Origin of the sequence: Hymenobacter sp. BT559 (genome assembly GCF_016427535.1) — a bacterium.
Classification (GTDB): Bacteria; Bacteroidota; Bacteroidia; order Cytophagales; family Hymenobacteraceae; genus Hymenobacter.
Genome location: NZ_JAELXV010000009.1, coordinates 1 through 55,329 on the forward strand (window position 1 = coordinate 1; position 55,329 = coordinate 55,329).

Consider the following 55,329-nt stretch of genomic DNA (forward strand, 5'->3'; position numbering starts at 1 on the left):
CGGGTGGACTGGTCATGGATGGGCGGGTCTAGTGCGGGTAGCTCCGCACTGGCGGCCACGTGGTGGACAAATTGCCATAGATCTAGCGGGGCCAGCGCCACCTGGTCGCCCGTGAACCACAGGTCGGGGCGAAATTCATCCAGGGCGCGGGCCAGGACAGGGGCCTGGGCGCGTTCCGGCAGGGTCGGAAAGTGGTAGACCAAACGCCCTTGCAGATAGTGTAACACCTGAGCACGTTGTGCGGTAGTCGCCTGCCGGTAGGGTAGGGGGGAGGCAGTGGAGGAAAGCATAAATAGGAAGTAGTAAAAGGACAGACGGGGGCCAGCCACTGGGGAGCCAGCTGCGGAGCAGTATGCGTCGAGGTAAGGGAGCCGTTAGGGCAGCGCCGGGCCGGCGGCCGGGGCAGGGCGCTCGCGCAGCCGCTCGTCTGCCAACCAGGTAAGCAGGAGTTGCTGAGCTTCGGCCCGCAGGGCCTGGCGGCGCTCGCGTAAAGCCTCCCGGAGCGTATCCGTGAAGGGGGCACCCGTGGCGGAAGCGAGGGTAATCGTCACCTGCCGGGTATGCGCATGTAGGGTGACGGCGGTTAGCCCGGTGAGCTCCAGCTGGGCGAGTTGACGCAGTTGGCGCTTAGCCTGCTTCTGGGCGCGGCGTAACAGCTTGAGGTCGCGACGGTAGCTCATCGTGCTCGCTGGCTAAGTAGTTCAGCAACTGTTAGCGCGTCGGCCATTTGAAAGCTAGCGACGGCCAAGCGGTCGAACGTGCCGGCCCGGCGGTCGGACCTGTCGGGGAAGAAGGTACTTGGTACCCAACTCGGGGCGGCCTGGGGCAGGCGGGAGCGGTGACTGCGGAAGCTGCTGGAACCCAGCTGACGCAACGTGGCGCCCGTGGCGAGGTCGCGGCGCTGGCGGGCAGCTTCGGCTTGACGACGAGCGATTTCGGCCAGGACGTTCGCTCCCCAGCGGGTAAGACGGGCGATGTCGTCGCTTTCGTGGACGAAGTGATTAGCCCGCAGTTGCTCCGCTTCGCTGAACAGGGGGTGGCCGATGAGGGGCAGTAGGACGTGCTGGCGGAGCTCGCCAAGTACAGGTTGCCCGGTTACATGAGTTTCCATGTAATTTTGGGGTAAGGTTTACAAGAACCCAACTGTAGTGCCTGTTACTAGCAGGTGCTACTATAGGAGACCATCCCTTGCCGGGGATGGTCTCTTTTGCGTACTACAGTTCAGTTTGTCCGACTTGGACAATACAAAAGTATACTAAAGTCTAGACTTTACAAGAAAAAGACACTATAAAATCTATTTTTTTGCTGTCTGACCAGTTATAGATTTGCAGAATGGAAAAGAACGCCTCGATCCCCCCACGTAGCCCCCAGATTAATATCAAGCTGACGGAGGAGGAAAAGGTGCTTTTTCAAAAGGTAGGTAAAGCGCGCGGCCTTAAAGTTTCTGCATTAGCCCGCTCGCTTATGCACGATGAAGCCCGCCGTTTAGGCATATCGTAATAAAAATCGTTGGATACGCCCAGGCCTAATCAATCATTTCGTTTTTGTCCCCATTTCAAAAGCCCTCTCAGCTAAATGGTCGAGAGGGCTTTTTCTGAGGGTACACTATCACTTGTGAAAGTCGGTCAGATGGACTAGCCCGTACTGGGCATCACAACATCTCTAGTGGCAGGCGCTTGCTGGGGCGGGGAAAAGCGACTTCCAATGCAGCGAGGTCGCTGGCCGACAGATGTAGCTCAGCCGCCGCCCTATTTTCCTGCACGTGGGCGACAGTTCCAGCTTTGGGAATGGCCATTATCTGGCCCTGACGCAACACCCAGGCTAGCGCCACTTGCGCCGGCGTCGCGCTCAGGTCCGCCGCGACTTCTCGCAGCCGCATATTAGCGAGCAGCCGTCCCTGTTCGATGGGACTATAAGCCATAACTGGTATGTTTCGGCCCGCGAGCCATGGCAACAGGTCGTATTCTGGGCCACGCCGGGTTAGGTTGTAAAGCACTTGGTCAGTAGCACAGGCCGTGCCCCCGGCGTTAACTAACTCTTGCAGGTCCGGCGTATCGAGATTACTCACGCCCCAACGCAGGATTTTTCCCGCTGCGACCAGCTTTTCCATAGCTTCCACCGTTTCGGCTAACGGGACGCGGCCGCGCCAGTGCAGTAGATATAGGTCGAGCCGGTCAGTGCCCAGCCGCTTCAAACTCGCCTCGCAGGCCTGCGGGAGCCGTTGGTGTGAGGCGTTCTGAGGATAGGCTTTGCTTACCAAGAATACCTGCTCTCGGATGCCGCGCAACGCTTCGCCGACCAGTCGCTCGGACTCGCCGTCGGCATACATCTCCGCCGTGTCGATAAGGGTTAGTCCAAGTTCGACGCCAACGCGTAGAGCCGCTAACTCATCGGCGCGTTGAGCAGGTTGTTCGGCCATCATCCAAGTGCCTTGACCAAGTGCTGGTACTTGGGTACCGTCTGGAAAACGAATAGAGTTCATGATTCATCTCAACGCATAGGAAATGCGCTGGTTATTGGGGCCCTTATTGGACGCTTTTAACAAGGGCATTTCCAGCGCGTAGAGGCACTTTTTTTGAGCGTTCTTAGCTGACCCTTATTGTACTATCTGTTAGCTTAGGTAGCACTCCGTCTAACATATGGGAAATTATCAGACACATTTCCATAGAGTGAAGAGCGTCTTTCCAAATTCAACTTTTTCCTGCTTAACCTCTGCCTAATACCGGCTTACCAAACAGGGAAGAGTACACATCCTCTTAACGTCTCACAATCAAAATTTTTGATCTAAGTAATATGGATAATAATCTCTGGCTCTACGCTAATGGCGAACAGCAGTATCGTGCTGCATACTCCTTGATTGTATTCGGGGCTGAAAACCTTAAGCGTTCTAATCTTATCAAGGGGCTTGATAGATTAGAAACCAATAGTAGACTTATTCAGCTCGGTTTGGAATACGACCGCATGGCTTTTGCACAAGAGTTTATGTGGGACTACTTAATAGACTGCATAAGAATTCTGATGTTTTTCGAAGGTTACATGAAGGCCGAGCTAATAAAGGCTGACTGTTGCGTTCATAATATCCATTATAATGACACAGATACGCTCTTTAAAGCATTAGCAAGGGAGCAACGTAAGCGACCTATTAAATTGCGTGAAATAGGTGACATAGAGCCCTTTGTTACTGATATTTCAAAAGAAAAAATCACTCACAAGCACGTCAAGATTACTACGCTCGGCGTGAGCACACTTCTTTGTCCGAACTACCGCGCTCTTTACCACTTCGATGATGAGATAGTGGATGATATAAAGTTCTTTAATCAGATACGAAACGGGCTACACTTCAATACTGAAACACAAATTCAGCTAGGGCCTACCCTAGTTGAGAGGCTCAAGCGAATTAACTCCTTTGTTAACATTACCATCGAAAAATGGAGGCCTCAAACATCATAAAAAAAGGCCCGGCTGATGAGCCGGGCCTTTTTTATTCAGGCGGATTCGGTGTGTCACTCTGCACTGGACTTGTTTCGCTACTCTGAGTGGTAAGTAGTGACAAAGTCATTAGAATATGGAAAAGCCTATCAGCAGCCATAACGGCCATTTTTCCTTCGCTCATCAAGCCGTGACATAAATCATTGCGCAGATTCCACCCACGCTGTTCAGTGAGGAGAATCCTGCTATACAGAATGAAGTCTTCACCAAATATTCTTAATAGAGATTCATCACGAAGAACATCGTCAAAGGTTTTTAGATGCAATGCACCACCACGATGCAGTTTCATGATTTGCCCCCCTGAAACCTCAACCAGCGTTCTGAATGCATCTTCAATTTGGGGTATTACAAAATGAATGAACAGCATATAGTCACCAGCTAGATAAGCAGTCAATGACCTTTCTAATATTTCCCAGCGCCCGTACATGAAAGCTGGTGATAGCTTTAAATGGTCATTAATAAACTTGCTAGCATCTATCCGAAACTTGTCTATGTAAGCAGCAAGCGCCAAACGTAGAAACATCGCGGTAAAGTCAAGATGCTGACTTATTTGCTGTATTATCCTGCCTTCAAGGTCATTCATAATGCTGCCAATCTGCGCAACCGAACGCCCTCGTTCGTCTATAATATTTACACCCATCATAAATGAAAGTGGATGTTTTTTGGCTAATGCCATTAACTGTTTCTCATTCTCATCTTTGTCCGGACTAAAATAACTGACTACGTTAGCTGTGGAAGTCTTCTCGTCATATTTAAGTAGGCTATCAATAAGTTGCTCAACTTCTTCTCTGGGAAAAGTCATTTCCTGAGAAAACGTTTTTAGCTCGTCTTTGGCCCCAGCACTGATTGCACGAAGCTTAATCAAAAGTGCCTTAGCATCTTCATGTAGTTTGTAGTGCACATACAATTTATGTAAGTGCTCAAGACGGCCACTACGGTTAAGTACGCTAGGGTCCTTATCTGCCTCATAGGCTTTCCCAAGTTGCAGCATTACCCTTCTAGCGTCGTCAGGTTTAGAGCGCTTTTGGTAATAAGCGGCTAACCTAGTGGCGGCAACTTCTGCGGCGTGCGTGTCTGAATTCTCACATTCAGTTAGTCTTTCAAGACGGGACTCAAGGGAGGAAATTATGTTAGCTTCTTCTTCCTCAGTTAGCAAGGATTTTTTATTATCTACTAGATAATCGTAAGAAAATCCCCAGAGTCCAGGTTTATCATCAATAGCTATTTTGTCCTCGTAAGCTAAAATAGCTTTTCTAGTACTCTCTATTAATTCGGGTTTATTAATACTGCTTGCGAGCGAGAGTGCTCTTTCAAGTTTGTCTTTAACGCTAACATCATACTTGTATCTATTAGCATCTGATAATATAATTAGACTTTCAATATTTGCAATGGCGTAATTAATACTTGGCTTCTGATTAGTTATTTTTTTCTCCATGTCCCATACTAGGCCGGCATATCTGGCCTTTAGCAGAGGATTACTAGTCTCATTGGCTCTCTTCTTCCAATAGTCTATAGCGTCAGCATCTACTTGACTGATGTCCGGCGTTACAAGAGTTTTTTCGCCATCATACCAAATCATTCCAGGACTAAAATAAGTATTCCAGCCTAGCTCATCTTTCTCATTATGTTCGCCAAAAGAGAAAGCAATTAATTCTTTAAGTAAGTCACCGGTTGCTTGTTCTCCTTCGGGTAACAAGCTTTTGAGAGCTGATGAAACATCAGTTTCGTCATTTTTACTTTGGAGAGTCTCAATATATGCTAAAGCTTCCTCTAACTTATTCATTCAATGCCGCCTAGAAAGTGAAAAAATATTAGGATTAAATAATTGCTACTCAGCGATGCGAACCAGTGAAGCCAATACCAAGACTGCTGCTGTCAGCTTCCCATTTCAGCATTTCATCAAGGGGTATCAGCAAGCATTCTTCTAGCTCATTACCTCTATCAAATGCGGTGCTTGTTTAAGCAATTCGTACACGGCATGCCCTGTCGCTACACCCGCACCCTTGACGGCTAAATCTTGCAGCGACTCGAAAGCGCGTTTCACTATGCCTTTTTTCGGCTCGGGCTTTTGAAGCTGCACCTCAATACGCTCGACCTCTTGGCTCATCTCTTCGCGGTGGTCATCGAAAGCACTATCGCGGGCAATCGCCTGCTTGAGCTGCTCTGTCAGTTCCTGAAGCGAGGCAACTTGTGCAGTAGAAGTAGCCTGCGTGACTGTTTCGCCACTGGCCGTATTGAGCTGGGCGTTATGGCCAGTATTGGCAGATTGTACTGCCCCATCGCCGAGTGAATAGTTAACGTTACCGTTTGTTACGGTAATGTGTGGATGAAGTGCTTTGCTCACGGTGTCGTTCACGGCCTGCTGGCCCTGTAGAGATTGAAGAGGTATTTTGGAGTCTAACTGGTTTAAATCTAATAGTAAGTCTACCAGCTTCGAACGAACAACTGTCAGAAGGCCAGTCAAGTGATTTAACGGAACAACTTGCCATGCGCTGTAAATGCTCCAACCATTATGCGCATAGAGTTTCTTGGAAACATGCGCAGCCATAGAAGGAGGAATGTGCATGCGTGGATTCTCGCCTGCTTTCTCTCCCGATTCAGCTAGTTGTTCGATTTCAGCGATGCTCTGCCCCAAGGTCCGATGAGTAAGTGCTTCCCGCAGGTCATTATCGAGGTATTCAGCGGCCATTAGCTTATTACCCTGCCACCCTTTGTTTTGCGCATAGTCCTCATGTATCAAATTGACGTGTGGAACAACACCAATTTTTCGATAGGCAGGAACAGGCATTCCTGAGTCGCGATAACCAGTTAACTCCAATTGAGCCCAGTCTTTTAGCTCTTTATTATTGATAAAGTGACCTACCGCTTTAATCTTGAGCAGCACATCCGACAGCTTTATACTCGGAGTAAGCAACTCGTTCAAAGCCGTGCTTATCAGAGAAGACGCGTCCATAGAGCTGAGGGTGATTGATTTTCAAGTTTTATGAAAACAAGGTAAGCAAAAAGCTCCAGCTACTACTGGGGCTAGTTATTGTGTACTGTACGTTTCCCTAAAGCGAAAGCCAGTTAGCAGTAGAGAAAAGCGGTTTCTCACTACCGCATACCTTACGGCGACCTAGTGGGCTTCAATCCTGAAATCAAAATCGTCTTGATAAGTAGTGCTCATGCGATAATAGGGAGTGCAGTGGGTAGCTGGGGGGGCGTATTAATCAAGAGTGGTTCGCAAGAGCAGGGACTATGGTCATCTCTGCAAGTGGCGTTTCAGGCGAGGTTATCTCTTCTAAACATGTATCCGCAAAGCATCACCACCTTCTAGACTGCCAGCGTGGCAGCCCTGTTTCATAAACAGCCGAGCTTTTTTACATATTGTAAACGAGCGTTTACAATATGTAAAATCCAGTACCTTGCAGCAGTTTTGTGCCAATCCGCCCTGTTTGTACCATGTCGGCCCTTCCTGCTGCCAAATTCTACACGCCGTATTATAGGGTCTCCACCCAGAAGCAAGGGACTTCAGGTCTGGGCCTCGAGGCGCAACGGGCCGCCGTGCACGCCTTTGTCGCCGATTCGGCCCAACTCCTGACGGAGTACGTCGAAATTGAGAGTGGCAAGAAGAATTACCGGCCACAACTGCTCGCCGCAATTTCGGAGGCTCGACGGGTGGGGGCGACGCTACTTATTGCGAAGCTGGATAGGTTGAGCCGGAACGCCGGCTTCATCTTCGCTTTGCGCGACTCGGGGGTGGACTTCGTCTGTTGCGACATGCCCGATGCGAATACCTTAACGGTCGGGCTGTTTGCCGTCATTGCCCAGCATGAGCGAGAGACGATTTCTAAACGCACCAAGGATGCGCTCGCCGCCAAGAAAGCCCGCGGCGCGCAGCTGGGCAGCCCGCAGAATTTTACGGCAGCCGTCATTGCCCAGGGGCAGCAGGCGATGCAGCGCAATGCGGCCGAGCACCAAGCGAACCGCCAGGCCGCCCAATTGGCCGAACTGTTGCGGGCCAAAGGACAAACGCTGTGGCAAATTGCAGCCACCCTTAATGCGGCGGGGTACCGTACTCGGCGCGGCAAGGAATTTCAGGCTACAACTGTGCAACGCCTTTTGCCGATGTTACTTAAGACGGATAGCAATCTTGATTTGGCGCAGAAGGACTCGAAATGAATACGGACAGAGGTAGCAGTTGCAACCTGAATTGTATCTTGGAACGATGGAATTAAGCCTGCTAGACAGAATCAAACGGCTCGTTATCGTAGCCCTTGTAACGGACGATATCTTAATGGAAACACTGGTGCTAAAGGGTGGTAACGCCCTAAGCATTGCATATGGAGTAGGCAACCGTGGCTCCGTCGACCTGGATTTTTCAATGGAGCAGGATTTTGAGGATGTGCAACAGACTGTTCAGACTATCGCGACCAATCTAGCGGAAACTTTTGCTGCCCACCAATTGCACGCTTTCGATGTGAAAGTGGAAGAAAAGCCTGGAACGATGCCAGTAGCGCTGCGCTCATTTTGGGGAGGTTACCGGATCAAATTTAAAGTCGCTGACGCGGCTATTTTCGCTCGCTACGGTCATGACCCCAAGCAGCTTCAACGAGCATCTTTAGAATTAGGTACTGCTGAATTTCGTAGCAAGAGTTTCTCGGTAGATATTAGCCGCTATGAGTATTGTGGTCATAAAGTCGCGCACGAGCTGGATGGACTTACCTATTATGTGTATCCGCCCCAGTTGCTGGTATTCGAGAAGGTGCGTGCTATCTGTCAGCAACTGCCCGAATACGCTCTGACTGTTCCTACTCATTATCCACGAGCTCGGGCTCGCGATTTCTACGACATTTATTCGTTGATGGAAGGATTCGACATCGACGTGGAGAGTGTGGAAAGCCAAGATGTGCTACGGCAGGTATTTGCAGCTAAGAAAGTGCCGATAGAATTTTTAGGACAGTTGGCTACGACCCAGCACTACCACGAAGTGGACTTTCCAGCAGTGCGCAGCACTGTGACGGACCCCAGCGGTACTCAGCCATTTGCTTTTTACTTCAATTACGTAGTGTCGCGCTTCGGCCAGTTGCTGCGCTAAAATCCTTTTGGGAAGTATAGTCGCCACTCTGGGGAGTAATCGGTAGCACCCATGTCGTGGGTAAGATAGAAATCTAGTTCCTGTGGTTGTTTTCTGAGCAGTTGCACCTGTGCGGGGCGATAAGTACCAGCCCGCTCTAGGTAAAACCCGATGGCTTGGTGGTAGGGGTAGCGGTAACCTAACTTAGGCAATAGACTAACTAGTTTGTTGATTGAAACTGTGGAGGCAGCTCGCCTGTAAGCTTCTACTACTTCGAATACACCTCCTACATAGTCTGGCCGCACAGCCAAGTCAATCAAGGTGCGCTCTAAAGAGGTCAGCGCGATACGGCCCGCCTGCATGTGCTGCACCTCCACAACGCCCAACCGCCCGGTGAACTTGCCATTGAGCAGGATTAAGGTGTAGTCGCGGTAGCGCGCGTGGGCCTGTGACTGGCGTTGAGGCCGAGCGAAGGCATCATCTATCGCCTCCTGCGTCAATGAGACATTTGAATCTGGCTTGGGTGACTGCTCCGCATTTACATAAATCTGCTTCGGTATCTGGTCTGTCAGACCGTGCAGATACAACGCCGAGTAATGTGAGAGGTAAGCCTGAGTGCGTATATGAGTAGCTAATTCAAAGGCAGTAACCACTTTCCAAGTGTACAAGGTCTTTGTTTCCGTGGGAAAAACGAGGTCCACCTGCTTCATCGCCGTGTGCCGCACTAAAAGCGCAATAAAATCACGGGCTAATAGGCTTTTTGCCAAACGCCAGAAGCTTCGGTGCTCGGCAAAAATCTTTTCCAAGTCTCGGCGCTGAAACACTGCCTGCTCTAGCGTGTTCAGCAACGCTATAATGTCGCTTTGGGCAATTAGAAAGCGGTTTTTGTTAGCCACGGTATGTAATTACTGCTATTCGTAGAAGGTACGCGTACCTTCTACGAATAGCAAAGTTAAAGGTTTTTCTTAACATTGTCAAGCGTTTTTATTGATAAGCAGCTAATTGACGAAGAAACTATTTGTAAAATGTTTCGTACCTTTGCCGGTACGCGTACCGGCAAAGGTCAGGACTATTTTCGCACCTCGCCAAACAATATATTGGTCGTAACGCGCTTACATCTAAGCTATGACACTGATAAAGACCAACGTAGTTGGGAAGGTGCGCAATATCCCGTTAAGTCAGGAGAAGGGTATTATGGCCTTGCACGAAGCCATTGTGAACTCACTGCATGCAATTGACGATGCTAAAACGGATGTAGGAGAGGTGCTTATTGAAGTACGGCGCGACTTTCAAGCAATTCCATTCGCTGAAGGGTTGTCCCCCATCCAGGATATTGTTATCAAAGACAATGGTGTCGGGTTCAACAACCGAAATTATAAGTCTTTTCGAGAAGCGGAGTCTACTTACAAACTGAAGCGCGGGGGTAAAGGCGTCGGCCGGTTTTTATGGTTGAAGGTATTTGACCGGGCGGAGGTGCGCTCAGTGTTCCGTAACACTGACCAGAAATTTTACCGGCGAGATTTTGCGTTTGTGCTCAACAACCGGGCACCCTTAGCGGACGAGCGGACGGTTCCGCTGAGCGTCAACGGGGAGACGCACCCGACCGGCACGACGGTCAAGCTCTGCCAGCTGCAAGATGAGTATGCAGAACGGCTGTCTTTGCCATTAGGAGAACTGGCTGACCTTATTATCGAGCACCATCTTAATTTTTTGGTGGATGAGAGTTGCCCTCACTTAGTGTTGCGTGAGCAAAAAGCCGACGGTAGTACTGAGGAGTATGATTTGAACTACCGCTTCCGCCACGAGTTTCTGATTGAGACGGACGCGGATTCTTTCACACTTCACAACTACCCTTTTGAATTAGCTTTTTTGAAAGTCAAAAGCGGAAGCACAAAGCCGCGTCATGCCATTCTGTATTGTGCGGATAAGCGAGTAGTGACGTCGGAGGCTCTCGCGGCTATTATTCCCAATTTGAACCAGCCACTTCAACACGAGAATGGTGAGGGCTTTGATTTCTTCACGCTGGTCAGCGGTAGCTACCTAGACCAGCATGTAAACCGAGAACGTACCAAGCTGGATATTCCCAGCAAGCCTGTGACCAGCCAAGTATTAGGCAAGCCACTGCTGTCATTAGCCGAGATTCAAGAAGAAACTGTACAGCAAATAAACCAGCAACTCGATGGCTATCTGACGGAGGTGCGACGCGAAAAGCAGCAGTATTTGCAGCATTATGTCAATACCCAAGCCCCGCAGTATCGGACGCTGCTCAAATATCCGCATCTGATTGACCGCATCAAACCGGGGCTGTCGGACGATAAGCTAGATATTGAGCTTTACAAGGCACGCAATGAACTTGTCCTTGAGTCAAAAATTGAGTTGAATAACATTGTGGCCGCACAATCGGACGCCTTGCCGGGCAGTGAGGCCTACACGGAGAACTTTACCCACCTGCTGAGTAAAATAACGGATACAGGCCAGGCCAGCCTAGTCGATTATGTGCTGCATCGAAAGATGATTTTGCGGCTATTTGAAAGCGTGCTAACCCGTGATAATGAGGGTAATTATGCGCTGGAAAAACAGATTCACAAAATTGTCTTTCCAATGCAGAAGACATCGGATGAGGTAGACTATGAAGACCATAATCTATGGCTCATTGACGAGCGCTTGGCCTATCACCGATTTCTACAGTCGGATAAGCCCTTGAATGAAGGAGATAAAAGTTCTCCCCGACCAGATATCCTGCTTAGCTTCGATAAAGCCTTGCTGTACACCGATGCACGAGCAGCACCTTATGATGCCTTCACCATCATTGAGTTCAAACGCCCGATGCGGAAGGAGTATACCGACGAAAGTGACCCAGTGCGTCAAGTGCTAGGATACATTGATGATATCCGGGCCGGCGATGCCCGTACGGAAGACGGGCGACCAATTATACCAACCAAGTCCTGCAAGTTTTACTGTTATATCATCTGCGACTTAACTAAAAACATTCACAAACAAGCTCGTTTGGCTACATTGACTTTAACTCCAGATGAGGCCGGCTACTTTGGATTTAACCCTAATTACAATGCGTACATTGAAATTATCTCTTTTGACAAATTAGTGGGCGATTCGAAGCAACGAAATCAGATTCTATTCGATAAGCTAGGAATTACGCAAGTTTAAGCATAATAGGGTAGGTCCGAACTAGGCAAAGTCAGTCGCTGAAATAGCGAAACCCTTACCGCAATTTTTTCCCTGTTGTGACGAGAATCTTACCAAGCACATCAGTGGCCCCAATCAAGAGTCCATTCGGGCAACTTTAGAAACGGGTTGTTACCGCCTTGTACTTATAGCTACCAAAGTAGGGTAAGCTTTAATGGCTCGCCTCCCAGTAGGCAAAGGCTATAGGAGAAAGTTGTTTCAGCAGGTAAGCCGCTAGTGGCTGGCCACGTTGCTCTAGTACGTAGCGGCGAAAGGGCAGCAAGTCACGATTAGATTCGAAGCCGGTAGCAGCCACTGCCAACTGAGCTTTAGAAGGTAGGTGGGACAGAAAGGCATTAAACTCGGCGGCCGTTAGGTCCGATTTAGAAAGCTGCTGATAGTACCCCGCTTCAGTCTGAGCAATTTCTTCCGGTAGCGTCATGGGGAAAATGGCTGATGAAAGCACAAAAAGGCCAGTTCCGGCAACAGAGCTGGTCTTCTAAGACAATAGAGCTAGCTGCCGGTCTGCTCGTGCGCGTACGATAGCTCTTTGTCACCGTGCTCGGTTATGCAGGTGAAACCCAATAATTAGGTACTAGGGCAGCGTAGTACTGACCACGTGGCTGCGGTCTGCGGGTTCCCCTTGCTGGGTTTCGTAATGCACGTAGTACGCCAGCAGGGTGCTGGGAGCAAATACATCGGTATCGAGAAATGGCGAGCGGGTATTCACAGCCACGCGCTGCCAGGGCGCACCTTCGCCTCCCGCACGTCGGAAGACGTGGGCCACTTCTAAGAACTCCTTAGAGAAGGTCAACTGACGACCCATAGATGTCAGGGTTATGTCGATATTGGTGGTGTGCATCAGCAGGAAAAGCGAGAGTAAGGCTACTAAGCAACCATGCCCAGCAGCAGGAACAAGAGAAAGCCCACAAAAAAAGCTAGCGTAAGCAGTGGCGTTTCGGTCTCCTCGTGCGCCTCCGTAAGTAGCTCCTCGGTAACCAGAAAGAGTAACGCTGCCAGGCCAAAGGAAAGCACAATTTCGAGCAAGTTACCGGTAGCGCCGCGCAATACGGTGTTCCCGATACCGGCCCCTAGAAGCAGCATTAGGGAGGTGCCCGCCACGATGGCCACGGCTCGCCCCTTACTATGCCCGCCGTCGCGCAGCTCCACGGCTGTGGCTAAGCCTAGCGAGAGTAACTCGATAGTCAGGGCGATAGCCAGCAGAGTACCTTCCTTCGCGCCGGCCGCAAAGCCAATTCCCAGCAGCAGCCCATCAATAAGAATATCGATGCCAATAGCTACCAGCAGGCCCCACGGTAGTGGTGACGCGTTTGACGTAGTAGCTGCTGTTTCAGAGGTTGCTTCCTGCTGCTTTTCGAGGCGCTGGGTAAAGTAGCGCAGGCCGAGCATCGTAGCCACGCCCAGGCCAAAACCAATAGCCACTTCGTAGGGGGCATGGTGCTGCACGATGTCAGGCAGTAGTTCGACAGCTACCACGGAGAAGATAACACCCGCCGCGAAGTGAAGAATGGCACTCCGCAGCTTGGGGCCGGGGGCCCGCCACACGGCCAGCGCCGCGCCGGCAATCATGACAATAGCCGGCAGCAGCGAGAAGCCTAATAAGGTTGTCCAGGGGGGCGAAACCGCCGTAGGAATAGTCAGGAGCATGGAATTAGAATTTCATGCGCTGGATGCGCACCGCGTTGAGAATGGCCAGCAGGGCTACCCCCACATCGGCAAAGACGGCTTCCCACATGGTGGCCAGCCCCCCCGCGCCCAAGGCCAGGACAATGGCCTTTACGGCAAAAGCCAGCCAGATATTCTGCCACACCACGTTATGCGTGGCGCGGGCGATGCGGCGGGCCGTGGCAATCTTGCTGGGGTGGTCGGTCTGAATAACCACGTCGGCGGTTTCGATGGTGGCATCCGAGCCCAGGCCGCCCATCGCGATACCCACGTCGGCCAGCGCTACTACGGGTGCATCGTTTACTCCGTCGCCCACGAAGGCCAGCTTGCGGCCCTCCGTTAGGTACTGCTGCACGTACCGGGCCTTGTCTTCGGGCAACAGGCCACCGTGCGCTTCGGTGATGCCCAGCTCCTTGGCCACGCGCTGCACGATGCTGTCCTTATCGCCCGAGAGCATGACGAGCTTGGTGATGCCGTCGGCTTTCAGCTCCCGGACGGCCTGGGCCGCGTCTTCCTTGGGGGCGTCGGCCACGGTGAGGTAGCCGGCGTACTCGCCGTCAAGAGCGGCCACCACGATGCTGTCGGCTACCTGGTCTACTTCGGCCGGGTACACGACGTTGAACTTGCTTAGCAGCTTGGTATTACCAGCCAGCACGTCTCGGCCGTCCACCCGGCCGCGCAGGCCGTGGCCGGCAATTTCCTCCACGTTTTCCACGCCCACGCCCGCTGCTGCCTCCCCGACGTGGGCGACGACGGCGCGGGCGATGGGGTGGGTAGACTTCGTTTCCAGGGCTCCGACCAGCCGCAGCAGTTGCGCGGGCTCGGTGCCAGGGGCAGACTGCACTTGTTGCACGGCAAATACACCTTTGGTCAGCGTGCCGGTCTTGTCCATCACGATGGTATCAATCTCGCGCAGCACATCCAGAAAGTTGGAGCCCTTGAAGAGAATGCCCGCTTTGGAGGCGGCCCCGATGCCGCCGAAGTAGCCCAGCGGAATGCTAACGACCAGCGCGCAGGGGCAGGAAATGACCAGAAATACCAGCGCCCGGTAGAGCCAGTCGCGGAATACGTAGTCGTGCACCACCAGCAGCGGCACCAGCACCAGCAGCGTGGCCAGCCCCACCACGATGGGCGTGTAGACTTTGGCAAACTTGGTGATGAACTGCTGGGTCTTAGCCTTACGGCCCACCGCGTCCTGCACCATTGCCAGAATCTTGCTGAGCTTGGTGTCCTGAAAGCCTGCTGTGACGGTCACCCGCACCAGGCTTTCGAGGTTAATCATGCCCGCCAGCACGGCGTCGCCCGGCTGCTTGGTTTGCGGGGCCGACTCGCCGGTCAGGGCGGCCGTGTTGAAGCTGGCCGCCGTCGCGTTCAGCGTGCCATCCAGGGCTACTTTCTCGCCGGGCCTGATTTCCATGACGTCGCCCACCTGCACGGCTTTGGGGTCGAGGACCTGATTCTGCCCGTTGCGCACTATCGTCACTTCGGTGGCCTGAATTTCGAGCAGCGCCTTGATGCTGCGCTTGGCCCGGTTCACGGCCGCGTCCTGAAACAGCTCGCCCACGGTGTAGAAGAGCATGACGGCCACTCCTTCCGGGTACTCCCCAATGGCAAATGCGCCGATGGTAGCGAGGCTCATCAGCAGAAACTCATTGAAGACGTTGCCGCTGGGGATGCTGAGCACGGCGGCCTTCACCACGTTCCAGCCCACCAGTACGAAAGCCAGCCCGTACCATACCGGCCGCACGTAGCCGGTAAAGAAGCTCACCTGGAAGTGGTCCAGCGCCAGGCCAACCAGTAGCAGCACCAGGCTGATGCCGGGCAAAAGGTAGGGGTTGGCGCTGGCTGGGCCGTGGTCATGGTCGTGCTCATCCTCGTCTGACTCGCCCGGCTCATGGGAATGCCCAGCATGGCTATGGTCGTGCCCCGCCGGCTTGCCCTCAACGGGGGCATGGTCATGGCCGGCTACGTCGTGGCCCTGGGGCTCGACCGCGGCTTGGGGGGTGAGCTGCTCGCGATTGAGCGCGCCCACGTTGTCGAGGTTCACCTGCTTAGCAGTGTTCAGCTCCTCGTTGGTATTGGATGAAGTAGGGTCAGGCATTATAGTAGCTACCAGGATGTTAAAAGAAGGGAAAGGCCGCGGCTAGGCTACCATTCCACGAAGAAGCCGGCAATGCCTACCCCCACGAGTACCGCCCCCGTCAGGCGACGCTCGTAGCGGGCAATGCCGGCCAGCGGCAGGTGGTGCAGGCCCCGAAAGGCCACGGCGACCAGTGCGCACATGGCCGCCACGGAGGCTACCAGGTACACGGCCATCAGCAGCACCAGCACGGCCGGTCCCCGCGTGCCGGCCGTTAGAAAAAAGGTTTGCACTTCCAGGCAGGGGGCCAAAAACATGGTCAGCGCCAAGCCGAGCACGAAATGCTTACCCCGACGCGAGGGGGTAGCCGGGTCGGGGTGCGTGTGGCCGGGACCCGACAGCGCGTAGAGCAACCCAATGCCGATAAGCAGCGTCGGTGCCGCCCAGCTGGCCACTTGCGCAAAGCGGCCTGACAGCCGCCAGCCCAGTAGACCCAGGGCTAGGCCCAGCAGTACGGTACTCAGGACGTGCGCTAGGCCGGCCATTGCCGTCAGCCCCACGGCCCGGCGCAGAGGCCAGCGCTCGGCCCGCGCCACGGCCAGCACCGGCGCCCAGTGGTTGGGAATAGCGGCGTGCAGCAGGCTAAGTAGCAGGGTACCGGTGAGCAGTTCGAGCATAACAGCGACTAGGAGCGGGGCCAGAATAGAATAATGCCGATGCCGGTAAAGCAGACGAGCCCCCCAATGATGTCCAATCGGTCGGGCCGGAAGCCATCGAAGTACCACGCCCAGGCAATGGACATGACCACGAAAATGCCGCCGTACACGGCGTAGGTTTTACCGAACGAGGTGATTTGCCAAGTCGCTATCCAGCCGTAGAGTACTAGCAGCAACGCGCCCAGTGCCCCCATCCAGGCCGGGCGGTCAGCCTTCAGCCACTGCCACATGAGGTAGCCACCCCCTATTTCGCAGAGGCCGGCCAGCAAGAAGAGCAGTAGGGGATTTAGGATAGCGAGCATGTGAAAGGAGGATAAGATGGCGGCTGAGGGCCAAGTCAATTAGTCTTCGTCGGCCGTGTTCTTGAGCTTGGCCAGCAGCGAATACGCGCCCTTGACCACGAACGTCGTGGTTGCCGGCAGATTCGCCGGGCGCTTCACTTCCGTGTAGCCGTCTTCGCTGCGGCCGGTCGGCAAGGCTATCATCCGGTAGGAGCCAGCCGGGCTGGCAGGTACGAAGCCGTAGGTTTGGCCGGCGTAGCGCACCACGGCCGCATCGGGTAGGGTCGGCACGGTGTTGCGGCCCGTTTCAATGGTAGCCCGCACGTAGAGGCCGGGCAGCAGGGCCGGGTCGTTCTCCTGGTCGAGGTGGCCGTGCACCCGCACCGTGCGGTCGGGGCCGTTGATGGCGCGGCTGATAAGATAAACGCGGGCCGTGCGCTCGCGGCCCGCCGCCGAGTCGCTGGGCAGCGCAAAGCGGATGAGCTGGCCGGCCTGAATGCGCGGCACGTCCCGCTCGAACACCGATAGCTCGACGTGCAGGTGGGTGGGGTCCACCAGCTCGAACAGGGCATCGGCCGCCGTTACGCTTTGGCCCACCGTCACGTTCACCGCCCGCACGAAGCCGCTACGGGGGGCGCGCACGGCGGCCGTGCTCACGAGCTTGCCCCCGACCGGCAGGCCGGCCAGGCGGAGCCGGGCGGCCTGGGCCTGGGTCTGCGTGCGCAGGGCATCATACTCGGCCTGAGCCCGTTGGAAGTTCTTCTGCGGGGCTACCTCCTGCTGGTAGAGTTCACGCTGACGGTCTAGGTCGGCTTTGGCGTAGCGCAGGCGGCTGGTGGCTTCGAGGTAGTCCTGTTGCAGCTGCACGAATTCAGGATTGCGGATGACGGCTAGCACCTCGCCCTTGCGCACCCGCGAGCCTTGCAGCAGACTGGTGCTTTCCACGAAGCCGCCCAGCGGGGCGGCCACGGCCAGCGCGCTTTCGGGGGGCACGTCCAGCGTGCCGCTGACAGCTAGACCAGTGCCCAAGGGGCGTTCTTCGAGGTGCCCGAGCGCTAGGCCCGCGGCCTGCTGCTCGGGGGCCGACAGGCGCACGACGTCGGCCGGCGCGTCGGCGTCAGCCTTTTCGGGCGTGGCCTCGGTTTTCTCGGCTGTTTTCTCTTCACCGCCCGACCCGCAGGCAGTGAGCAGCAGCGCGGTCAGTAGGGTAAGTCCCACTCTCCCTAGCCGCGACGGGCGTAGAGGAGTGGCTTGATTGAATAAGGGAATCATTAGGCAGTAAGGCGTTGAATTACTGAGCGTCGCCGGCTAGCAGCGCGTCCAGTTCGATGACAGTTTGGTTATGGGCCAGCAGGGCGGCCAGGTAGTCGGTGCGCAGGCGCAGGGCGCGTTCCAGGTTGAGCAGGTATTCCGCGTAACCGGTTTCACCGGCCTTGAAGGCCCGCGTGCTGAGGCGCACAATCACAGCCGCTTGCGGCAGGCCCGTTTGCTCGTAGAAGCCTAGGCGCCCGATTTGCTCGCGGCGCTGGGCCAGCAGCTCATCCAGGCGGCCGGCCAGCTCGGCGCGGTAACGGGCGTAGCTGATTTCGGCCGTTTGCTCCTGCAAACGCGCGGCCTGCACCCGCGCCTTTTGGGGGCGGCGGTAGAGGGGCATTCCCACGGAAGCCTGCACCCCTTGAAAGCGGTCGGCCGGGCCGTAGTCACGTTCAGCCCCGCCGATGCCGCCGATAGTTTGGGGGCCTTTCAGGGACTGGTTGAAGTACCCCACCGTGAAGTCGGGTAGTCCCCGCGCCTGTTCCAGGCGGGTTTCCGCCCGGCGCTCCTGAATCTGCTGGGCTAGTACCCGCGCCTGGGGATTGGTTTGGAGCAGCGCCGTATCGCCTAGGGCGGGGGCCGCTTCCGCTGCCGTATCCAGCGCTACGGTAGCAACTGGTACTAGAGGGCGCAACACACTGTCCGCCACCGTGACGGGACCAGCTTGTTGGAGCAGGGCTTGCAGTTGCCGGCGGGCCACGGCGTAGTCGGTGCGGGCCTGGCGCACGAGCACGCGGGTTTCGCCTTGCTGCACCAGGGCCGTGGCGGGTTCGAGGCGCGCCACTTCGCCGGTTTTGAAGCGCAGGTTAGCCGCCCGCAGAAACTCTGAGTACAAGCTGTCCTGCCCGCGCAGGGTGCGCAGCCGGTGGCGGGCGTAGACAGCCTGCTCATAGGCCAAGCGCACTTGGCGGCGTAACTCTACCCGGGCCTGGGCAAGTTGCAGCTCCCGCCCGGTCAAGACCTGACCTGCTACCCGCGCCGCATTGCGGTACACGCCGGGCAGGGCCAGGGGCTGCACGAGAGAAAACTGATTGTCTACCCGGTAGGTATTGTACTGGCCGACCGAGCCGTTGAGGGTCGTTTTACTGAAATCCACGGCCCCGCGTCGCAGGGCCTGCTGCGCCTGCACGGCGCGCTGGGCGGCCTGCACGGTGCCCCCCGCGCCCAAGGCCTGCGTTACGGCCTGGGCCGAGTTCAGGGGGGTGCCGGTCGGGGGCAACTGCACATCCTGACCCTGCACCCGGCCCGGCAGCAGGGTAGCTACCCCCATGACCAACAGCAGGCATACGGTCTGGGCAAGCGTGGGGCGCGGCGTGCTCGCGGGGGGTGCCGTTGGCTTGGCCACTCCTTTCTCACTCAGGGCGTACAGCACGGGCAGCACCAGCAGCGTCAGCAGCGTGGCCGTGACCAGGCCGCCGATAACCACCGTGGCTAAGGGGCGCTGCACTTCCGCCCCCGCCGAGGTAGCCAACGCCATCGGCAGGAAGCCCAGGGAGGCGACCGTGGCCGTCATTAACACGGGCCGCAGCCGCACTTCCGTGCCCTTGCGAATGCGCTCGTAGAGGTCGGTTACGCCTTCCGCTTTCAACTGGTTGAAGTAGCCAATAAGCACAATACCGTTGAGCACCGCTACCCCGAACAGGGCGATAAAGCCCACCCCGGCCGGGATGCTGAATGGCATACCCCGTAGCCACAGGGCCAGCACCCCGCCGATGGCCGAGAGGGGTATAGCCGTGAAAATCAGCAAGGCCTGCTTTACGGAGTTGAACGTAAAGAAGAGCAGCACGAAAATGAGCCCCAGCGCCACGGGCACGGCAATGCTGAGCCGGTCGGTGGCTTCGCGCAGATTCTCAAACTGGCCGCCGTAGGTAGTGTAGTAGCCCGGCGCAAACCGGACTTGCTGACTTAAGCGCTGCTGCACTTCGCGCACCACCGTTTCCACGTCCCGGCCCCGCACGTTGAAGCCGACCGACACCCGGCGCTTGGTGTCGTCGCGCTGAATCTGGTTCGGGCCCTCAACCAGGGCCACGGTGGCGACCTGCTCCAGCGGCACCTGCTGGCCGGTGGGGGTGGCGATGAAGAGCTGGCGCACGCTGTTGATGTCGCGACGCAGGTCGCTGCGCAGGCGCAGCACCAGGTCGTAGCGCCGCTCCTGCTCAAATATTTGCCCAGCGGTCTGGCCGGCGAAGGCGGTTTGCACCGTGCGGTTGACTTCGCTCACGCTCAGCCCAAAGCGGGCCAGGCGGGCGCGGTCGAGGCGCACTACGATTTGGGGCAGGCCGGTGACCTGCTCCACGTACACGTCTTCGGCACCCGGCACCCCGCGCACCACGGCCCCTGCCTGACGGGCATAGTCGGCCAGCTGGGTGAGGTCCTCCCCGAAAATCTTGAGTACCACATCCTGCTTGGCGCCCGAAATCAGCTCGTTGAAGCGCATCTGGATGGGCTGCTGGAAGCCGAAGGTGACGCCGGGAATTACGCCCACGGCCGCCGCCATCTGCTCGGCCAGGTCGGCTTGGTTGTCGGCTTTTTTCCAGTCGGCCTGAGGCCGCAGGATAACCATGACGTCGGCCGCTTCGACCGGCATGGGGTCGGTCGGAATCTCGGCCGCGCCGACTTTGGCCACCACTTCCTTGACCTCATCGGGAAACTGCCGCTTCAGAATGCCGGCCGCTTGCTGGCTTTTCTCGATGGTATACTCCAGCGAGGAGCCGGGCAGCGTGCGCAGTTCCACAGCGAAGTCGCCTTCCGCCAATTGGGGAATGAACTCCCCGCCTAGGGTGCGGAACAGCAGGAATGCCCCTGCTAGCAAGGCCACGGCTGTGCCAAGTACCAGGGTTTTGTGACGCAGTGCACTGGTTACTAAAGGGTCGTAGCGCCGGGTAAGCCAGCCCAGCATTCGGTCGGAAATGGTAACCTTGGGGTCCGCGTTGCGACTCAGCGCCAGTGCCGACATCATGGGCACGTAGGTGAGCGAGAGGATAAAGGCCCCCAGAATGGCGAAGGCCACAGTCTGGGCCATCGGCCGGAACATGCGCCCCTCAATGCCCGAGAGCGCCAGTAGGGGCAGGTACACGATGAGGATGATAATTTCCCCGAAGGCGGCCGAGGAGCGGATTTTGCTCGCGGCCTGGTAGGTTTCCTCGTCCATCTGCTCGCCCGAGAGCCGGCCCGTGAGCCCGGCCCCGCCGCCGTGCAGACGGTGTACGATGGCCTCGACGATGATAACGGCCCCGTCCACAATCAGCCCGAAGTCGATAGCGCCGAGGCTCATCAGGTTGCCCGACACGCCGAACAGGCGCATGAGGCTGATGGCAAAGAGCATGGCCAGCGGAATGACCGACGCCACCACCAGCCCGGCCCGCCAGTTGCCCAGGAAGAGCACCAGCACGAACACGACGATGAGCGCGCCTTCGAGCAGGTTCTTTTGGACCGTGTGGATGGCGCGGCCTACCAGCTCCGAGCGGTCCAGGTACACATCCACCGTCACTCCTTTAGGTAGGGTTTGGCGAATGGTGGCCATGCGCTGCTTGACAGCTTTAATCACGTCGTTGGCGTTGGCCCCTTTGAGCATGAGCACGATGCCCCCGGTCACCTCGCCCTCCTGGTTGCGGGTCATGGCCCCGTAGCGCACGGCGGAGCCCAGCTGCACAGTGGCCACGTCGCGCACCAGCACGGGCAAGCCGTTTTGGGTGGTGCGCACCACGATATTGCCGATGTCAGCGGGGGTTTGGGCCAGGCCTTCCGTGCGGATGTAGTAGGCCGTGGGACTGCGGTCGATGTAGGCCCCACCCGCGTTCTGGTTGCCCTGGCTCACGGCCTGGTACACTTGGTCCACGGTGACGCCGGTAGCTTGCAGGCGCTGCGGGTCCAGGGCTACTTCGTACTGTTTGAGCAAGCCGCCGAAGCTGCTCACATCGGCCACGCCGGGCGTACCTAGCAGTTGCCGGCGTACTATCCAGTCCTGAATGGAGCGCAGTTCGCGGGCATCATACTGCTTTTCGTAGCCCGGTTCGGCCCGCACCAAATACTGGTAGACCTCGCCCAGACCGGTGGAAACCGGGGACAGCTCGGGTCGCCCGATGCCGGCCGGAATCTGACTTTCGGCTTCCAGCAGCCGCTCGCTGACTTGCTGGCGGGCCCAGTAAATATCGGTTTTGTCCTCGAAGACAATGGTCACGACCGAGAGGCCGAAGCGCGAGAACGAGCGCACCTCCTGGCGGCCGGGAATGGTGGCCACGCTCTGCTCGATGGGAAAGGACACGAGCCGCTCGATGTCGCCGGCCGCCAGCGAAGGGGCCACCGTGTAGACTACCACCTGGTTGGTAGTAATGTCGGGCACCGCGTCGATGGGCAGGTGCGTGAGCGAGTAACCGCCCCAGGCCACCAGGGCCAGGGTCAGCAGCCCAATGATAAGTTTATGGTGGATGGAGAAATGAATCAGCCGGTCGAACATGAAGCCGCTGGGGAGTAAAAAGCCTAACCATAGGAAAGACTTTCCGGCGCGCTCAGCTCTGGATATCAGCTAGATAGCACGCAAACGCACGGCCGCCAGCCCCGCGTTTGGCAGGGCCGGCCGCAGAAGCCGGAAAGCAGGAAATGGTTAGGCCCCCTGGGGTGGCTGCCACGGGGTGACCGGGGCGCGGGTCGTGAGCGCCGGCGCCGCGCGGACGCTGAAGCGTTGCACCGAGTAGGGCGCCAGGGGCCTGGCAACGAATGCCAGGACCGGAGCCGGGGGCATGGCGAAGCCTGCGCAGCAGTGGCACTGACACAAAGGGGAGCACCAGTCGATACTACCCTGAGAAGTGCCTCCTTGGTGGTGCGCGGCCCGCACAATGGTCCCCTGCACAGGCGTTGCACTCGGCTCCACATCGGAGCAGGGCAGGCAGCCGAGCACCGAAAAGTAAAGAGCAAAGAGCAGAGCCAGGACGCGCATCAGGGTAAAGGTACGAAACGGAAGGGCCAGTTATCGGGCGTTCAGTCCTAGGTAAGCTTGCTGGAAGCACGACGAGAGGCTACTAGCTTGCCTTGCTTTTCGTTTGCTTCTGGTTAGTTGACCAGTAGCAAATCTTCCAGTCGGGTGGTGAAAGCGGGAGAGCGCCACTGTGCCTTCCCTTGCCAGACCGGCCGATTGCTGCCCTCAGTTGTGGCTGGCTCAGCCCTGGCGTCGGCAATGCCGTGGTCAGGTGCACCGTGCCGCGACCGAAACACTAATTCAGGGCGTCCAGGCTGGCCATTAAGCTCGATCAGCTGACCGGCGGACTCTTTTCTTCCCTTTTGTTACCGAGCTCAGCGATGGCAGGAGGGGGGCTAAATAAACTAAGTTGCTGGCCGGTTCTAGGAGGCTCCAAGCCGTCGAGAACTACGCCAGCCTTGTGATAAGCGGTGCCCGGTTCCCACAAGCGTCTAAGCAGGGAGCTGGCATAGCTTAGCAATACCGTTGTATCAGCGGTCGGGCCAGTTGGTTAGGCACTGTTGTAGTTGCTCGGCAGGGCCACGTACTTACTCAGTATATAATAGGAGTCGATGCGATATAATGGCCATGAGGCCGGCCCGCAGGCCACAGTGAGGGAAAGGCATTCGCGGGTGAGCTGCCGGCGCACCTTGCCTTGGTGGGCGGGGCATAACTCGGACCAGACCAGCAGCGGCAGGAAGCAGCGGACGCCCAGGAAGGTAATCGGCCGGGAGTCCTTGCTGTTGGGTTTGGCGCTGGTGGCTTGGTCAGTAGCGCTGCTGCCACCCTCGCGCCTGTTGTTGCGGATGTCGGCGCCGTCGTACACCGCCACTAACTGCTTTGGGCGGTTTTACTTTGTTGATTTACTTATCTGTATGCATTTGGTAAGCCCCCGGTGTTAGCCAGGTAGCTTACCCAACGCCTGCAAGCACAGGGATAAGTCAGAAGGGATGAGATGATAGCCGGACAAAAGCACACGGCGCGCGGCTTACTTCTTTACTAAGGTCATACCGCATTTGGGACACTTACCTGGCTGGTTGCTTACTACTTCCGGGTGCATGGGGCAGGTATAGCTAGCGGCCGTGCCGTCGGTGGCCGTGCTGTCGGCGGGCATAGTGGCCTCGGTAGCGGCGGGGGTTTCCGTCTGCACTTGGTTAGGCTGGTCGTGCTCGGTGCAGCTGGCAGCCAGGAAGAGGTTACCCGCAGCTAGACAATAGGTTAGGAACTTGTACATGGGGATGAGTAAAAAGTAAAAAACAAAGAGGCTGAGCCGCAGCCCGAAACGGTACTGAAGATGCTACTGCTAGGGAGCGGCTACATGGCCATGCCGCTCATGTGGTCGTCGCCGGCCCCCTGGCGCAGGGTAAACTCGCTTTGCAGCAGGTAGGCCCCACTGACGACCAGCTGGTCGCCGGGCCTCACCTCGCCGGTGACGGCCACCGTGGCTGCCGTGCCCGCGCCGGTGCGCACCCGCACCCGGCGAAACTGCCGCTCGCCGGTCTGCTTCCAGACGTAGCTGGCGGCCCCGTCGTGCATAACGGCCTCCTGTGGGACGCGCAAGGCGGTTTCGGTGGGGGGCGTGCTTTTCGTAGCCGAGGCCGGGGCGTCGAGCAGTACGTTGGCTTGTGCGCCGGGCTGCAAGGTGCCGTTGGGGTTGGGCACCTGAATGCGGGCCAGGGTAATCTGGCTGCCGCCGCTCAACTCGGGGCTGAGGAACACCACGTTGCCCCGTAAGGGCCGCGCCCGGCCTACTACCTGCACGGCCACCGACTGGCCCAGCCGCAGCCGGCCGGCATCGACGGGGTAGAGCTGGGCTTCAACCCACACGGTGCGCAAATCACTGAAGGTGAGCAGCGGCGAGCCTTCGGCCACATATTGACCCTGCACCACGTCGAGGGTTTGCACGGTGCCGGTGGCGGGGCTGTAGTAAGTTACCAGCGGACTGGCCTTGCCGCTGCGGACCAGCTGGCGCAGCTGCCCGGCCGACACACCGAGCAGGCGCAGCTTCTGGGCCGTGGCTTCGGCAAAGTGCCGGTAGGTGGGCTCGGCCACTTGCAAGTCCTGGGCCAGGGCCAGCAGGTACTCGCGTTGCAGGGTTTCGAGCTGCTCGCTGTACACCGAAAACAGCGGCGCGCCCCGGCGCAGCAGCTGCCCGGTCTGGCGCACGTAGAGCTGCTCGACGCGGCCGGCCACGCGGCTGCTGATGCTTTGGGTGCGCTGGGCATCGGCCGTGACGGTACCGGTGAGCACGGCTTGCGGCGCGGGGGCCTCGGCCGGGCTGGCAGCCGGGCTACTGTCAGTGCCGTTGCCAATGGTCTGGACGCGGATATTGCCCAGTTCCAACTGCTGAGCCGTGAGAATGAGGTCGTTGGCGGCCGGGTTGCCGGCGGGCATGGCAGCCATTTCGGCGGGTGTCATTTTCACGGCGGGGCGGCTGGAGGTTTTCACCAAATCCATCCCGCAAATGGGGCAACTACCGGGCTGGGCCTCGCGCACCTGCGGGTGCATGGGGCAGGTATAGACAGCGGCCGAAGCGGCTTTTTTGGCGACCGGCGCAGCCGCCGGAACTGGCTGCACCTGTATCAAATCCATGTGGCAGATGGGGCAGCTGCCGGGGCCGTCCGCGTGGATTTGCGGGTGCATGGAGCAGGTGTAGTAGGCCGCTTGAGTTGCCTTGGAAGTAGCGGTTTCGGCCGTGGGCTTGGTTTTTTGGCAAGCGCCAGCAGCCAACGCCAGCAGCACGAGCAGCAGCCGGCCTGCCCGACCTAGGCTAATGGGGCGTAGTAAAGGCAGGTTATTCATGGGCGGGGGGCGTAGTCGCGCTGTTAGACGCGTTTTGGATGAAGCCCTCGCTGTCAACCAGATACTGGCCGTTGGCGGCTACGTCTTCGGTGCCCGCGAGGCCGTGCAGCACCTGCACCTGGGCGGCGGTGCGCTGGCCCACCTGCACCGCTACCGGCACGAAGGTGGCCCCGCGCCGCACGAAGGCCACCTGCCGCGTGCCGAGGTCGACCACGGCGGCGCGGGGCAGCCAGAAGCTGCCGGCCAGCGTCGGAGCGGCATCGGGCACCAGGCGGCCGGTGAGGCGCTGGCCCCGGCGTAACCGGCCTTGGGCGTTGGGTAGATATACGCGCACGGCTGCCGTGCTGGCCCCATTGCGGAACTCGGGCTCCACCAAATCGAGGCGAGCGGTGAGGGGCGGCAGGTCGGTGCCCTCGGCCACCACGCGCAGGCGCTGGCCGGGCCGCAGGCGGGCCAGCTCGGGCGGCGTGGGTTGGAAGATGCCCCATACCTGGTCGGTATTCATCACCTGAAACAAGGTCTGGCCGGTGGCTACGTAGCTGCCTTCGGTGAGGGTGAGGCGGCTGGATGGGGAGCTGGCAACAGGCACGGCGGTAGCGTCGGGTGTTGCCATCCCGCCACTGGCCGCGCCCATCCCGCCGGCGTTGGCGGCCACCTCGCCCATGCCGCCGCCCGGGGCGGGCGGCGCGTTGGGAGCCGGGGTTTCCACCACGTAGCCGTCGTAGGGGCTGAACACAGCCACCCGGTAGCTGGCGCGGCGGGTGCGGGCCAGGTCGCGCAGCTGCCCTTCGGTGAGGCCGAGCAGCAGCAGCTTGCGGCGGGCCCCGCTCACCAGCGGCTGGTTGTCGGCATCGTTTTCCAGCAGGAAAATGTACTCCTGCTCGGCCGTCACCAACTCGGGGCTGTAGAGTTCTAGTAGCTTCTGCCCCCGGCGCACGGGCTGGTAGTTGTAGCGAATCAGCAGCTGCTCGATGCGCCCGCCGAAGCGGGCGGCCACGGCGCGGCTGCGGCGCGGGTCGTATTCCACCAGGCCGGGTAGGCTGAGTGTGTCGGCCGCCAGGCTACCGGGACTCAAGCCTTCGGCGCGGGGGCGCACGGTGGCCACGGCCGCTACCACGGCGGCGTTGGGGGCCTGCACCACGCTGCCCAGGCCGGCTTCGGCTTGCGCAGCGCTGTTGCTCAGTACCTTGGATACCAAGTCCATGCCGCAGATGGGGCAGCTGCCGGGCGCCTCGCGTACGATTTGGGGGTGCATGGGGCAGGTGTACTGCGTGGCCGTATTGGTGGATACTGGGGGGGTAGTGGCCACGTTGGCGGGGCCGTGGGCCTGGCCGTGGCAGCCAGCCAGTAGCAGCGCCCCGCCCACTGCGGCTGCCAGCCAGCGGCGGTGCGGTGACTTATTGCTCCAATTCCTGGTCATAGCGCACGGTAAGAGTAAGGAGTTCATTTTGCGTGTCGAGGTATTGCAGGCGGGTGAGCAGCCAAGTGTTGAGGGCCTCGACCACGGCGGGCAGCTGAGCGGTGTTTTGCTGGTAGGCCAGCAGCGTCACCTGGTAGCTTTTGCGCAGGGCGGGCAAAATGCCCTTCTCGAAATTCTCGACCTGCTCGCGCTTGGTCGCCATATCCGATTGCAGGGTGCTGAGGCGACCGGCGGCGTCGTTGAGCAGGCTGGCGCGCTGCTGGCGCACGGCCTGGGCCTCGTAGCCGAGCGCGGCGGTGTTGGCCCGGTACTCGCGGGCGGCCCAGGGCACCATCGGCAGCGTGACCATGCCCATGACCGTGAACTGATTAGGCGTGCTGCCGATGCCGTTCATATGGTCGTAGCGCACCCCAAAGTCGGGCCGGCGGCGGCTGGCCTCCACGGCCTGGTTGAGGCGCACCACGGCTAATGACTCCTTAAGGCCGCGCACATCGCTGCGGCGGGCGGCCAGGGCGGCCGTGTCGGGCAGCGGGGCCAGCGGGGGGGTAGGCAGCAGCGTATCCACGGCAAACTCGGTGGCGGCGTCGCGGGCCATCAAGGTATTGAGGGCGATGGTGTTCTGGCGCAGCTGACCGTAGAGCACGGCGTGGTCGTTGCCGTGCATGGCCACCCGCGCCTGCACCTGGTAGATGCTGGCTAGCGTGGTCTGGTTGTAGGGGTAGCGGGCCCGGGCTATCTTCAGCAGAAAATCAAGCAGGTAGGCGCTCTCGTCCAGCACCTTGAGTTTCTTTTCCAGAATGACGCGACTGTAGTACAGGGTGCGGGCCTGGGCGCGCAGCTCGTTGAGCGACGCCGCCTGGCCGGCCTGCTCCACGGCGGCCTGGCCGGCCAGGTAGGCCCGCCTAGCGCGCTGCTTGGCCGGGTTGGGCAGCATTTGCTCCACCGACACCATTTGCATGCCCATGCCCTGCCCGTTATTCATCTCCTTGATGGGCTGCTGGTTGTAGGGCGTCATCCAGTAGCCGGCGCTCACCTTGGGGGCTTCCCAGGTGTTGGCGCCGGCCACGGCGGCGTCGCGGGCGCGGGCGCGGTAGTCGTACTGGCGCAGGGCCGGGTTGCGGGTTTGCACGGCCCGCAGCACCGAGTCGAGCGGCAGCGGGCGCTGGGCGGCAGCGGGCAGGGCCAAGCGCCCCAGCAGACACCCGACGGTGAGAATAAGTAGGTTATAACGCATGACAACGGATGTTTAATGCTTGACCGCCAGCACGTCCAGCTTGCCAAACTTGCGCAGCTCATACTCCTTGGTCATCAGAAAGATGAGCGGCGTGACCAGCAGAATGTGGGTCGAAGACGTGAACACCCCCCCAATCATAGGCAGCACGATGGGCAGCATCACGTCGGAGCCAGTGCCCGTCGCCCAGAGCACCGGCACCAGCCCAAATAGGGCCACCGATACGGTCATTAGCTTGGGCCGCAGCCGCTTGGCTGCGCCGTGAAACACGGCGTCGCGCAAATCTTGCTTCGTGATGGTTTCGCTCGAATTACCCTTGGCAGCCACTAGCTGCTGCATGGCGTCGTTGAGGTAAATGACCATGATGACGCCCGTTTCCACGGCTAGTCCGAACAGGGCGATGAAGCCCACGGCCACCGCCACCGACAAGTGCACGCCGTAGAAATACACCATGTAGGCCCCGCCAATGAGGGCAAACGGGATGGTGACCAGGCTTAGCAAGGCCTCGCGCACCGAGTGAAAGGCGAAGTACAGGCAGCCGAAAATCACCACCAGCACGATGGGCAGGATGAAGAGCAGCGTGCGCTGCGAGCTGATGAGGTTTTCGTACTGCCCGCTCCATTCCAGGTAGTAGCCGGCGGGCAATTGGCCCTGCATGCTCTGCACCTTTTGCATGGCCTCGCTCACGGTGCCGCCCAGGTCGCGGCCCCGCACGTTGAAGAGCACCGCGCCGCGCAGCTGGGCGTTTTCGGAGTTAATCATGGGCGGGCCGTTTTCGAAGCGCAGCGTGGCCACGGCCGAGAGCGGCACCGGCCCGTAGGCGGTGGTCTGAATCGGGATGCGGCCCAGCGCGGGCAGGCTATTTCGGAAGTCTTCGGCCAGCCGCACGCCGATGGCAAAGCGGCGGCGGCCCTCCACGGTGCTGGCCACGGGCGCCCCACCGATGGCCATTTCTACTACCTCGTTCACCTGGTCCACCGTGAGGCCATAGCGGGCCAGCTGGTCGCGGTTGAGGTCGATTTGCAGGTACTTGCCGCCCGTGATGGGGTCCACGTAGAGGTCCTGCACGCCGGGCGTGCCGGTGAGGGCCGCCCGTACCCGCTGCGAGATGTTGTAAATCGTATCAAGCTGCTGGCCATACACTTTCACGCCCACGTCGGTGCGAATGCCGGTGCTCAGCATGTTGATGCGGTTGATGATGGGCTGCGTCCAGCCGTTGACCACGCCCGGGATTTGCAGCTTGCCGTTCAGCTCCTCAATCAGCTTGGCCTTGGTCAGGCCCGGTCGCCACTCGGCGCGGGGCTTGAGCTGAATGATGGTTTCAATCATGCTCAGCGGGGCGTTGTCGGTGGCGGTGCTGGCCCGGCCGGCCTTGCCCAGCACCCCCTTCACCTCGGGCACCTGCATGATAATCTTATCCTGCACCTGCAAAATGCGCTTCACCTCCGTGTTCGACACGTCGGGCTGGGTGATGGGCATGAACAGAATCGAGCCCTCATCAAGCGGCGGCATGAACTCGGTGCCCAGGCTCAGCAGCAGCGGAATGCTGATGGCCAGCAACACCAGGTTAATGGCGATGGTGGTTTTGCGCCAGGTCAGGCACCAGTTGATGAGCGGCGCGTACACCCGCTCCAGGCCCCGGTTGATGGGGTTCTGCTCCTCGGTTTTGAAGGTGCCCTTCATGAAAAAAGACAGCAGCACCGGCGCCAGCGTCACGGCCAGCACCGCGTCAATGAGCAGAATAAACGTCTTGGTGTAGGCCAGCGGGTGAAACAGCTTGCCCTCCTGTCCGGTGAGCAAAAACACGGGTAGGAAGGACGCTACGATGATAATCGTGGAAAAGAAAATGCCCCGCGACACCTGCTGGCTGGATTTCTCGATGATGGCGAGGCGCTCGTCGTTAGTCATGGGGAATGGGTTCAGGCGTGGAAAGGGCAGCAGCGGGTACGGGTGGCGGCGCACCGGGCGGCCCGGCAGCCGCTTCCTCCGCCGCCTGGTGCAGGGCCAGGTTACGGTAGGCATTTTCGGCCATCACGATGCCGTTGTCCACAATCACGCCGATGGCCAGGGCGATGCCCGTCAGCGACATGATGTTGGAGGAGATGCCGAAGGCATTGAGCAGGATGAAGCTGGCGGCGATGGTGATGGGGATTTGCAGCAGAATGCTCAGGGCGCTGCGCCAGTGGAAGAGAAATACCAGCACCACCAGCGACACCACGGCCATTTCCTCCAGCAGCGTGTGCTTGATGTTGGCCACCGATTCCTCAATCAGCCCGCTGCGGTCGTACACAATGTCGAACGACACGCCGGCGGGCAGGCCCTTGGCCACTTCGGTCATTTTGGCCTTCACGCGGGTGATGACCTCGTCGGCGTTTTCGCCGTAGCGCATCACCACGATGCCGCCCACGGCCTCGCCCTGGCCGTTGTGGTCGAAGATGCCGAGGCGGCTTTCGCCGGTCATCTGCACCGTGCCCAGGTCGCGCAGGCGCAGCGGCACCCCGCCGGGGCGGGTGAGCACCGGCACGTTTTCCAGGGTGGCCACGTCCTGGATATAGCCGCTGGTTTTGATGATGTAGCCCACGCCCGCCTGCTCAAACTTGCGCCCACCGGCCTCGTTGTTGTTCTGGCGCACGGCGGCCAGTACCTGCGGCAAACTCACGTTATAATAGGTAAGCTTGGTGGGGTCCACGGTCACCTGGTACTCGGGCTGGAAGCCGCCGAAGCTGGCCACCTCGCTCACGCCGGGCACCGTTTGCAGGCCAAATTTCACGTACCAGTCTTGCAGGGCGCGCTGCTCGCCCAGGTCCAGCTTGGGGGCGTTCAGGGTGTACCAGAGGACGTGGCCCACGCCCGTACCATCGGGGCCCAGCGTGGGCGTTAGGCCGGCCGGCAGCAGGCGCTGGGCGTAATTAAGGCGCTCCAGCACCCGCTCCCGCGCCCAGTAGATGTCGGTGTTATCGTTGAAGATGACGTACACGAAGCTCATGCCGAACATGGAGGCGGCGCGCACGGCCCGCACCTGGGCCAGCCCTTGCAGGTTGGTTACCAGCGGGTAAGTCACCTGGTCCTCGATAATCTGGGGCCCCCGCCCGGCCCACTCGGTGAAGACAATCACCTGGTTTTCGGACAGGTCCGGAATGGCGTCAATCTTGCTGGCCCGGATGGAGAAAATGCCCCAGACCAGTAGCCCGGCCGCCAGCAGCAGCACGATGCCCCGGTTGCGCAGGGACAGGGAAATAAGTTGCTCAATCATCTGATAGTTACCGCTAAGCGCACGCACAAAAGCCCCGCGACCAACCGGCCGGGGGAACAAGGCAGCACCCAGTAGCTATATCAGAAAGGCATGGCCCCGCACGTAGGCGGGGCAATCGGGGGGCGGGGCGGCCGTAGCCGCCCGCGGCGCGGCCGGCGCTTCGGCCGGGTAGGTGGGGGTAGGCAGCCGGTAGGCCAGGCGCAGCGGGGCCGGGGCGGGCACGGCCACCGGCACGGGCAGCTTGAGCTGCGCGCTGTTCAGCTTCACGTCCTTGAGGGTGCTGGTCACCTTCTGGTCGTGGCAGCAGCCGGTGGGCTTTTTGGGCACAGGGCAGCAGCAGGCTGCTTCCTTAGCCACCGAAACTTCCGTTAGCTTTTGCCCGCAGAAGTGCATGCTGTACACCAGCCCAGGGCTGGATAACAGGTAGCTCAAAAGCAAAAGCAGGCTGAGGAAGCGTTTCACGCGGAAGGAATGGGCTTTATAAATAGCCACTTACAAAAGTACGACGGGGGCTAAGCCCAGATTTACACAATTACCGCGCAAGTATGGCATAATTTCCGGGTCCCGGCCCCCGGTATCACAAGCGCGGCAAACCAAAGCCAACCGGCTACTTTGCCGCCCGCTCTCGTTCCAGCCGGGCCAGCATCCGCTTCATCTGGCCAATCTCGCGTTCCTGGGCGCTGATGATGCTATCGGCCAGTTGGCGCACTTCCGGGTCCTTGATAGTGGCCCGCTTGCTAACCATGATGGCGATGGAATGGTGCGGAATCATGGCCTTCATCCAGAGCGTGTCGCCCACGAAGGTTTGAGAGCGCACCATCGTCAGTACCACCACGAAGGCCACCAGGCTGCCGCCCATAATCAGGGCGTTGCGCTGCTTGTCGGGGTACATGCTCCACATAAAGCCGATCATAATCAGGGTCATGGGCACCAGCATGAGCAGGGCCATGTACACGCGGGTGAGGCTGAAATACACATGGTCCCACTCGTACACGTTCAGGTACATCACGGCGTACATGGCCACCAGCGAGACGGCCAGCATCAGGAAAAAGCGCGAGTACGGTTTTTTATTCTCCATATAAAGGGGAAGGTCAAGTGATAAGTGATTGGTTAAGAAGAAAGCTACAACCTGCCGGCAGGTTGGTGGGGCCAGGGTTAAAACGCGTGCTGCAGGCCCAGGGTGGCCGTGAACTTATCGGCATCAGTGCCCAGGCCGGCCGAAGCCCCCGCGCATAATTCCGAGCAACTGCTAGGAGCAAACGCGCCTAGCACCGAATGCTACCTAGCCCTCATTGCTTGCCGCACCTGGGTTATCGTCATGCTGGTAGTACGCAATAAAAAAGCCCGGCTAGGCCGGGCTTTTTTTAAGCAACAGCCGCCGCTTAGGCAGCAGCAATCTGGAAGCCGGCCTGCTCAACGGCCTGCACAACTTGTGCCGGCGTGAGCTTATCCGAAGTCACGGTCAGAATCTTATCGGGGGTGGCCGTATCCACCTGCCAGTTGCCGGCCCCGGCCTGCTCGTTGAGGGTGGGCGTAACGGCCTTGATGCAGCCGCCGCAGTTGATATTGGTTTTGAATTGAAGCGTTTTCATGACGATTGGAAGTTGAGGACCCGACCCGGGCCCATGCAAATACAACACGCAAAGCTGCGGCCAGCGTGGCCCGCCAGGGGTATATAATTGCGCAGGGGACTTGCATGATTTCTACTCACCCAGCCGTCAGGGAAAGCGGGCTTAGGCAGCGGTGCTTATTCCGGCCCGGCAGGCTTCTTCGCAGCGGCGGCAAGCGTCGGCGCATTCCTGGCAGTGCTGCATGTGGGTGTGCTTGGCGCACTCGTCGCCGCAGGCCTTGCAGATTTCGGCGCATTCGCCCAGGATATGCTGGGCGTGCTCCGAGCCGCGGGCCACGTAGCGGGCAGTCAGGGCGCAGATGTCAGCGCAGTCGCGGTCGAGGCTGATACAGCGGACCATCATTTTAACGTCTTCTTCCTGAAGGCAGGCCGTGGCGCAGTGTTCGCACGAGGCGATGCAGGCATTGAGGGCGTCGAGCAGGGCTTGATTTTGGGTATGCATTGGGAGGGGAATTAAAAAAGGGAATACTGTCAGTAAGACCTTCTTATACCCCTCATTTTCACCCCGGTTTTATATCAATCACCCGCTGACTTGCATCATTTGGCGCTGCGGGCAGCTGGTTAGCTACTCCGGTCCGTTGCCGGTAGGCCGAGGGCGAGCACCGCGCGAAGCGCCGGAACTGGCCGGAAAAATGCGCCAAGCTACCGTAGCCCAGCTGCCGGGCGATGCGCCCGATGTCAAGCCGGGAAGTGACGAGTAGTTCCTGTGCGTAGCTCAGCCGCTGGCGCGTGATGTAGGTGAGCAAGCTTTCCTGCCCGTCCAGGCGGGCAAAGCTGGCGTGGAGCCGGCGGCTATTCAACCCGATTTCTTGGGCCAGGGTGGGAATAAAGTCACGGTGCCGTACTATGTCGGCGCGGCGCAGCAGCGCGCCTACGGCCTGTTTCACCTGGTTGACCAGGGCGTGCGCGGGGCTTTCCAGGAGGGCAAAGCCCGCGGTAGCCAGCGTGGTGCGAATGAGCGCCCAATCCAATTGGCTGGCTGGACCCGCTACCGTCGCTGCGCCCAGCCGCACCTCCCGCACACGCAGCCCCAGGCTTTCCAACTCCTGCCGCACCACCCGCATACCGCGCGAGCAGACGATGTGCTTGATGTAGAGCACACAGTCGGCATCGTCGGCCATAGTGGGTGAGGGAACAGACATAGGTAGGAGCTTAAACAGCGGGCTGCACCGGGTTCAGGTCAGCGGGTGGCGTGAGGGGCTGGGCGTCGAGTTCCTGCGGGTGGGCATCGAGGCTGACTTCGTGGTGGCCGCGCTGGTACTGGGCCAGGGCGCGCTCCCCGAAGAGCCAGAACACGACCGGCGTTACCACGATGTCGAGGAAGGTAGAAGAGAGCAGGCCGCCCAGGATGACGGTGGCTACCGGGTAGAGGATTTCCTTGCCCGGCGCGTCCTTGGCCAGGGTGAGCGGCACCAGGGCTAGCGCGGCCACCAGGGCCGTCATCAGCACCGGCACCAGGCGTTCGAGGGAGCCGCGAATAATCATCTCCTTGCCGAACTTCTCCCCTTCGTGCTCCACCAGGTGGATGTAGTGGGAAATCATCATGATGCCATTGCGCGAGGCAATGCCCGTGAGCGTAATGAAGCCCACCAGCGAGGCAATGCTGAACGTGCCGCCCGTGAGCAGCACGGCCACCACCGAGCCGATGAGGGCCAGCGGGATGTTGAGCATAATCTGGCCTACCATGTAGCTGGACTTGAAGTGCGAGAACAGCACCAGGAAAATGCCAGCCAGCGAAAACAAGCTCAGCCAGAGGATTTTCTGCGAAGCCGACTGCTGGCTCTCGAACTGCCCGCCGTAGGTCAGGTAGTAGCCCGCCGGCAGCTTTACCCGCTGCTTGATTTGAGCCTGCACTTCCTTGACGGTACTGCCCAGGTCGCGGCCGGCCACGTTCAGGGAGATGGTGATGCGGCGCTGGGTGTTTTCGTGGTTGACAGTGTTGGGGCCCGGCTCGTAGCTCACGTCAGCCACCTGGCTCACGGGTATCAGGGCCCCCGAGGGCGTTTCGATGCGGGTCTGGGCGATGTTGGCCACGTCGTTGCGCTGGTCTTCAGGCAGCTTTACGATGAGGTCAAAGCGCTTTTGCCCGTCGAGCATCTGCGAAACCACATCGCCCTGGAAGAGGGTTTCCAGCGTCGAAACCACCTGGCCCCGCTCCAGGCCGTAGGCCCGCAGGGCCGCGTCGCGGGGGCGCACCAGCAGCTGCGGAATCTGCACCTGCTTTTCCACTTGCAAGTCCACCACGCCGGGCACCGTACCGGCCGCCGTGCGGATTTCGTTGGCGTAGCGCCGCAGCTCCAACAGGTCATTGCCGAACACCTTGATGGCTACCTGCGCCCGTACCCCGCTCAGCAAGTGGTCGAGGCGGTGGCTGATGGGCTGGCCAATGTTGACGTTGACGCCGGTAATCAGGGCTAGGCGCCCCCGCAGGTCAGTGAGGATTTCTTCCCGGCTGCGCATCTTTTTTCCCACTTGTTTCAACTCCTGCTCGGTCTTGAAGGCAACCTCGATTTCGGAGTTGTTGACTGACTCGGCGTGCTCGTCCAACTCGGCGCGGCCGGTGCGGCGGGCGGTGTAAGCCACTTCGGGTAGCTGCAAAATCTGCTCTTCCCCCAGCGTACCTAGCTTGTTGGACTCGGTGAGCGAGGTGCCGGCCGGGGCCGAGAAGTTGACCGTAAGCGAGCCCTCGTTGAAGGGGGGCAGGAACTCGGTGCCGAAGAAGGGCACCAGCGAGGCGGCCAGCGCGAACAGCAGGCCGGTCACCGTCAGCACCACTTTCGGGTGGGTCAGGCCCCAGTTGAGGAGGCCCGTATCCTTGCGCTTGAGCCAGCGCACCAGCCCGCCTTCCTGCTCGGCCGCCCGAATCTGCTTCATCTGGGGCAGCAGGTAGTAGCAGAGCACCGGCGTCACGGTCAGTGACACAAACAGCGACGCCACGATGCTGGTGATGTAGGCAATGCCCAGCGGCGCGAAAATGCGCCCTTCCATGCCTTCGAGCGCAAACAGCGGCAGAAACACCAGCACCACAATGATGGTGGCGTACACGATGGAATTGCGCACTTCCGAAGAGGCCGCGTAAATCACCTGCAAGGCCGGCCGAGGATTGGGCGAGTGCTGATTTTCACGCAGCCGCCGGAACACGTTTTCCACGTCCACGATGGCATCGTCCACCAGCTCGCCGATGGCGATGGCCAGGCCGCCCAGCGTCATGGTGTTGATGCTGATGCCCGCGAAGCGGAACACCAGCGCCGTGACCAGCAGCGACAACGGAATGGCCACCAGCGAGATAAAGGTGGTGCGCACGTTCAGCAGAAAGGCGAACAGCACGATGACCACCAGAATGGCCCCGTCGCGCAGCGCCTCCTCGACGTTGGTAATCGACGATTCGATAAAGTCGGCCTGCTTGAACAGGCGCGTGTTCACCTGCACGTCCTTCGGCAGCGAAGGCTTCAGTTCCACGAGGGCCTTTTCTACGGCGTCAGTCAAGCTCACCGTGGCAGTGCCGGGCTGCTTCTCGATGCTGAGAATGACGGCGGGCTTGCCGTTCACGCTGCCATCGCCGCGCTTGAAGCGGGCCCCGAAAGCCACGGTGGCTACCTGCTTGACGCTGATGGGTGAGCCCTCGCGGTAGCCGACAATGATGTTCTCAATGTCAGCTACCGAGCGCAGCCGCCCTAGGTTGCGAATCAGCACTTCCGAGCCGTTGCGGTCGAAGAAGTTACCGGTGGTGTTGAGGTTGGAGCGGCGCAGCGCTTCCTCTACCTGCGTCACCGTCAGGCCGGTCGCGTTCAGGCGGGGCATATCCAGCAGCACCTGGTACTGCAGATTGTCGCCGCCGATGGGGATTACCTGGGCCACGCCGGGAATGCTGAGCAGGCGCTGGCGCACGGTGTAGTTGGCCAGCGTGCGCAGGTCGGCGGCCGAGGTGGTTTTTCCCGACAGCCCCACCAGCATAATCTGGCCCATCACGGAGGAAATCGGGCCTAGTACCGGCGTGATGCCGGTGGGCAGCTGCCCGCTGACGGTTTGCAGCTTTTCGGCCACAATCTGGCGGGCGGTGAAAATGTCGGTGCCGTAGTCGAACTCCACGAACACCATGCCCAGGCCGATGGCCGAGTTGGAGCGCACGGCCGCCACCCCGGTGGCCCCGTTCAGGGCCGTTTCCACGGGTAGCGTCACCAGGGCCTCCACTTCTTCGGGGGCCATGCCGGCGGCTTCCAGGAACACGGTCACGCGGGGGCGGTCCAGGTCGGGCAGCACGTCCACGGGCAGCTGGCGCGCCGTGTAGGTTCCAGCCACGAGCAGGCCCACGGCAAAGGCCAGCATGAGCAGGCGGTTTTGCAGGGCAAAACGGATGATTTTATCGAGCATCCCCTATTGATTCAAGTAGATGGATTTGAGCTGGTAGGTGCCCACGCTCACCACCCGGTCGTTTTCGTTCACTTCGCCGGCCAGCAGCACGGTTTGCTCGCCGTTGGCCGGGCCGGGCTGCACGTAGCGGATTTTAAAGGTTTCCGGGTCGCTGTGCACGAAGACCACCGGCTTGCCATTCAGGTCGGTCAGGGCCGAGGTGGGCACGACGAGCTGCTTTTTGCCGCCGTCGCTGCGCCCCAGCACCTGCACGTTCACGGCTTGGCCGGCGCGGAACAGATTGCTGCCGGTGTTGTCGAGTTCGAGCACTAGCTGACGCGCTTGGTTTACCGGGTTCACCACGTTGCTGAACACGACCAGCCGGGCGGGCGCGCTGCCGGTTTGCCCTTGCAGACCCTCCACCTGGAACTGGGCCCCGGCGGAAATCTTATTTAAATCCTGGGCGAATACCTGGGCTTCGACCCGCAGCTTGCCGGGGTTGAGCACCCGAAACAGTTCGTCGCCCTGCGTCACCTGCTGGCCCACGGCCAGGGTGAACACGTCCACCGTGCCGCTGATGGGCGAGGTGATGGTGACGCGGCGGGTGCGAGCCTGCCCGTTGAGAATGCCCGCGTTCTGCCGGGCCTGGCGCAGGCGCAGCTCGGCGGCCACCACGTCCTTGCGGGCCGCGATGTCGGCGATGGTTTGCAGGCGGGCGTAGTCCTGCTGGGCGGCGCGCAGCTCGGCCTGGGCATTGGCGCGCTCGGTACTGAGGCCGATTTGCTGGGTGGCGTCGAGGGTTTGGTCGATGACGGCCAGGGCCTGCCCGGCGCGTACCGGCTGGCCCACTTTGGCCGAGAGACTGACGATGCGCCCGGTTTGGGGTACTACCACCCGCCCCTCACCCCCAGCGGCCGAGGATACAGAACCGTAGAGCGTAAGGCGGTTATAGGTAGCGGAATAGCTGGCCAGGGCCGTGCGCACGCCAAAGAGAAACTGGCTTTCCTTGGGCAGCGCCACGGCATCGGTCAGGGCTACGCCGGTGGAGGCGTGGGCCGCGTCGCCGTGGTCTTCGCCCCCGTGGGCCCAGAGCGCGGCGGGTGGGGGCAGCAGCACGGAAAAGGCCAAGCTGAGGGCGGCCGTGGCCGCAAGGAGCTTATGCGTGGTTTTCATAAACGGGAGGCGTTGAAGTGGGGACGGGCGCCGCCGGGCGCCGCCGGCGCATGACCAAAGCCGTGGCAGCAATGCCCAGCGCGAAGGCGCCGAAGAGCAGCAGCATGGTTTTCCAGGAGCCGATGAGAGCGGGCGCGGCTGCGGCCGGGGCAGTCGCGGCCGGGAGCAGCTTGCCTACCTCGATACCGGAGAGCAGCATCAAATCAGCCTTGCCGCCGGCCACGATGTTGACGGCTAGGCTGTATTTCTGATTGGCCGGAAAAACGCCCTCCACCAAGTAGACCCCCGGTGACTTTTCGGTCACGGCGAACTTCAGTTCGGCCGCCTCCGGGCAGGTCACGGTCAACTTGGCCCCTTTGATGGGGGCGTTGGTGGCGTAGTCCGACACGAACAGGCGCAGGTCGGCGTCCTTACCCTTGGTCAGGGGCTCGAAGCGCAGCAGCAACTCGAAGGCTTCGGACAGCGCGGCTACCGAGAAGGTAGTGGCCATCGGCCCGGCCGACGGCTTGGCCGCGTCGCCGTGGTCTTCGCCGCCGTGGGCACGGGCCCCGGTGGCCAGCAAGAGGCCTAGCAGCAGCAGGAGAAGGGTTTTCATTATTGTCCCCGCAGGTAGTTAAGTGCAACGATGGCCTGACGGTAGTCGCGGATGGTGGTCAGGTAGGTATTCTGAATGGTAAAAGCCTGGTTTAAGCTCTGAATCAGCACCAAGTAGCTGATTTCGCCGGCCTTGAATAGGCGCTGCGACTGGCTGATGATGGCCCGCGACTGGGGCAGGCCGGTCTGCTCGTAGTAGGTGAGCGAGGCCGCGAACTTGCGCGTGTCGGCCACCGCCTGCTGGTACTGGGTGCCTAGGTCGAGGCGCTGCACTTGCAACTGGGCCTGGGCGGCCTTGCTGCGCGCCGTAGCCGCTTGCAGCTGCGAGCGGTAGGTCCAGAACCAGACGGGCACCGACACGCCGAACTGGAAGCGATACTTGACCAGTGAGTTCTCATAGGCCTGATTCTGATAGCCTACCGTCAGGGCCGGATTGCGCCGCGCTCGTACCAGGCTGATGCCGGACTGGCTCAGGGCCACGTTCTGGCTGTAATAAGCCAGGGTAGGACTTAGGGCCACGGCGGCACTATCCTGACTAGGCAACGTGCCCAGCAGCTCGGCCCCGGTGCGGGCCAGTTCGGGGCCGGTTTGGCGCAGGTCGGTGTCGGCCGTCAGGCCGGCCTCCGGCTGCCCGAGCAGCAGGCCCAGCCGGCGCTGCGCGGAGCGCTGGTCCACTACGGCCTGGTCGAGCAGGTTGCGTACTTGCCGGGCCTCGGCCTCGGTGCTGACCCGCTGCAGGGCCGTCACCTCACCAGCCTTGAATAGGCGCTCGGTGGCTTGTTGCAGCGCCTGAAACAGGCTGTCCTGATAGGTGAGCTGACGCACCTGCGCCTCGGCGAATTGCAGGGTCAGGTAGGCTTGGCGCACATCGCGGCGCACGGTGGCGCGGTTCACCTCCAGGCCCCGCTCGGCCAGGATGATGCCGGCCTGCGCGACCTTGGCCTGCCGCCGGTACACCGTAGGCAGGTCGATGGTTTGCACCACGCCCGGGGCCCACCGCTCCCCGGTGGGCGCGGAAAAGAGGAAATCGGGGTTCGTAGGCGCAAAACTACCGCGTTTGAGGGCGCGCTGCTCCTCGATTTCCTGGGTGGACTGGCGCAGGCGCGGGTGCCGGCGCAGGGCTTGCTGCTCGGCGCTGTCCAGGCGCACGACCACCTGCTGGGCCCGCACGGAGCCCCCTAGTAGCAGCAGGAGCAGCACCAATCCTACGCCTGAGAGCCGGAAAGAAAGGGGAAGGTTATTCATGAGTAAGGGTTGGACCTAGGCCCGCCCGCCGGGCGAGGCCGGCGGACGGGTAGGAACTCGGGGCAGGAAAAGCGGCTTGCCAGTCCGCCGGGCACTAGGCTTTTTTCTCCAGGGCCATGCCGCACTTGGGGCACTTGCCAGGGGCGTTGCTCTGGCCACCGTCGTTCATCGGGCACGTGTACACGGCGGCCGACGTCTTCATCTTGCCAGCGTTCTGGGCGTGCCAGGCTTTGAATTGCTCAATCTCTTTCTTCTGGGCGGCTATCATCATTTGCGCCATCTCCTTGAGCTTGGTGTCTTTGCCGTGGGCCAGCTCTGCTTCGGCCATATCCATCGCACTCTGGTGGTGCACGGTCATCATCATGTTGAAATTCATGTCCGGGTCGGCTACCAGCGCGGGCATGTTTTTCATCATGTGGTCCATGCTCGTCTTCATTTGGGCGGTGAAGGGGTCGGCCGGGTCCTGGGGCTTATAGTTGGTCGGGGCGGAGTCAAGGCGCTCGGCGATGGGCTCCATCTCACCGATTTCCTTCTGCTGGTCAGCCTTGATTTTCTCAGCCATCTGGCGCATGGTGGCATCCTTACCGTCGCGCAGCTCAATGTCGGCCATGGCAACTGCCCCCTTGTGATGCTCCAGCATCATGTGGGCGAAGTCGTGGTCGGTATTGCCCTTTGGCTTCAGGGCGTTCATCTTAGCCATCATGTCGTTCATGGAGGCCATCAGGGGCGAGGTGCCCGCGGCACCGTCCGCCATTTTAGAATGGTCCATGCCGGCCATGTTGCCGGTCACAGCCGAATCTGCAGTTGCTGGCGCCTCAGTGGTAGTAGCCGTGGTATCGGCTGACTTGTCGGAGTTGCAGCTGTTGAGCAGCAGGGTGCCCGAGCAGAGGGCAGCGAGGAGAAATGCGGACTTTTTCATGGGGTTAGGGAAGAGTTGAAAGTGAAAAGTGAGGTGTTTGGTCTGAGGATTAGGCCTTCACGTTGATGGTGAAGTCGCCGGTGTGAATCTGGCCGCCGTGATTGAATTGCAGAAAAACGCGGTACAGGCCGGGCTTTTCGAAGTTGGTATTGAAGCCGATGACGGGACCCTTGTCGGCCTGGTCGTTGGGGTGCACGTGCAGGTAGCGCTCGGTGTCCTCGCTGATGACTACGACGTGGCCCAGCGCCCCGAGGTACTTGTCGAGGTCGGTTACGGGCTGGCCATTCTTGCTCAGCGTGATTTTCATGCCCAGCAGCTGGCCCACTTTCAGGTCCTTATCAAAGGCGAGCGTAGCCTGGTAGCCGTCCCGGCTCCACTGCATCTGGTCTTTGCTGAACTTGACGGGCGTGTACTTGGCGCCCTGCACGCTCACTACCTGGCGGCCGAGCTGGTGGCCGCTGCCAGCGGGCGTGTAGTCCTGAAACAGCACGTAATCGCCGCCCTTGGCAAAGGTGAACGGAGCCCGGTAGTTGCCCTCAGCGGTGTACTCGGGGTGCTCATGGTAGAAAGCCGATAAGTCTTTGCGCACGATGATGAGGTGGATTTTCTTCTCGTGCACCAGAGCCAGCGGTACGGGTGCCTTCTCGTTGCCGACTTCCTGCGGGGTGTAGGTAAGCGTTACCGGTTGGCCCGCCACTAGCTGCATGGGCTTGGGCTCGAACTGCATGGAATAGCTCTTGCCATTGCTGACCTGGTCGTTGTGGACCAACTCCATGCCGCACTTGGGGCACTTCTCGCCGGGCTTGGTGCTGGTCACTTCCGGGTGCATGGGGCAGGCGTAGGTATGGCCCCCGGCGTGCTGGGTTGTGCTGTCGGGTACGGTGCCCGTGGGCGTGGTAACGGTGTTAGTGGCGCTGCTGCTGGACGAATCCGAGGAGCAGCTGGCAACGGTAAACAGGCTGGCAACGGCCAGCAGCGGAACAAAAGAGCGGTTCATGAAAACGGATAGGGGATAAACGAATACCGGCGGCCAGCTAGTGGCGGGGCCGGTGAGGGCCTAGGCCTGCGCCTGCTGCCAAAGCACGAAGCCCAGAGCGGCAGCCAACCCGGCGTAGAGCAGGTAGGACAGCCAGCGACGGCCCGGCCCACGGGGGAGCGGCGCACCGGCCTCCTGGCAACAACTCTTCATTGCGAGGGAGGAAAAACCAGGAAAATGGGGGAAGGGGGCGCGGCTGGGCCACGCGGGCGAGCAAACGAAAAGGCCCGCCCCGGACATAGCATAGCTATGCCGGCGCGAGCCTTAGCGCGTCGAAAGAATCAGACAGTCAGCGACTGGATGAAAATACGGATGTCGGGTATTTTGGGCTTTAAGTGCCGGGGCGGCACCAAAGCAACCGTAGCCGTGCGGTCCCACTTGCCAGCCAAGGGCCGGAAATGAAACTCAATTGCCGTCGGCAGAATAGCCGGGGCCGGAATAAGCAGATGCTTCTGGGCAGGGGTCGTCAGCGACGAGAGCAGCGAAGCAGACTTATCCTTGCAGCAATCGTGGGTACGGCTGGGCTTGGGCGAATGCCCCTTCTGCTTGGTATGGTGCTCGGCCACGGCCCCATGGCCATGGCAGCCCGCGTGCGCTGGCTTCTCGGCCTGGTGATGGGTCCCCACTGCCGAGGGAGGAGCCGCCGGCACCGGATTCAACGTTGCGCACCAGCACTGCCCCACGAACACGTTGACGAAGACGAGCAGGAAGCTCGTCGCCAGCAAACGGCGGAAAGGGAACAGGCTACGAAACATGAGGGGCACTAAGCAGCCGCAAAATTAGGCTTATCTCTCGGAAGCATTTGGGCTGCCTCTTTACCCGCAAAGCCCCGAAAGGGTTCCGGTAGCTAGAGTTGGCTTTTGAGGATGGAAGGCTAAAATGGCCTTTCTGAGCAACTCAGGCTCTTCTGCTTAGATAAGTGACAACCAGCACGCGGGAGCTTACAGCAAAATTATGTAAGAGTACAGCGTGATTTTGTAAACAGGTTGCGGTAGGCAACTGAGCATAGCTTGTCAATGACTGCGTCTTTAGTCGAACTGCTTGGTAAGCGTATTCGCGATTTATCTTCCAGCTTATTTAAGCAGTCATGCCGCTAGTACCGAAAAACCCAGGGGGTACGTTGGCCGAGCAGTACCTCGCTGAACTCGGTGAGCATTCATTTTTAACGCTATGGAGCTACGTCAGCCCTTTTCGCAACCAAAGCTTCAGCGCGCAGGGTAGCGAAGGAAAAGAGTTGTGTGATATGCTGGTGGTGTTCGATGAGCACGTCATCATCTTTTCGAGCAAGCACTGCGAGTATCCTACTACCCCTGACTCGGCATTGAATTGGAGCCGTTGGTACAAGCGAGCCGTGGCGGCAGCCGCTGACCAACTCTACGGGGCCGAGCGGTGGTTGAGGCAGCATCCTGAACGGGTATACCTAGACAAGGCCTGCCAGCATCCTTTCCCGGTGCCCCTGCCAGCCCCAGCCGCCATGAAAGTCCATCGTATCGTCGTGGCGCATGGTGCTTCGCAGCCCTGCCAGGCGGAGTTTGGCGGAACGGGAAGCTTAATGCTTGACAACCGGGTGCACGGGCCGGCTCACTACGATACCCAGCGCTTCAAGCCCGAGCCGTTCACAATAGGCTTAGTGGACCCGGCGAAAGCTTACGTGCACGTCTTCGATGATGCCTCGTTGGCGGCCGTGATGCAGATGTTGGATACGATAACGGATTTCGTGGCATACCTAGAGAAAAAGGAAGCCCTGTTATCCCAGGGCAGCCTGAAAGTGTGGGCGGCTGGCGAGGATGATTTGCTAGCCTACTACCTGCGTAACACGGACCACGACGAAGCTAGTCCTACTTTTGGTCGCCACATCTTCCCGGTTGCGGCGGGCTACCTGGGGCTGCGCATTTCAGAAGGGTTTTGGAGCGATTTCATAGCAAGTCCTCAGTATCAGGCCCGTCGCAAAGCTGACCAGGGTAGTTATGCATGGGATGGCTTGATAAAATTTATTTATGAACACACCGACGATGGCAACGCCTACGCTCTACGCCTCGACACCTCATTCACTAGTCGAGAAGCGGCCTTGCGCATCATGGCGCGCGAGTCCCGGCTGAGCCGCCGAATGCTGGCCAAGTCTTTCCGGGAAATGATAGTGCAATCAGAGCCGGACGAGTACCACGTGCGGCATACCGGCGCGGTGGAAGACAGCGGCGTGCAATACGTATTCCTGCTTTTGCCCAGAAGGAAAGGAGAAACGGTTGCTGACTACCGCATGAGACGCTTTGAGGTGCTACAGGGGTATTGTTTAGCCATCAAGTTTCAGCAGTTTGGCCAAACGCAAAAGTTCTTCGGCATTGCAACGGAAGCCGGTGGGTTTGACGCGTTGAGTAGCTACGATTTGATGTATTTCGAAGGCGGCGTATGGGAGGAAAACGAGCGCGAATTGGCAGAGCAGGCCAGTTTGTACTTCTTTCGGAATCCCGTAGCGTCAACTTCCCACGAAGATGAGTATTCAGGAGGCAACGAAAGTGCGTAGCGCAAGCACACTCGCTTTGTCTGTCAAATTATGCAAGTCTGCGACAGTATTTAATACCAACTTTGGTGAGTGAGAGCCGTTGCTTTGTAGAGTAGTTGTGGGCTTAAGCCGTGAGGCTGATAGACTCAGCAATCTGCTACTATTCTGCTAGTTATGGAACCTGCCACTAAAACCGAAACCCTCGACATCGAAGGCATGACCTGCGCCTCGTGCGCGTCCTTCGTCGAGAAGTCGCTCAGTCGCACGCCGGGCGTGCAGCGGGCCATGGTCAATTTTGCCACCGAGAAGGCTACCGTGGACTACGTGCCCACCCAGGCCTCCCCGGCTACCTTAAAAGAAGCCGTTATCAACGCTGGCTACGGCGTGGTGGAGCGCCCCCCCGACATCAGCGCGGCCGAGCGCAGCGCCGAAATTGACCGGCAGAAAGCGCTGGCTTACCAGAAGCTCAAGCGTCGCTTCGGGGTAGCCGTGGGGCTGGCCCTCCTCATCATGCCCCTGAGCATGCTCATGCTCTGGCCCGCCATGATGCAGCGCGTGAACATGCAGTGGCTCAACTACGGCTTGCTCTTCCTTACGCTGCCCGTGCTGCTCTACAGCGGGCGGGAGTTCTACGAATCGGCCTGGAACGGCTTCAAGCACCGGGCGGCCAACATGGATACGCTCATTGCGGTGGGCACTGGCGCGGCCTTTCTCTACAGCCTGGCGGCTACGGTGGTGCCCGGCTTTTTCACCAGTCGGGGCTTGATGCCCGAGGTATACTACGACACCACGGCTACCATCATTGCGTTGATTCTGCTGGGCAAGGTGCTGGAGCTGCGTGCGAAGACCCAAACGTCGTCCGCCATGCGCAGCCTGATTGGGCTGCAAGCCAAGAATGCCCGCGTGGTGCGGCCCGATGGCGCGGAAGTCGACGTACCCATCGAGCAGGTGCAGCTGGGCGACCTAGTGGTGGTGCGCCCCGGCGAGAAGGTGGCCACCGACGGCCTCATCATGGAAGGTAGTTCGGCCGTGGACGAGGCCATGCTTACGGGCGAAAGCCTGCCGGTGCAGAAGCAGGCGGGCGACCCGGTGTTCGGCGCTACGCTCAACAAAACCGGTTCCTTTCGCTTCCGCGTGACTAAGGTGGGGACCGACACCATGCTTTCACAGATTGTGAAGCTGGTGGAAGACGCCCAGGGTAGCCGCGCCCCCATTCAGCGGCTGGCCGATAAAGTCAGCGCCATTTTCGTACCCACGGTGGTAGTCATTGCCATCCTCACGTTCGTCATCTGGTTTGATTTGGCCCCGGTCGGCACCCGGCTGCCACTGGCGCTGGTCAACTTCGTGGCCGTGCTCATCATTGCCTGCCCCTGTGCGCTGGGGCTGGCCACGCCCACGGCCATCATGGTGAGTACCGGTAAGGGCGCGGAGCATGGCGTCCTGGTGCGCAACGCCGAGGCGCTGGAAAAGGCTTACCAAGTCAACACGGTACTGCTGGATAAAACCGGCACCATTACCCGCGGCGAGCCCGCCGTGACGGATTTCTGGACGCTGCCCGACCAGCCGACCAGCCAATTGCTGCAAGTAGTGGCCGCCGTAGAGCGCCAGAGCGAACACCCGTTGGCCGAGGCCGTGGTGCGCCACGCGGAGGCGCAGGGCGGGGCGAGCCTGAGTGCCACCGGATTCCGGGCCGTGGAAGGCAAGGGAGCCGCCGCCACCGTGAACGGCCAGGCCGTGCTGATTGGCAACCGCCGCCTGCTGGCCGACGAAGGCGCAAGCCTCTCCCCTAGTCTGATAACCCAGGCCGAGCAGCTATTGAGCCAGGCTAAAACGGTGCTTTACATCGCCGTGGCGGGCCAGGCCGTGGGCCTAATCGGCGTGGCCGACACCGTGCGCGACACCTCGGCCGCCGCCATCAAAAAGCTACAGGCGCTAGGCATTGAGGTAGTGATGATGACGGGCGACAATCCCGAAACGGCCGCCCAGGTGGCCGAGCAGGTGGGCATCACGCGCTATTTCGCCGAGGTGCTGCCCGCTGATAAAGCCGGTAAGGTGAAGGAGCTGCAAGCCGAGGGCCGCATCGTGGCCATGGTGGGTGACGGCATCAACGACGCACCAGCGCTGGCCCAGGCCGACATTGGCCTGGCCATCGGCTCGGGTACCGACGTGGCGATGGAAGCAGCGGGCATTACGCTCATGCGCTCCGACCTGAACGGGGTGGTCACCGCCATCGAACTAAGCCGCCAGACCATTCGGACCATCAAGCAGAACCTGTTTTTTGCGTTCATCTACAACACGCTGGGCATTCCCGTGGCGGCCGGGCTGCTGTATCCCTTCTTTGGCATTCTGCTCTCGCCTATGCTCGCGGCCGGGGCCATGGCCCTCAGCTCGGTGTCGGTGCTGACTAACTCGCTGCGCCTGCGCGCTTTCGATAACCACTAATTGTTGCTTGCTATGGATTCGACTGCCCTTATCGTAACCGTTGCTGGCCTGGGCCTAGCGGCCTTCGTGCTCTGGTACTTCTTCTTCTCGGCCCGCCAGACGGCCAGCGCCGTGTCCACGTCGGGCGGGGTGCAGGAAGTAGCCATCACGGTAAAGGGCGGCTATTCGCCCGATGTGATTGAGGTGGAGCGCGGCAAGCCCGTACAGCTGAGCTTTTACCGCGACGAGGAAAACAGCTGCTCCGAGGAGCTGCTGATGCCCGATTTCAGCATTCGCCGCGACCTGCCGGCTTTTAAAACCACGTTGGTGGAGCTGCTGCCCCAGCAGGCGGGCAAGTTTGAGTTTACCTGCGGCATGGGCATGCTGCGGGGTAGCCTGGTAGTGAAGTAACGGTCTTGGCTAAAAGGCAGCTGCCTAGGTTGCGGCCCCTACGCAAATTCATTAAGAGCGTAGCATACTCCTCGATTGCTGGGTCGTGGAGACAATTAGGCTGAACTATTATTTTAGCTTTTGCTTAATTACTTTAACACTATCTTTGCCAAAACTTCCTGTATGAAAGAGACTGTGTGCGTCCGGGTGTTTGCTGATAGCCAGCACATCCAGCAATGCAAAACGCGTTTGGCTCACGCCGAGCCGGCCCTGCAGTCGTTGGCGGGGGTCTTGGCTTTAGCCGGAAACGAGGTGCGGCTGAAAATTCTCCTCCTGCTGGCAGATGAACAACAGCTGTGCGTATGCGACATCGCCGATGTGCTAGAAATGACCGTTTCCGCCGTTTCGCAGCACCTGCGCAAGCTTAAGGATGGGGGCGTACTGCACGCCCACAAGGTGGGCCAAACGGTGTTCTACGCCCTGAGTCAGCCTCATTTACCTATTCTGCGCCCCCTGCTAGCTGGCTTACCGGCTGCTCCTGTTTCTCACTACGCCCAATGAATCAGTCCCCTCCCTCCGCCGACAAGCGCCTAGTGGGCGCGGGTGTGCTAGCCTCGCTCGCGGCTTCCCTCTGCTGCATTACGCCCTTGCTGGCCGTTGTTGGCGGGCTGGGCGGCGTGGCCTCGTCTTTTTCCTGGCTTGAGCCCTTCCGGCCCTATATGATTTTGCTGACGGTGGGCGTGCTGGGCTTCGCCTGGTACCAACAGCTAAGACCCCGGCCGGCCGATGATTGCGGCTGCGCGGTGGATGCGAAATCAACTTTTGTCCAATCCAAGGGCTTTCTGGGCGTAGTTACCCTGCTAGCGGCGCTGCTGCTGGCCTTTCCTTACTACGGCGCGAAGCTGTACCCCTCATCGGCTACGCCGGCGCCGCTGGCCACGAATGAGGCCGCGCCGGTCTGGCAAACGGCGAACTACCGCATCGGCGGTATGACCTGCGAAGCTTGCGCTAAACACGTCGAGCACGTGGTGCAGCAGTTGCCAGGAGTGCAGGCCGTGACCGTTTCCTACGCGCAGGGCACCGCGCAGGTCCGCTTTGATGCGGCCAAAAGCCCCGCCGCGCACGTGGTGCAAGCCATTGATGGCACCGGCTACCGGGTGCTGGCTACACATTAACCTCCTGCTGTATCATGCTCACACTCGAACCAAAAGTTCCCCTACTCACCTCCGTTTTGACGTGCCCAGTGTGCGGCCACGCGCAAGCGGAACAGATGCCGACCGATGCTTGCCAGTACTTCTATGAATGCACGAGCTGCCACACGGTGCTGAAGCCCTTAGCCGGCGACTGCTGTGTATACTGTTCCTATGGTTCCGTGCCTTGCCCGCCCATTCAGGTGCAAGGCCCCGGTAGCTGCTGTGGCTGAGGTACCTGGTTACTACTAATACAAAAGCCTTTAACTAAGGCCAATACTAGCGCATCCTATGCAAGCAGATAGCAGTGTTTCCCAGGTGCTGCCGCCGCCCGACGCGTACCGACTACTGATTAAGAATATGGTGTGCCCGCAGTGCATCCGGGTGGTGGGCGAAGACCTGGCGGCGCTGGGCCTGCGCGTGCACCGCGTAGCGCTGGGGGAGGCTGACGTGTCCACGCCCGATGGCACGGCGCCCGACTATGTCGCTATCCGGACCAGCCTGCAGGAGGCCGGGTTCGAGCTGCTGGAAGACCCGCGCGCCCAATTGGTAGACCGCATCAAAACGCTGCTGGTAGCCCTGATTCACTACCCCTCGCCGGGTCCCCGCCTGCTTAACTACTCCGATTACTTGGTGGAGCGCCTGGGCAAGGACTACCACTATCTTTCCCATTTATTCTCCGCTTCCGAAGGCCTCACGATTGAGAAATTCATCATCCGCCAGAAGGTGGAGCGCGCCAAAGAGTTGATTGGCTACGGCGAGCTGAGCATGGCCGAAGTGGCGCAGCAGCTAGGTTACAGCAGCCCCGCCCACCTCTCGCGGCAATTCCGACAGGTCACGGGCATTACGCCCACTGAGTATCAGCGCCTAGGCCCCGCCAGCCCCGCCCGCCGCAGTCTGGATTCGCTGATTTAGGGCTGCAGGGTGCCTTCCATTCCAGTATCTGAGGAGTAAAGCGCAGCCGCTCGTTTAACGGGCGGCTGCTTTTTTATGTTGATGAGGGTAGAACCTAGGCTCACCCTCGCAACCCTGCTCATGACCCGACAGCTACTCGTAGAATTCAAGGACTTATTTCGTGGCGACACGCCACCCGTTGCCGTGCTGCTGGATGGCATTAGCCGTTTGGACCGTTTACAGGGCGTTTCGCACCTGCTCGGCTACCTAAGCCAAACAGCGGCCCCCAAACGGGACTACGTGCTGGACATGCAGCAGATTTTCGGGCCGTCCAACGAGGCCTTTGGCGGTCAGGTCTATCATTCGACCCTGGCCTTGGCAAGCCGCAAGAGCACCAAGCTCAATTTCTTCCACCCCAAAACGACGCTTCAGCTGTTCGGCCACTGCTTCGATATGCCGGAGGGCCCTGTGACTCAAACGGAGGCGGAGGTGGAACGAAACGTGTTCACGGCCTGCCTGGTGCTGAACGGGGCCTACATCCGGGAACAATACCAAGCCATGACCGTCGCCCGGCAGCTGCTGCCACACCAGCCCCTTGCGGCGGCTGCCCTGGCAGGTACCTTCTCGGATTTTGAGTTGATAAACCACCGCTTGCCTCATATTGCCATGCTCCAACTTATCAAGTCGGTGCGGCTATTCGAGTTTCTGGAGGCCGAGCCCCGCTTCGCCCCGTTGCTGGGGGCCTTTCTGCAGCGCTTCAACTGCGAGAACTGGCAAGCATTCTTCCGGCAGCTAAGCGGCATTATCAAGCCCGTGACTCAGGCCGAAACCGCCGGCCGTATTGCCGTGGAGGTGCCGCCAGGACCAGATTATGATGAGGCTTGCGCATTCCTGCGGCACTTCACCTTACCAGAAGGGCAGCCCCTGGATATGGCGGACTTTACCAGCCTGCGCACAACGCCGCTGTGCGAGGAGTCGCCGGGTACCTTCGTGCTGGAGTACCCGGTACTGGTTTTGGAAACCCTGCATAAGGGCCTGTACTTCCAGTTTAGCGCCGCAAACCGAACCCTACCCAAAGGCCAGCGCGAGACAGACTGGCGCTCCGTGTACTGCGACCTGTTTTCGGAGCAATACCTGATGTACCTGCTGCTGAATGCCACCTTTCGGGGCCGGGGCCTGGCCCTGAGCGGGAAGACCATCTTCGAGGAATGGCAGCTGAAAGGGCAGTCCGAGCCGGACTATTATTTCCGCCACGATAGCCGCGCCGTGCTGTTTGAGTCGAAAGACGTGCTGGTGCACAAGGATGCCAAGGCGGGCCACGACTTCGCTACCTATCTGGACGAGGTAAAGAAGAAGTTTTACGAAGATGACGAGGGCCACCCCAAAGCCGCAAGGCAGCTGGCTAACAATGTGGAGCGCCTGCTGCGCAAGCAGCTGCCGTTCGATACTGATTTTGACCCGGCCGAGCTGATAATCTACCCGGTGCTGGTCGTGCACGACCGGCTCTACAACCAGCCCGGCCTGAATGTGGTCGTCAACGACTGGTTTCAGGAGGAGCTGGCCAAGCTGGCGCAGCAGGGTCTACCCGTACACCACGTGCGCCCGCTCATTATTATCGACGTCGACACGCTGCTTGCCTACCACGAAGACTTCCGGGATGGGCGGCTGGTGTTCGAAGACATGCTGGAAGAGTACGTCGCTTATCTGCATACCCCGGCTTGGGCGGGCATCAGCCCGGCGGCGGACGAGCAGCGGCAAATGCAGGGTGTTCATCCCTTCGCGCTATTCCTGGAGAACTACGCCGAAAAGCGCGATATGCTGGGCATTCCCAAAGAGATGCTGTACCAGATTCTGCCCATCATCAACCGGGGGGCAGAAGACTAGTGCGGCGCTAAAATATGGCTCGCAGTTGAGGTAGCGGCGTTTTGCAGCACACAAATTATGCAAGTCGGGGGGGCTGTCCTGCAAATCCTGGGTAGTAGACAGCCGTTTCAGAAATCAGGAAAACTTCACCTTACCCTGATTTTATGAAAAGGATATTTCGACTCCCCCTGCTGTCGCTGTTGCTGCTGGGCTTAGCTACGGTGTCGTGCAAAAAGGACGACGTAGATGGATTGCAGGTGCAGGCCCACGACGACAGCACCATGATGACCATCATGCACACCATGATGAAGCAGATGGACGCCATGACGCCAACCCAAGACCCTGATAACGATTTTGCTATGATGATGGTAATGCACCATCAGGGGGCCATTAACATGAGCCAGGAAGAGCTTAAAAACGGTACCAATACCGATATGAAGGCGATGGCCCAGGGTATTATCGACTCGCAGCAAAAAGAGATAACGCAGTTTCAGGCTTTCCTGAGCAGCCACCAGCCCCAGGCGCCGGCCGTGCCCCAGTTCAGCGCGCTGCAGATGGCCAACATGATGCGAATGAGCCAGGCGAATGACCTGCGTCCTCTAACCGGTGACACTGACTTTGACTTTGCGCAGCTTATGGTAGACCACCACAGCAGCGCTATCGAGAACTCCGATGCGGAACTCAAATACGGTCGGCAGGCCACTACCAAAACGCTGGCCCAGCAAATTATCGACGAGCAGAAGTCGGAGATTACGATGCTGCAAACTTGGCTGCTTGCGCATAAAAAGTACTAGCCCCTACTTACCTGGCAGGCAAGGCGGTTCATTCGAACCGCCTTTTTTGTTTTTCACCAATCCGGGTGATTGAGCTGCTCCGTTATCCCCGGCTTGCGAACCAGGCAGATTAACGCATCTTCGTAGTTCCATTTATCCCACCCGATTTATGCCTGCTCCGTTACCACCTCTTATTCAGCAATACAAAGCTGATTCCGAGTCCGTTTACAATACGTGGTTTATTAATAACGAGGAGCGCCTGAAGGCCTTCCGCTCCATTCGGCGCGGGGTGCAGCAAGTGGTAAAAGACATCAAGGCGGGCAGCTTCGGCAATGATTTTAAGGGCACCTCGCTTGAATTCGTGCTCAGCGTCATCAGCGAGCAGAAGCAGGTGTTCCAGGGCGCGGCGCATCCCTTCTACTGGAAGCCCAAGCTGCGCATCCCCGACATCTACGAGCACGAGGACAACAAGCGGGCCTTCGGGCAATTTCTGGAAAGCTGCCTGGCCGCTACCACCGAGCAGCAGCTGCTGCGCGAAATCGACATTCTCGACCGCCGCAAAATTAAGGGCCTTGGCCCGGCCGTGGCTAGCATCCTCTACTTCCTGCACCCCACGCTGATGCCGCCCTGCAACACGGCCATCGTCAACGGCTTCAATGCGCTGTTTGGAGAAAAAATCAAGCTGGGCTCCTGGTCAGAATACCTGCGGATGCGCGACCGGCTGCGCGACCTCAACCAGGAGCACCGCCAGCACTTGAGCCTCGACTACGGCGCGCTCAGCGGCCTGCTCTTCGACGTGGGCGTGAAGAAGATGATTGCCGGCGACCAGCAGTTTGCCACTGACGAGGACCGCGACAAATACCAGCAGCAGGCTCAGAAGCGTCATAAAGAGGTGCAGACCGAAGCGCAGGAGGAAAACCAGCATACGGAGATGCAGCACCACCTGCTGCGCATCGGCAAAGCGCTGGGCTGCGACGTGACGACGGCCATCAACGACCGCAACCGCCTCTGCGGCGGGCAGAAGTTGTCCTTTCTCTGCCTCGACCAGCACCCCGAGCTGCCGGTGCCCGCCGAGGTGGCCAGTACCATCCGCCTGATTGACATCGTGTGGTTCGCGCCCGGCACCAACCGCGTGGTAGCCGCCTTCGAGGTCGAGAAAAGCACCAGCATCTACTCGGGCATTCTGCGCCTGACGGACTTGGCCTTCTCCATGCCTGAGCACGAAACGGCCTTGTACTTGGTAGTGCCCGATGCCCGCGAAAAGGAAGTGCTGGCCCAACTGTCGCGCCCCGCCATCCGGGCCGCCGGGGCTACCATCCGCTACATCCTGTTCTCGGAGCTGCGCCAGCACTGCGAGGCCCTGTGCAAGTTCGGCGACTCGCCGGCGGCCATGCGCAAGATTGCGCGGACGGTTTCCTAAGGCTATTACGAATGTTAAGCGACCCGATACTTGCCGCCATTCTACACGGTCACTATCCGCCTATGAGCCTCTGCGACTACTCCAGCTATCTATCCCAACGGGTATACCGGCACCTGTCGGATGTTTTTCGCTACGAGTTGAGCTTTTCGGAGTTGGGCATGACTGACCATTTCATCCTGGATTTGGTTAGGTTCGCCCACCGGCGCAGTCCAGCCACAATCAAGGTCTACAAAACGTCGTGGCCGGTAGAAACCGCGTTTGGCAATGACATCGATTTGTTTGTGGGGGACGGAACCGGACAATACGACTGGTACGCGCTGCAAGCCAAGGTGATGTCGCACGAAGGGGAGTTCAATGACTTGAAAGTGAAGGTCAAGGGCGAGCTACACCAGTGGCACAAGCTGCTGTTGCACGAGCGGCTGTTCGGCAGTCAGGCCTTTTACTTATTGTACGTGGGGAAGTCGAAGACCAACTTTCCACCAACCCGACCCACGAAGCAAGATTGCCATGGGGTGGTGGCCCCCATTGGCGACTATGGCCTGAGCTTGGTGAAAGCGCTCGACATTTATAAGACGGTCACGCGGACTACTCCCATGAAATTCAGCGACGTATTTCCGGACCTTGTGGAACCCCTACGGAGCATTTTCTGCTGTCCTCGCCCATTGCCGCCGACTGCAAAAAAGTACAGTGAGGCTGAGATATTCTCGCCTGCTTACCGGCAGGTCTATGCGCGGGAGAAAAGAGACGCGAGTTCCCGGGACTATAACGCTTTAGACCATGTTCTGCCCGATGGCTTTGCCCCGCTCCGTATCCTGATTGACCTCAATCCAGACTTAGCAGACGGGAAAACTCCCAGCTAGCCGCCAGCACCTCGCTAGCGCTATGCCGGCTGAAACTGCGCCTGCACGAAGTCGTGAGCGTAGGCTTTCACCTGGTTGCGCACCGCACGGAACTGCTCCATAATTTCTTCCTCACTGCCCGTGGCTTTGGCCGGGTCCGGAAAGTTGTGGTGCAGCTTTTTCGCGGTGGACGGAAATACCGGGCACACCTCGTTGGCGTGGTCGCACACGGTCAGCACGTAGTCGAACGGCACGTGGGCATACTCATCCACGTGGTTGCTGGTGTGCTGGGAGATATCTACCCCGTCCTCCGCCATTACGCGCACGGCGCGAGGGTTGAGGCCATGGACTTCGACGCCCGCGCTGTACACGGCGGCGCGGTCGCCCAGTTCTTGCGTGAGGTAGCCGTGCAGCAGCTGGCTGCGGCAGGAGTTGCCAGTGCATAGCACCAGCACATTTTTCTTGTCAGACATAAGAAAGGGAAAAAGGAAGGTGAATTAAGCGGGGGTGGCCACGCTTTTGCCGCCGTACCAGCGGCGGCGAAACCAGAACGCCAGGTTGACCAGCGCAATCAGGGCCGGCACCTCAATCAGCGGGCCGATGACGCCCGCGAAGGCTTGGCCCGAG

55 protein-coding genes and 1 pseudogene (1 of these 56 only partly in view) are annotated in these 55,329 nt (G+C 59.5%); 16 read left to right on the plus strand and 40 right to left on the minus strand.

The genetic code is table 11. The features are described 5' to 3' along the window. The 3 genes from JAO77_RS21625 to JAO77_RS21635 form a co-directional block, all read right to left on the minus strand. A partial coding sequence (locus JAO77_RS21625; RefSeq protein WP_198992638.1) for a hypothetical protein occupies positions 1 to 290 on the minus strand: 290 nt, incomplete at its 3' end. Positions 291 to 374: 84 nt separating this feature from the next. After that, positions 375 to 680, minus strand: a complete 306-nt coding sequence (locus JAO77_RS21630; RefSeq protein WP_198992640.1) for a hypothetical protein — start codon at positions 678 to 680, stop codon at positions 375 to 377. Beyond that, entirely contained in the window at positions 677 to 1,111 is a 435-nt protein-coding gene (locus JAO77_RS21635) for a hypothetical protein (RefSeq protein WP_198992641.1), read from the minus strand. Before JAO77_RS21635 ends, JAO77_RS21630 begins: the two co-directional genes overlap by 4 nt. Before the next feature lie 221 nt (positions 1,112 to 1,332). Between JAO77_RS21635 and JAO77_RS21640 the strand changes: the two genes are divergently transcribed. After that, on the plus strand, positions 1,333 to 1,500 hold the full coding sequence (locus JAO77_RS21640) for a hypothetical protein (protein ID WP_198992642.1): 168 nt from the start codon (positions 1,333 to 1,335) through the stop codon (positions 1,498 to 1,500). 151 nt (positions 1,501 to 1,651) lie between these two features. On the opposite strand, the gene JAO77_RS21645 is transcribed toward JAO77_RS21640, so the two are convergent. Continuing rightward, positions 1,652 to 2,482 carry an aldo/keto reductase gene (locus tag JAO77_RS21645; protein ID WP_198992643.1) on the minus strand — a complete coding sequence of 277 codons (831 nt, stop codon included), beginning with the start codon at positions 2,480 to 2,482 and terminating at the stop codon, positions 1,652 to 1,654. A gap of 311 nt (positions 2,483 to 2,793) precedes the next feature. Here JAO77_RS21645 and JAO77_RS21650 point away from each other — a divergent pair, with 311 nt between their 5' ends. Continuing rightward, positions 2,794 to 3,450 carry a hypothetical protein gene (locus JAO77_RS21650; RefSeq protein ID WP_198992644.1) on the plus strand — a complete coding sequence of 219 codons (657 nt, stop codon included), beginning with the start codon at positions 2,794 to 2,796 and terminating at the stop codon, positions 3,448 to 3,450. 31 nt (positions 3,451 to 3,481) lie between these two features. Here JAO77_RS21650 and JAO77_RS21655 read toward each other — a convergent pair whose 3' ends face one another. Beyond that, complete coding sequence (locus JAO77_RS21655) at positions 3,482 to 5,272, minus strand: DUF4209 domain-containing protein (RefSeq protein ID WP_198992645.1); 1,791 nt, start codon at positions 5,270 to 5,272, stop codon at positions 3,482 to 3,484. Positions 5,273 to 5,413: 141 nt separating this feature from the next. Beyond that, positions 5,414 to 6,442 carry an AbiTii domain-containing protein gene (locus JAO77_RS21660; protein ID WP_286192486.1) on the minus strand — a complete coding sequence of 343 codons (1,029 nt, stop codon included), beginning with the start codon at positions 6,440 to 6,442 and terminating at the stop codon, positions 5,414 to 5,416. Positions 6,443 to 6,930: 488 nt separating this feature from the next. Here JAO77_RS21660 and JAO77_RS21665 point away from each other — a divergent pair, with 488 nt between their 5' ends. Continuing rightward, positions 6,931 to 7,650, plus strand: coding sequence for a recombinase family protein (locus tag JAO77_RS21665; RefSeq protein WP_198992647.1), 720 nt, complete (start codon positions 6,931 to 6,933; stop codon positions 7,648 to 7,650). Between the two features lie 46 nt (positions 7,651 to 7,696). Then, positions 7,697 to 8,566: a nucleotidyl transferase AbiEii/AbiGii toxin family protein gene (locus JAO77_RS21670; RefSeq protein ID WP_198992648.1), complete on the plus strand. Its 870-nt coding sequence runs from the start codon at positions 7,697 to 7,699 to the stop codon at positions 8,564 to 8,566. On the opposite strand, the gene JAO77_RS21675 is transcribed toward JAO77_RS21670, so the two are convergent. Further along, a complete protein-coding gene (locus JAO77_RS21675) occupies positions 8,563 to 9,441 on the minus strand; it encodes a type IV toxin-antitoxin system AbiEi family antitoxin domain-containing protein (RefSeq protein WP_198992649.1) in 879 nt (292 codons plus the stop codon). The genes JAO77_RS21670 and JAO77_RS21675 overlap by 4 nt on opposite strands. A 229-nt stretch (positions 9,442 to 9,670) precedes the next feature. Here JAO77_RS21675 and JAO77_RS21680 point away from each other — a divergent pair, with 229 nt between their 5' ends. Beyond that, entirely contained in the window at positions 9,671 to 11,710 is a 2,040-nt protein-coding gene (locus JAO77_RS21680) for a Shedu immune nuclease family protein (protein ID WP_198992650.1), read from the plus strand. A gap of 190 nt (positions 11,711 to 11,900) precedes the next feature. On the opposite strand, the gene JAO77_RS21685 is transcribed toward JAO77_RS21680, so the two are convergent. From JAO77_RS21685 to JAO77_RS21820, 31 genes and pseudogenes are all read right to left on the minus strand, one after another. After that, on the minus strand, positions 11,901 to 12,170 hold the full coding sequence (locus tag JAO77_RS21685; protein ID WP_198992651.1) for a hypothetical protein: 270 nt from the start codon (positions 12,168 to 12,170) through the stop codon (positions 11,901 to 11,903). Between the two features lie 153 nt (positions 12,171 to 12,323). Further along, positions 12,324 to 12,590: a hypothetical protein gene (locus JAO77_RS21690; protein ID WP_198992652.1), complete on the minus strand. Its 267-nt coding sequence runs from the start codon at positions 12,588 to 12,590 to the stop codon at positions 12,324 to 12,326. A gap of 26 nt (positions 12,591 to 12,616) precedes the next feature. Further along, positions 12,617 to 13,396: a ZIP family metal transporter gene (locus JAO77_RS21695; RefSeq protein WP_235998554.1), complete on the minus strand. Its 780-nt coding sequence runs from the start codon at positions 13,394 to 13,396 to the stop codon at positions 12,617 to 12,619. Between the two features lie 4 nt (positions 13,397 to 13,400). Continuing rightward, positions 13,401 to 15,515: a heavy metal translocating P-type ATPase gene (locus tag JAO77_RS21700; protein ID WP_198992653.1), complete on the minus strand. Its 2,115-nt coding sequence runs from the start codon at positions 15,513 to 15,515 to the stop codon at positions 13,401 to 13,403. Between the two features lie 47 nt (positions 15,516 to 15,562). Next, positions 15,563 to 16,171, minus strand: a complete 609-nt coding sequence (locus JAO77_RS21705; RefSeq protein ID WP_198992654.1) for a hypothetical protein — start codon at positions 16,169 to 16,171, stop codon at positions 15,563 to 15,565. A gap of 8 nt (positions 16,172 to 16,179) precedes the next feature. Continuing rightward, entirely contained in the window at positions 16,180 to 16,512 is a 333-nt protein-coding gene (locus JAO77_RS21710; RefSeq protein WP_198992655.1) for a YnfA family protein, read from the minus strand. Positions 16,513 to 16,551: 39 nt separating this feature from the next. Continuing rightward, the gene (locus JAO77_RS21715; RefSeq protein ID WP_198992656.1) at positions 16,552 to 17,709 is read right to left on the minus strand and encodes an efflux RND transporter periplasmic adaptor subunit; all 1,158 of its coding nucleotides are present in this window, start codon (positions 17,707 to 17,709) and stop codon (positions 16,552 to 16,554) included. 73 nt (positions 17,710 to 17,782) lie between these two features. Beyond that, on the minus strand, positions 17,783 to 22,261 hold the full coding sequence (locus tag JAO77_RS21720) for a CusA/CzcA family heavy metal efflux RND transporter (RefSeq protein ID WP_198992657.1): 4,479 nt from the start codon (positions 22,259 to 22,261) through the stop codon (positions 17,783 to 17,785). Positions 22,262 to 22,408: 147 nt separating this feature from the next. Beyond that, complete coding sequence (locus tag JAO77_RS24605; protein ID WP_370550323.1) at positions 22,409 to 22,741, minus strand: DUF6660 family protein; 333 nt, start codon at positions 22,739 to 22,741, stop codon at positions 22,409 to 22,411. Positions 22,742 to 22,854: 113 nt separating this feature from the next. Next, positions 22,855 to 23,016, minus strand: a complete 162-nt coding sequence (locus JAO77_RS24610) for a DUF4113 domain-containing protein (protein ID WP_370550324.1) — start codon at positions 23,014 to 23,016, stop codon at positions 22,855 to 22,857. A gap of 35 nt (positions 23,017 to 23,051) precedes the next feature. Continuing rightward, positions 23,052 to 23,249 (minus strand): annotated as a pseudogene (locus JAO77_RS24615) (hypothetical protein); the annotation flags it as partial. A gap of 21 nt (positions 23,250 to 23,270) precedes the next feature. Further along, positions 23,271 to 23,585 (minus strand): hypothetical protein, encoded by a 315-nt coding sequence (locus tag JAO77_RS21730; protein ID WP_198992659.1) that lies wholly within the window; start codon positions 23,583 to 23,585, stop codon positions 23,271 to 23,273. 162 nt (positions 23,586 to 23,747) lie between these two features. After that, complete coding sequence (locus JAO77_RS21735; protein WP_198992718.1) at positions 23,748 to 23,993, minus strand: heavy metal-binding domain-containing protein; 246 nt, start codon at positions 23,991 to 23,993, stop codon at positions 23,748 to 23,750. Between the two features lie 80 nt (positions 23,994 to 24,073). Then, complete coding sequence (locus JAO77_RS21740) at positions 24,074 to 25,561, minus strand: heavy metal-binding domain-containing protein (protein ID WP_198992660.1); 1,488 nt, start codon at positions 25,559 to 25,561, stop codon at positions 24,074 to 24,076. Then, entirely contained in the window at positions 25,554 to 26,981 is a 1,428-nt protein-coding gene (locus tag JAO77_RS21745) for a heavy metal-binding domain-containing protein (RefSeq protein ID WP_198992661.1), read from the minus strand. The genes JAO77_RS21740 and JAO77_RS21745 overlap by 8 nt, the downstream gene beginning before the upstream one ends. Next, complete coding sequence (locus JAO77_RS21750) at positions 26,959 to 28,215, minus strand: TolC family protein (protein ID WP_198992662.1); 1,257 nt, start codon at positions 28,213 to 28,215, stop codon at positions 26,959 to 26,961. Before JAO77_RS21750 ends, JAO77_RS21745 begins: the two co-directional genes overlap by 23 nt. Before the next feature lie 12 nt (positions 28,216 to 28,227). Continuing rightward, entirely contained in the window at positions 28,228 to 30,120 is a 1,893-nt protein-coding gene (locus tag JAO77_RS21755) for an efflux RND transporter permease subunit (RefSeq protein ID WP_198992663.1), read from the minus strand. Next, the gene (locus tag JAO77_RS21760) at positions 30,113 to 31,465 is read right to left on the minus strand and encodes an efflux RND transporter permease subunit (RefSeq protein WP_235998556.1); all 1,353 of its coding nucleotides are present in this window, start codon (positions 31,463 to 31,465) and stop codon (positions 30,113 to 30,115) included. Before JAO77_RS21760 ends, JAO77_RS21755 begins: the two co-directional genes overlap by 8 nt. A 75-nt stretch (positions 31,466 to 31,540) precedes the next feature. Next, a complete protein-coding gene (locus JAO77_RS21765; RefSeq protein WP_502213825.1) occupies positions 31,541 to 31,957 on the minus strand; it encodes an HYC_CC_PP family protein in 417 nt (138 codons plus the stop codon). Positions 31,958 to 32,072: 115 nt separating this feature from the next. Beyond that, positions 32,073 to 32,543, minus strand: a complete 471-nt coding sequence (locus tag JAO77_RS21770; protein WP_198992665.1) for a DUF305 domain-containing protein — start codon at positions 32,541 to 32,543, stop codon at positions 32,073 to 32,075. A 304-nt stretch (positions 32,544 to 32,847) separates the two neighbouring features. Next, positions 32,848 to 33,057: a heavy-metal-associated domain-containing protein gene (locus JAO77_RS21775; protein ID WP_198992666.1), complete on the minus strand. Its 210-nt coding sequence runs from the start codon at positions 33,055 to 33,057 to the stop codon at positions 32,848 to 32,850. A gap of 141 nt (positions 33,058 to 33,198) precedes the next feature. Continuing rightward, positions 33,199 to 33,537, minus strand: a complete 339-nt coding sequence (locus JAO77_RS21780; RefSeq protein ID WP_198992667.1) for a four-helix bundle copper-binding protein — start codon at positions 33,535 to 33,537, stop codon at positions 33,199 to 33,201. A gap of 58 nt (positions 33,538 to 33,595) precedes the next feature. Then, positions 33,596 to 34,237: a helix-turn-helix transcriptional regulator gene (locus JAO77_RS21785; protein WP_198992668.1), complete on the minus strand. Its 642-nt coding sequence runs from the start codon at positions 34,235 to 34,237 to the stop codon at positions 33,596 to 33,598. A 10-nt stretch (positions 34,238 to 34,247) separates the two neighbouring features. Continuing rightward, positions 34,248 to 37,466, minus strand: coding sequence for an efflux RND transporter permease subunit (locus tag JAO77_RS21790; RefSeq protein WP_198992669.1), 3,219 nt, complete (start codon positions 37,464 to 37,466; stop codon positions 34,248 to 34,250). 3 nt (positions 37,467 to 37,469) lie between these two features. Further along, on the minus strand, positions 37,470 to 38,618 hold the full coding sequence (locus JAO77_RS21795) for an efflux RND transporter periplasmic adaptor subunit (protein ID WP_198992670.1): 1,149 nt from the start codon (positions 38,616 to 38,618) through the stop codon (positions 37,470 to 37,472). After that, on the minus strand, positions 38,602 to 39,213 hold the full coding sequence (locus JAO77_RS21800; RefSeq protein ID WP_198992671.1) for a hypothetical protein: 612 nt from the start codon (positions 39,211 to 39,213) through the stop codon (positions 38,602 to 38,604). Before JAO77_RS21800 ends, JAO77_RS21795 begins: the two co-directional genes overlap by 17 nt. Next, positions 39,213 to 40,457 (minus strand): TolC family protein, encoded by a 1,245-nt coding sequence (locus JAO77_RS21805; protein ID WP_198992672.1) that lies wholly within the window; start codon positions 40,455 to 40,457, stop codon positions 39,213 to 39,215. Before JAO77_RS21805 ends, JAO77_RS21800 begins: the two co-directional genes overlap by 1 nt. A 94-nt stretch (positions 40,458 to 40,551) precedes the next feature. Continuing rightward, the gene (locus JAO77_RS21810; protein WP_198992673.1) at positions 40,552 to 41,376 is read right to left on the minus strand and encodes a DUF305 domain-containing protein; all 825 of its coding nucleotides are present in this window, start codon (positions 41,374 to 41,376) and stop codon (positions 40,552 to 40,554) included. A 49-nt stretch (positions 41,377 to 41,425) separates the two neighbouring features. Next, a complete protein-coding gene (locus JAO77_RS21815; protein ID WP_198992719.1) occupies positions 41,426 to 42,373 on the minus strand; it encodes a DUF8832 domain-containing protein in 948 nt (315 codons plus the stop codon). 60 nt (positions 42,374 to 42,433) lie between these two features. Continuing rightward, a complete protein-coding gene (locus tag JAO77_RS24425; RefSeq protein ID WP_286192488.1) occupies positions 42,434 to 42,565 on the minus strand; it encodes a hypothetical protein in 132 nt (43 codons plus the stop codon). Between the two features lie 128 nt (positions 42,566 to 42,693). After that, the gene (locus JAO77_RS21820; RefSeq protein ID WP_198992674.1) at positions 42,694 to 43,167 is read right to left on the minus strand and encodes a hypothetical protein; all 474 of its coding nucleotides are present in this window, start codon (positions 43,165 to 43,167) and stop codon (positions 42,694 to 42,696) included. A gap of 332 nt (positions 43,168 to 43,499) precedes the next feature. On the opposite strand from JAO77_RS21820, the gene JAO77_RS21825 reads away from it, so the two are divergent. From JAO77_RS21825 to JAO77_RS21870, 11 genes are all read left to right on the plus strand, one after another. Further along, positions 43,500 to 44,933 carry a hypothetical protein gene (locus tag JAO77_RS21825; protein WP_198992675.1) on the plus strand — a complete coding sequence of 478 codons (1,434 nt, stop codon included), beginning with the start codon at positions 43,500 to 43,502 and terminating at the stop codon, positions 44,931 to 44,933. A 153-nt stretch (positions 44,934 to 45,086) separates the two neighbouring features. Beyond that, positions 45,087 to 47,354 carry a heavy metal translocating P-type ATPase gene (locus tag JAO77_RS21830; RefSeq protein ID WP_198992676.1) on the plus strand — a complete coding sequence of 756 codons (2,268 nt, stop codon included), beginning with the start codon at positions 45,087 to 45,089 and terminating at the stop codon, positions 47,352 to 47,354. A gap of 12 nt (positions 47,355 to 47,366) precedes the next feature. Continuing rightward, the gene (locus JAO77_RS21835) at positions 47,367 to 47,744 is read left to right on the plus strand and encodes a cupredoxin domain-containing protein (protein ID WP_198992677.1); all 378 of its coding nucleotides are present in this window, start codon (positions 47,367 to 47,369) and stop codon (positions 47,742 to 47,744) included. Positions 47,745 to 47,906: 162 nt separating this feature from the next. Further along, entirely contained in the window at positions 47,907 to 48,284 is a 378-nt protein-coding gene (locus JAO77_RS21840; protein ID WP_198992678.1) for an ArsR/SmtB family transcription factor, read from the plus strand. Further along, complete coding sequence (merTP, locus tag JAO77_RS21845) at positions 48,281 to 48,898, plus strand: mercuric transport protein MerTP (RefSeq protein ID WP_198992679.1); 618 nt, start codon at positions 48,281 to 48,283, stop codon at positions 48,896 to 48,898. Before JAO77_RS21840 ends, merTP begins: the two co-directional genes overlap by 4 nt. Before the next feature lie 14 nt (positions 48,899 to 48,912). Then, complete coding sequence (locus JAO77_RS24265; RefSeq protein ID WP_235998557.1) at positions 48,913 to 49,146, plus strand: GDCCVxC domain-containing (seleno)protein; 234 nt, start codon at positions 48,913 to 48,915, stop codon at positions 49,144 to 49,146. Between the two features lie 58 nt (positions 49,147 to 49,204). Next, the gene (locus tag JAO77_RS21850; protein WP_198992680.1) at positions 49,205 to 49,828 is read left to right on the plus strand and encodes a helix-turn-helix domain-containing protein; all 624 of its coding nucleotides are present in this window, start codon (positions 49,205 to 49,207) and stop codon (positions 49,826 to 49,828) included. Between the two features lie 120 nt (positions 49,829 to 49,948). Next, positions 49,949 to 51,691, plus strand: a complete 1,743-nt coding sequence (locus JAO77_RS21855) for a hypothetical protein (protein ID WP_198992681.1) — start codon at positions 49,949 to 49,951, stop codon at positions 51,689 to 51,691. A 143-nt stretch (positions 51,692 to 51,834) separates the two neighbouring features. Then, positions 51,835 to 52,464: a DUF305 domain-containing protein gene (locus tag JAO77_RS21860; protein ID WP_198992682.1), complete on the plus strand. Its 630-nt coding sequence runs from the start codon at positions 51,835 to 51,837 to the stop codon at positions 52,462 to 52,464. A 148-nt stretch (positions 52,465 to 52,612) separates the two neighbouring features. Then, on the plus strand, positions 52,613 to 53,863 hold the full coding sequence (locus tag JAO77_RS21865; RefSeq protein ID WP_198992683.1) for a type II restriction enzyme NmeDI-related protein: 1,251 nt from the start codon (positions 52,613 to 52,615) through the stop codon (positions 53,861 to 53,863). A gap of 62 nt (positions 53,864 to 53,925) precedes the next feature. Beyond that, complete coding sequence (locus JAO77_RS21870) at positions 53,926 to 54,723, plus strand: DUF6615 family protein (protein WP_370550325.1); 798 nt, start codon at positions 53,926 to 53,928, stop codon at positions 54,721 to 54,723. Positions 54,724 to 54,743: 20 nt separating this feature from the next. Here JAO77_RS21870 and JAO77_RS21875 read toward each other — a convergent pair whose 3' ends face one another. Together JAO77_RS21875 and arsB are read right to left on the minus strand one after the other, a co-directional pair. Further along, positions 54,744 to 55,175: an arsenate reductase ArsC gene (locus tag JAO77_RS21875; protein WP_198992685.1), complete on the minus strand. Its 432-nt coding sequence runs from the start codon at positions 55,173 to 55,175 to the stop codon at positions 54,744 to 54,746. Positions 55,176 to 55,199: 24 nt separating this feature from the next. Next, positions 55,200 to 55,329 carry the end of an ACR3 family arsenite efflux transporter gene (arsB, locus tag JAO77_RS21880; RefSeq protein WP_198992686.1) on the minus strand. It continues 977 nt past the right edge of the window, so only the last 130 of its 1,107 coding nucleotides appear in the window; its start codon lies off the right edge, out of view; its stop codon occupies positions 55,200 to 55,202.

What these genes read in the sequence shown, in the direction of transcription:
- JAO77_RS21630 (WP_198992640.1), bottom strand. Translation starts at nt 680, where the DNA reads ATGAGCTACCGTCGCGACCTCAAGCTGTTACGCCGCGCCCAGAAGCAG.
- JAO77_RS21635 (WP_198992641.1), bottom strand. Translation starts at nt 1,111, where the DNA reads ATGGAAACTCATGTAACCGGGCAACCTGTACTTGGCGAGCTCCGCCAG.
- JAO77_RS21640 (WP_198992642.1), top strand. Translation starts at nt 1,333, where the DNA reads ATGGAAAAGAACGCCTCGATCCCCCCACGTAGCCCCCAGATTAATATC.
- JAO77_RS21645 (WP_198992643.1), bottom strand. Translation starts at nt 2,482, where the DNA reads ATGAACTCTATTCGTTTTCCAGACGGTACCCAAGTACCAGCACTTGGT.
- JAO77_RS21650 (WP_198992644.1), top strand. Translation starts at nt 2,794, where the DNA reads ATGGATAATAATCTCTGGCTCTACGCTAATGGCGAACAGCAGTATCGT.
- JAO77_RS21655 (WP_198992645.1), bottom strand. Translation starts at nt 5,272, where the DNA reads ATGAATAAGTTAGAGGAAGCTTTAGCATATATTGAGACTCTCCAAAGT.
- JAO77_RS21660 (WP_286192486.1), bottom strand. Translation starts at nt 6,442, where the DNA reads ATGGACGCGTCTTCTCTGATAAGCACGGCTTTGAACGAGTTGCTTACT.
- JAO77_RS21665 (WP_198992647.1), top strand. Translation starts at nt 6,931, where the DNA reads ATGTCGGCCCTTCCTGCTGCCAAATTCTACACGCCGTATTATAGGGTC.
- JAO77_RS21670 (WP_198992648.1), top strand. Translation starts at nt 7,697, where the DNA reads ATGGAATTAAGCCTGCTAGACAGAATCAAACGGCTCGTTATCGTAGCC.
- JAO77_RS21680 (WP_198992650.1), top strand. Translation starts at nt 9,671, where the DNA reads ATGACACTGATAAAGACCAACGTAGTTGGGAAGGTGCGCAATATCCCG.
- JAO77_RS21685 (WP_198992651.1), bottom strand. Translation starts at nt 12,170, where the DNA reads ATGACGCTACCGGAAGAAATTGCTCAGACTGAAGCGGGGTACTATCAG.
- JAO77_RS21690 (WP_198992652.1), bottom strand. Translation starts at nt 12,590, where the DNA reads ATGCACACCACCAATATCGACATAACCCTGACATCTATGGGTCGTCAG.
- JAO77_RS21695 (WP_235998554.1), bottom strand. Translation starts at nt 13,396, where the DNA reads ATGCTCCTGACTATTCCTACGGCGGTTTCGCCCCCCTGGACAACCTTA.
- JAO77_RS21700 (WP_198992653.1), bottom strand. Translation starts at nt 15,515, where the DNA reads ATGCCTGACCCTACTTCATCCAATACCAACGAGGAGCTGAACACTGCT.
- JAO77_RS21705 (WP_198992654.1), bottom strand. Translation starts at nt 16,171, where the DNA reads ATGCTCGAACTGCTCACCGGTACCCTGCTACTTAGCCTGCTGCACGCC.
- JAO77_RS21710 (WP_198992655.1), bottom strand. Translation starts at nt 16,512, where the DNA reads ATGCTCGCTATCCTAAATCCCCTACTGCTCTTCTTGCTGGCCGGCCTC.
- JAO77_RS21720 (WP_198992657.1), bottom strand. Translation starts at nt 22,261, where the DNA reads ATGTTCGACCGGCTGATTCATTTCTCCATCCACCATAAACTTATCATT.
- JAO77_RS24605 (WP_370550323.1), bottom strand. Translation starts at nt 22,741, where the DNA reads ATGCGCGTCCTGGCTCTGCTCTTTGCTCTTTACTTTTCGGTGCTCGGC.
- JAO77_RS21735 (WP_198992718.1), bottom strand. Translation starts at nt 23,993, where the DNA reads ATGTACAAGTTCCTAACCTATTGTCTAGCTGCGGGTAACCTCTTCCTG.
- JAO77_RS21740 (WP_198992660.1), bottom strand. Translation starts at nt 25,561, where the DNA reads ATGAATAACCTGCCTTTACTACGCCCCATTAGCCTAGGTCGGGCAGGC.
- JAO77_RS21745 (WP_198992661.1), bottom strand. Translation starts at nt 26,981, where the DNA reads ATGACCAGGAATTGGAGCAATAAGTCACCGCACCGCCGCTGGCTGGCA.
- JAO77_RS21750 (WP_198992662.1), bottom strand. Translation starts at nt 28,215, where the DNA reads ATGCGTTATAACCTACTTATTCTCACCGTCGGGTGTCTGCTGGGGCGC.
- JAO77_RS21755 (WP_198992663.1), bottom strand. Translation starts at nt 30,120, where the DNA reads ATGACTAACGACGAGCGCCTCGCCATCATCGAGAAATCCAGCCAGCAG.
- JAO77_RS21760 (WP_235998556.1), bottom strand. Translation starts at nt 31,465, where the DNA reads ATGATTGAGCAACTTATTTCCCTGTCCCTGCGCAACCGGGGCATCGTG.
- JAO77_RS21770 (WP_198992665.1), bottom strand. Translation starts at nt 32,543, where the DNA reads ATGGAGAATAAAAAACCGTACTCGCGCTTTTTCCTGATGCTGGCCGTC.
- JAO77_RS21775 (WP_198992666.1), bottom strand. Translation starts at nt 33,057, where the DNA reads ATGAAAACGCTTCAATTCAAAACCAATATCAACTGCGGCGGCTGCATC.
- JAO77_RS21780 (WP_198992667.1), bottom strand. Translation starts at nt 33,537, where the DNA reads ATGCATACCCAAAATCAAGCCCTGCTCGACGCCCTCAATGCCTGCATC.
- JAO77_RS21785 (WP_198992668.1), bottom strand. Translation starts at nt 34,237, where the DNA reads ATGTCTGTTCCCTCACCCACTATGGCCGACGATGCCGACTGTGTGCTC.
- JAO77_RS21790 (WP_198992669.1), bottom strand. Translation starts at nt 37,466, where the DNA reads ATGCTCGATAAAATCATCCGTTTTGCCCTGCAAAACCGCCTGCTCATG.
- JAO77_RS21795 (WP_198992670.1), bottom strand. Translation starts at nt 38,618, where the DNA reads ATGAAAACCACGCATAAGCTCCTTGCGGCCACGGCCGCCCTCAGCTTG.
- JAO77_RS21800 (WP_198992671.1), bottom strand. Translation starts at nt 39,213, where the DNA reads ATGAAAACCCTTCTCCTGCTGCTGCTAGGCCTCTTGCTGGCCACCGGG.
- JAO77_RS21805 (WP_198992672.1), bottom strand. Translation starts at nt 40,457, where the DNA reads ATGAATAACCTTCCCCTTTCTTTCCGGCTCTCAGGCGTAGGATTGGTG.
- JAO77_RS21810 (WP_198992673.1), bottom strand. Translation starts at nt 41,376, where the DNA reads ATGAAAAAGTCCGCATTTCTCCTCGCTGCCCTCTGCTCGGGCACCCTG.
- JAO77_RS21815 (WP_198992719.1), bottom strand. Translation starts at nt 42,373, where the DNA reads ATGAACCGCTCTTTTGTTCCGCTGCTGGCCGTTGCCAGCCTGTTTACC.
- JAO77_RS24425 (WP_286192488.1), bottom strand. Translation starts at nt 42,565, where the DNA reads ATGAAGAGTTGTTGCCAGGAGGCCGGTGCGCCGCTCCCCCGTGGGCCG.
- JAO77_RS21820 (WP_198992674.1), bottom strand. Translation starts at nt 43,167, where the DNA reads ATGTTTCGTAGCCTGTTCCCTTTCCGCCGTTTGCTGGCGACGAGCTTC.
- JAO77_RS21825 (WP_198992675.1), top strand. Translation starts at nt 43,500, where the DNA reads ATGCCGCTAGTACCGAAAAACCCAGGGGGTACGTTGGCCGAGCAGTAC.
- JAO77_RS21830 (WP_198992676.1), top strand. Translation starts at nt 45,087, where the DNA reads ATGGAACCTGCCACTAAAACCGAAACCCTCGACATCGAAGGCATGACC.
- JAO77_RS21835 (WP_198992677.1), top strand. Translation starts at nt 47,367, where the DNA reads ATGGATTCGACTGCCCTTATCGTAACCGTTGCTGGCCTGGGCCTAGCG.
- JAO77_RS21840 (WP_198992678.1), top strand. Translation starts at nt 47,907, where the DNA reads ATGAAAGAGACTGTGTGCGTCCGGGTGTTTGCTGATAGCCAGCACATC.
- merTP (WP_198992679.1), top strand. Translation starts at nt 48,281, where the DNA reads ATGAATCAGTCCCCTCCCTCCGCCGACAAGCGCCTAGTGGGCGCGGGT.
- JAO77_RS24265 (WP_235998557.1), top strand. Translation starts at nt 48,913, where the DNA reads ATGCTCACACTCGAACCAAAAGTTCCCCTACTCACCTCCGTTTTGACG.
- JAO77_RS21850 (WP_198992680.1), top strand. Translation starts at nt 49,205, where the DNA reads ATGCAAGCAGATAGCAGTGTTTCCCAGGTGCTGCCGCCGCCCGACGCG.
- JAO77_RS21855 (WP_198992681.1), top strand. Translation starts at nt 49,949, where the DNA reads ATGACCCGACAGCTACTCGTAGAATTCAAGGACTTATTTCGTGGCGAC.
- JAO77_RS21860 (WP_198992682.1), top strand. Translation starts at nt 51,835, where the DNA reads ATGAAAAGGATATTTCGACTCCCCCTGCTGTCGCTGTTGCTGCTGGGC.
- JAO77_RS21865 (WP_198992683.1), top strand. Translation starts at nt 52,613, where the DNA reads ATGCCTGCTCCGTTACCACCTCTTATTCAGCAATACAAAGCTGATTCC.
- JAO77_RS21870 (WP_370550325.1), top strand. Translation starts at nt 53,926, where the DNA reads ATGAGCCTCTGCGACTACTCCAGCTATCTATCCCAACGGGTATACCGG.
- JAO77_RS21875 (WP_198992685.1), bottom strand. Translation starts at nt 55,175, where the DNA reads ATGTCTGACAAGAAAAATGTGCTGGTGCTATGCACTGGCAACTCCTGC.